The sequence below is a fragment of the Micromonospora fluostatini genome, assembly GCF_050410825.1.
Classification (GTDB): Bacteria; Actinomycetota; Actinomycetes; order Mycobacteriales; family Micromonosporaceae; genus Micromonospora; species Micromonospora rosaria.
Genome location: NZ_CP191251.1, coordinates 2,581,234 through 2,638,904 on the forward strand (window position 1 = coordinate 2,581,234; position 57,671 = coordinate 2,638,904).

Below are 57,671 nucleotides of genomic sequence, written 5' to 3' on the forward strand. Positions count from 1 at the left end.
ACCGGCCGTCCGGCGACAGCGCGCCGGTCTGCCCCACGGACCGGGTGGTGTCCGGGGCGAGGATGAGGTTGACCCCGCCCGCCACCGCCACGTCGCAGTCCCCCACGGCCAGCGCCCGGCTCGCCGTGTGCACCGCCACCAGCGACGACGAGCACGCCGTGTCCAGCGCGTAGACCGGGCCGCGCAGGCCCAGGGTGTACGCGATCCGGCCGGCGGCGAAGCTGTGTCCGTTGCCGATCGTCCAGGACGAGTTCGGGTCGCCGGAGAGCCACTGCCAGTAGTCCCGGCCGGTGATGCCGACGTAGACCCCGGTGGACGCGGCGACGGCGGCCACCGGGATGGCGGCGTCCTCGAACGCCTCCCACACGACCTCCAGCAGCAGCCGGTGCTGCGGGTCGAGGACGCGTGCCTCCCGGGGCGAGATGCCGAAGAACTTCGGGTCGAAGTCGAACGGAGCGTCCAGGTAGCCGCCCCGGGTGACCATGCCGTCCCACCCGGCCCCGAACCTGTCGCGCCGGTCGGCGGGCAGGTCGCCGGTGAGGTCCCGGCGTCGCAGGATGGCCGACCAGTACGCGTCGAGGCTGTTCACCCCGTGCGGCGCACGGACGGCCATCCCGACCACGGCGATCGGTACGCCCACTACAGGACCCGGTGCATCCAGCCGTGGGTGTCCTCGGCCCGGCCGTACTGGATGTCCAGCAGGTGCTCGCGGAACTGCCGGGTGTACGTGCCGGGCTCACCGTCGCCCACCGACGCGGTGAACTCCTCGCTCTTGAACCCGACGATCGGCGTGATCACGGCGGCGGTGCCGGCCGCGAACGCCTCGGTGACCGTCCCGTCGGCGAGCCCGGCGCGCAGCTCGTCGAGGCTGATCGACCGTTCGACGGCCTTCAGCCCGTGCGTGGCGGCGAGGGTGAGCACGCTGTCGCGGGTCACCCCGTCGAGGATGGTGCCCAGGCTCGGGGTGAGCAGTTCGTGCTCGGCGGTCACGAAGAACACGTTCATGGTGCCCGACTCGTCGATGTCGCGCCGCTGCTCCCCGCCCAGGTAGAGGACCTGCTCGCAGCCGTGCTCCAGCGCCTCCCGCTGCGGGTCCAGGCTGGCGGCGTAGTTGCCGCCGCACTTGGCCGCCCCGGTGCCGCCGATCGCCGCCCGGCTGTACCGGGTGCTGATCCACAGGGTCACCCCGGTGACGCCGCTGGGGAAGTACGCCCCGGCCGGGCAGGCGATCACCGAGTAGGTGACCTGCCGGGCCGGGCGTACGCCCAGGAACGCCTCCGTGGCGTACATGAACGGGCGCAGGTAGAGGCTCTGCTCCCCGCCGTACCCGGGCACCCAGGCCTCGTCGGCGCGGACCAGCGCGGCCACGCTCTCGACGAAGGTCTCCTCGTCCAGTTCGGGCAGGACCAGCCGGCGCGACGACGCGGCGAAGCGGCGCGCGTTGAGGGTCGGCCGGAACAGCCACACGCTGCCGTCGGCGTGCCGGAACGCCTTGAGCCCCTCCAGGATCTCCTGCGCGTAGTGCAGCACCGCCGCGCCGGGGTGCAGGGTGATCGGCGCCAGGGCGGTGACCTGGTGGTCGTGCCAGCCCGCGTCCGGCGTCCAGGCCACCGTGACCATGTGGTCGGTGAAGTACCGGCCGAACCCGGGGTCGGTGAGGATCTCCTCCCGGGTCTGCGGCGGGGTCGGGCGGTCCGTCGGCCGCACCTGGAACTGGACGGTCATGGGGACTCTCCTCGGGACAGTCTGTCGGTGAAGACGGCGACGCAGTTCTGCCCGCCGAAGCCGAAGGCGTTGGTCAGGGCGGTCCGCACGGGCAGTTCCCTGGCCTGGTGGGGCACGTAGTCGAGGTCGCACTCCGGGTCCGGCTCGGTCAGGTTGATCGTGGGCGGCACGATCTGCTCGCGGATCGCCAGGGCGCAGACCATCGCGCCGAGCGCGCCGGCCGCGCCGATCAGGTGACCGAGCATGGACTTCGGCGCGCTGACCGCGACCCGGTCGGCGGCCGTACCGAGGGCCGCGCGGATCGCCACCGTCTCCGTCCGGTCGTTGGCCTGCGTGGACGTGCCGTGGGCGCAGATGTAGTCGACCTCGTCGGGGCGTACGCCGCTGCGGCTCAGCGCCTGCCGGATCGCCGTCGTGGCGTGCACCCCACCCGGGGCGGGGGCGCTGACGTGGAAGGCGTCGCTGGTCAGCGCGCCGCCGGCGACGACCGCGTAGTGGCCGGCGCCCCGCCGCCGGGCGTGCGCGGCCGACTCCAGGACCAGCACCACGGCGCCCTCGCCGAACACGAAGCCGTCCCGGTCGGCGGAGAACGGCCGGCTGGCCCCGGCCGGGTCGTCGTTGCGCTCGGACATGGCGCCCATGCTGACCAGGCCGGCGAACATCGCGGGCGTGATCGCCGCGTCGGTGCCGCCGCAGACGACCACGTCGGCCTCGCCGCTGAGGATCAGGCGGCGGGCGTCGAGCAGCGCGTACGCGCCGCTGGCGCAGGCCAGCGCGCTGGCGTTGACCGGCCCGTGCGCGCCCAGGTCGATGGCGATCTCGCAGGCCGGCATGTTGGTCAGCGAGGAGGGCACGAACTGGGCGCTGGGCGCGGACGGCACCGGCGCGAGGAGCCCCCGGGTGGCCGCCTCGACGGTGTCGAAGCCCGCGACGGCGGCGTTGACCACCACCCCGACCCGGTCGGCGCCGGCCTCGTCGACAACCAGTTTCGCGTCGGCGACGGCCTCCCGGGCGGCGACCACCGCGAACTGGCTGAACCGGGCCATCCGGCGGGCCCGTTTCGGGGTGAAGTGGGCCGCCGGGTCGAAGCCCCGCACCTCGGCGGCGATCCGGGTGGGCAGGGCGGCGGCGTCGAAGGCGGTGATCGGGCCCACCCCGGACTTGCCGGCCAGCAGGCCGTGCCAGGTGCTGTCCCGGTCCAGGCCCAGGGGGGTGACCGCGCCGATGCCGGTGATGACGACGTCGCCCGCTAGCATCCCGACACGGCCTCACTTCTCCGGCACCGACCAGCCGACAGCACACTATCAATCACCGTGACTGCCCGGCGGGCGTCCGCGGTCGCGCCGGTCCGCCCGTTCACGCCGGCCGTCCCGACCCGCGCGCGGCGACGGGCGCGTCCCGCCACGCCGCCGGCCCGCTGCCGGTGCGTGGTGCGGCCGCGCAGATCACGTACTCCGTCGGCGCCGCGACGCCGGTGTGGCCGGGCAGCAGGTCGAGCACCCGGTGGTGCAGCGTCCCGGGTGACAGCGACGGATCGGCGACGTACGCCGTCAGGTGCGCGCCGCCCGTCGGGTCCCGGTCGGTGACGACGGTCGTGGTGGCCCCGCCGGCGGCCCGGCGGACCAGGTCCGCCACGTCGTCGGGGCGGATCCAGCCGGTGTCGGTCCGGATCCAGTCCGCGCCCCGCCGGGCCGGGGTGAGGCCGATCCGCGCCGCCACGTCGGAGACCCGGATCTCCTCGGTGAGCGCGTCGCAGAGCAGCGTCTCGATGCCCCGGACGATCGTCTCGCCGGCCGGTGCCGGCAGGTACGCCGTGTCGACCAGCAGTCCGAGCCGGCACCGCCCGTCGCCGGGGTTGCTGGCGGCGACCATGAAGGTCATGTCGCTCCTGGTGAGCGGCTCCAGTCGGGTGTACTCGGAGGCGCGGCGCAGGTCGGCGAGCTGGGCCACGCCCGGGGCGGGGCCGGTCGGGGCCCAGTCGTTGCCCCGGTGGCCGTTGTTGAAGTACGCGGACAGGTCGAACGACACGCCCCGCCGCCGGCCGGTCTCCGTCACCACCCGGTGGACGCCGGCCGGGTCGCACTGGGCCCGGCGGTACGCGTCGAACGCGGGGCGGTGGACCTGCCGGATGGCGGTGAGCAGGTCGACGTCGGAGACGGTGCAGGTGAGCAGGGCGTCCAGGGTGTTCAGGGCGATCAGGTCCCGGCTGCGCCGGTCGAGCCGGTTGCCGGTGATCAGCTTGAGCACGCAGGTGTCGTGACCGTTGTACGCGGTGAGGATGACCGTGGTCAGGCCGAGCAGCACCGTGGAGAAGGACGTCCGGGTCCGGGCCGCCAGCGTGGCCGCCGCCGCGCTGACCGCCGCCGAGTCCAGCAGGTGCCGTTCGATCGGGTGGTCCCCGGTCGGGGCGCGCGGCACGTCGAACATCGACGCCGGGGCGGTGGCGAGCCCCTGCGCCCAGTGCCGCAGTCCCCGTTCGCTCTGCTGCCGGCCGGCCTCGGAGGCCTGGTACGCGGCCTGTTCCAGCGGCTGCGGGACGGTGCCGTCGGCCGGGGACTCCCGTGGGGGTGTCCCGGTCCGGTCGTCGGCGAGCCGGTCGAGGAGCAGGTCGACGAGGGTGCCGAAGGACCAGCCGTCGAACGCCAGGTGCGAGCCGACCAGCGCGACCCCGGTGACCCGGCCGGCGGCGTCGACCACGCCGCCGACCCGCAGCGGCCACTCGGTGTCGTGGTCGAACGCGGCCCCGGTCAGCTCCTGCGTCAGTTCCGCGCCGACGCGGGCCGGGTCGCCCCCGTCGTCGACCACGGTGACCTCGTACGTGCCCGTCGCCGCCACCTGTTGCTGCGGCTGGCCGGCCGACTCGACGTAGTGGGTCCTCAGGGTCTGGTGCTCCTCGATCAGCGTGCGCAGCGCCGCGAGCAGCCGGTCCTGCGGCACCGGCGCGGCGAGCACGAGCGGGCGGCCGATGTTGAACTGGTTGGCCTCCTTGCCGAACCACCGCAGCGGTCCCCACATCACGCTCTGCGCCCAGGTCAACGGCCCGGACGCGGCCTCGCCGGCCGCGAACGGCAGGTCGAGGCGGGTGGCCAGCGCGCCGCCGGTCGTCGTGTCACTCACTGGGGTCCTCCCTTGTCGGCTGCTGCTCGGTCGCTCACGCCGGCTGCGCGACCGGGTCCGGGGACCTCGGGGTCAGCCGCAGCGGCAGATGGTCGAGCCCCCGGAACGCCGGGCTCGGCACCTTGACCAGCTCGCCGATCAGCTCGATGTCGTCGGTGCGGTCGATGAGCATCCGCAGGAACGTGGCCGCCTGCAGGCGGGCCAGGTGCATGCCGACGCAGGTGTGGATGCCGGCGCCGAAGCCCAGGTGGCCGTCGGTGCGCCGGTCGATGCGGTACGCGTCGGGGTCGGGGAACTTGCGCGGGTCGCGGTTGGCGGCGGCGAACGACAGCTCGACCCGGGCGTCCCTCGGGATGGTGGTGGTGCCGACGACGACGTCGCGGGTGGCGGTGCGGAAGACGTTCTGCACGGGCGGGTAGAAGCGGGCCGTCTCCTCGATGGTCGCCGGGACCAGGTCGGGCCGTTGCCGGACCAGCCGGAACTGGTCGGGGTGGTTCAGCAGGGCGTCCAGCATGTTGCCCAGGAAGTGGGTCATCGTCTCCTGGCCGCCGACCAGCAGGGTGAGGCAGAGCCAGAGGATCTCGTTCTCGGTGACCCTGCCCTTGGCCGCGGCGGCGAACAGCTTCGAGACCACGTCGTCGCGGGGCGGTTCGGCCCGCCGTTGGGTGAGCAGGCCGCCGAGGAAGCTGGACAGGCCGGCGACCGAGGCGAGCGCCGACTTCGCCGCCCGCAGCCGCAGCGCGTTCTCGTCGGGGTCGTCGGGCGCCCGCTCGCCGACCTTCGCGTTGGCGACGAAGCTCTCCAGCACGCCGGCGGTGAGCTTGAGCTTGGCCAGGTTGTCGTTGGGCACGCCGACGATCGTGGTGACGACCTTCACCGGCAGCAGGATGATCGCCTGCTGCACCAGGTCGATGTCGCCGGTGGCGACGGCCTCGTCGAGCAGTTCGCCGCAGACCTTCTCGATGAAGGGCCGCCAGAACTGCACGCCCCGGGGCGAGAAGTCGTGCCGGATCAGGCCCCGCATCCGGGTGTGGTCCGGCTGGTCCAGCCCGAACAGCACCGGCAGCGTCGACCGGTGGTACGCGATCCCCTCGGCGGAGGAGAGCCCGGCGTGGTCCTTGGCCGCCGCCTTCACGTGGTCGTACCGGATGACCAGCCACATGTCGCGGTCGGGCAGGTACAGCGGTTCCTCGGCGCGCAGCAGCCGCGCGTACTCCGGGTAGGGGTCGTCCATGGCGCTCGGGGAGAAGGGGTCGAACTCGTCGGTGTGTGATGCGCTGATCACTGCCGTTCCTTCCGCAGGTCGCAGTTTCGGGTGGGCGGGACGCCGGCGTCCGCCCTGGTCACCGGTACGCCCGGGCGTGCAGGTCGAACATCTCCGCGTAGCGGCCACCGGCGCGGACCAGGTCGGTGTGGCGGCCGATCTCGGCGACCCGCCCGTCGGCGAGCACCACGATCAGGTCCGCCACCGCGACGGTGGAGAACCGGTGCGACACGAAGACGCTGACCGCGCCGGTCCCGGCGGCGATCCGGCGGGTCTGGAGCCGGTACCGCTCGAACAGGGCGTGTTCGGCCTCGGCGTCGAGGGCGGCGGCGGGCTCGTCGAGGAGGACCAGCAGGGGGTCGTCGCGCATGAAGGCCCGGCCGAGGGCGAGTTTCTGCCACTGGCCGCCGGAGAGTTCCGCGCCGTCGGTCCAGCTCCGACCCAGCGGGGTGTCCAGGCCGGCCTCCAGGTCGCCGACGAGGTCACCGGCGCCGGCCCGGTCCAGGGCGGTCCGGACGGCGGGCTCGTCGTCGAGCCGGGGCAGGTCGCCGACGCCGACGGTCTGCCGGGCCGGCAGCTCGAACCGGACGAAGTCCTGGAAGCCGGCCGCGATCCGGGCCCGCCACGAGGGCAGCGGCAGGTCGGCCAGGTCGACGCCGTCGACGAGGACCCGGCCGGAGGTCGGGCGCAGCAGCCCGCACACCAGCTTGACCAGGGTGGTCTTGCCGGCGCCGTTGTCGCCGACGACGGCGACGGTCGCCCCGGCCGGCAGGTGCAGGTCGAGGCCGGTGATCGCCGGCTGTTCCGCGCCGGGGTAGCGCAGCGTGACGCCGACCAGCCGGATGCCGTCGCGCAGGCGGGCGGGCAGGACGGCGGCCGGCGGGGCGGGCCGCCCACCGTCGTCCGGGCCGGCGGCCCGGGCCGGGGACCGGCGGCGGTCGTCCGGGCCGGCGGCCCCGACGAGGGCGTGGACCTCGTCGAACCGCTGGTAGACGCTGCGCAGCCGCTGGAGGTCCTGCAACACCCCGACCGCCGCCGCCACCTGCTGGTTGACCTGGGCGGCGATGGCGATGACCAGGATGACGTCGCCGATCCCCCGCCGGCCGGCGACGGCGTCGCGCAGGATGAGCAGGACGGCGGCGATGTAGCCGGCGGTGAAGGCCAACTGGCCGGCCATCCGGATCAGGCTCGCCCCGCTCTGCGTCCGCCACAGACGCCGGGTGCTGTCCTGCCACAGCGCCCGGTGACGCCGCCGGACCTCCTGCTCCAGGCCGAAGGCGCGCAGTTCCTTGCCGGCGGCGGCGGTGGTGGCCAGCCGGAACAGGCCGAGCGCCCGCCGGGTGGACTCGGCGGTGGCCTCCCGCGACCGGTCCACCCGCCGCTCCGCCCACCGCCCGGCCAGCAGCGGCGGTACGGCGACCAGCGGCAGCAACAGCAGCAGCGGGTTGAGCCAGGCCAGCACCGCCGTGGTCAGCGCCATCGCCACCGCCAGCCCGACCCCGGTCAGGACGGCCTGCAGGCCGACGCGTAGCTGCTCGATGTCCTCCTCCAGGACGGTGACCTTGTCGGCCAGGTCCGCCTGTTCGAAGTGGGCGGTGCCGGGTGACCCGTTGGTGGCCGCCATCAGCTCCTGGTGCAGGTGCAGCACGTCCAGCTCGGACAGCTCGAAGTAGGCGATGTGCGCGAAGTGGCTCAGCGTGAGCCCGGCGATGAGCAGGGCGGCCACCGCGACGCCGGCGAGGCTCGCGGCGACCGGCCGGCCCGTGTTCGCGGCGTCGAACAGCACCCGCAGCATGATCGCCACCAGGGGCCAGGCCGCCGCGCCCGCGACGACCAGCACCAGGGCGGTGACGGCCTTGCGCCGGTCCTGGCGCAGCGAGGTCCGCCACAGGGTCCAGGCGGCCGACAGCAACCCGTGACTCATCTGCCGCTCCCCTCCCGGACGGTTGCGGCCGGGGCGCCGCGCTCCGGTGGGTCGTCGTCGCCACCGGAGGGTCGGTCGTCGCCCGGCGGGTGGTCGTCGCCGTCGGGCTGCGGGAGGAACCGGGCCGCCTGCAGGTCGAACAGCCGGGCGTACCGGCCGCCGTGGCGGCGGAGTTCCTCGTGGGTGCCCTGCTCGGTGACCTGGCCGTCGGCGAGCACGATGATGTGGTCGGCGCGGCGGACGGTCGCGAACCGGTGCGAGATCAGCACCGTGGTCACGCCCGCCGTGGCGGCGATGACCTCGTCGAAGAAGCGGGCCTCGGCGCGGACGTCCAGGCTCGCCGTCGGTTCGTCGAGCACCAGGACCGTCGCGCCGTGCCGGACGGCGAACAGGGCGCGGGCGATGGCGAGGCGCTGCCACTGACCGCCGGAGAGGTCCACCCCGCCCCGGAGTTGCCCGGACAGCGGGGTGTCCAGGCCCCGGGGCAGCGCGTCGAGGGTGTCGAGGATGCCGGCCGCCTCGGCCGCCGCGCGGATGCCGGCCCGGTCGGCGGCGTGCGCGGCGGCGCCGAGCGCGATGTTGTCGGCGGCGCTGGCCTCGTACCGGAGGTAGTCCTGGAAGATGACGGCGAGGGTGCCGCGCCACTGCCGGGCGGGGACGGCGTCGATGGGCCGGCCGTCGGCGGTGATCCGGCCGCCGGTCGGGGTCGCCAGCCGGGTCAGCAGCTTGACCAGGGTGGTCTTGCCCGCCCCGTTGAGCCCGACGATCGCGGTGCACTGCCCGGGGGGCAGGGTCAGGTCCAGGGCGGTGAAGACCGGGGTGGGCCGCTGCGGGTAGTGGTAGGACACCCCCTCGAAGCGGATCACGGCGGGGGCGGCCGGGCCGCGCCGGGCGGGGGCCGGTGCCGGGGCGGGGTCCCCGGTGTCCCGGTCGGCGGGGGCGGTGCGGGCGGCCATGCCGGCGCGGAACGCGCCGACCGCCCGGTAGGCGTTCATCCCGAACTGGGTCTGCACGTCGGCCTCGGGGTAGAAGTCACCGAGCTGGATCGCCGCCAGGACGGCCTGGATCACCAGGGCCAGCCGGGTGATGTCGACCTGCCGTTGGCCGCCGGCCACGCCGAGGGCGGCGAGGACCGCGACGAGCGCCACCAACCCCACCGCGGTGTACGCGAAGTAGGGCTTGAGGTAGACCCGTCGCCGTTCGGCCCACACCGGGCGCATCCAGTCCAGGTACGCCGACCGGTGCTGTTCGCGCAGCCAGGGCAGGAGCCCGAACACGCGGATCTCGGTGGCCGCTGCCGGGCCGGTGGCGATCCGCCGGAAGTACGTCAGCTTGCGCACCCGGGCCACGATCGTGCCGTAGATCGCCGCGTACTTGCGCAGGCCACCGCGTTGCCCGTGGCGGAACACCAGGACGGCGACGAGCAGTCCCGCGCCGGCGAGCCAGGAGAACGCGTAGCCGACGACCACGGCGTACCCGGTGAGCTGCCCGTAGCGGGCGAGCAGGGCGAGCATCCCGGCGGCGGCGGCGCCGGGGCTCTGGACGCCGTGCTCGACCTCGCGGGCGGCCTCGCTGAGCTGGTCGGTCACCGCCTGGTCGGCCAGCGGTTCGAGGCCGACGCTGCCGAGCGCGGCGCCCATCAGCTCGTCGGTGACCCAGCCGTCGATCCGGCGTTGCACCAGCAGCCCGGTGGTGACCTGCACCTGGGCCAGGAGTTGCTGTGCGCCCAAGGCCACGGCGGCGAGGACGAACGCGGTCACCAGCCGTTCGAAGGCCGGCGAGTCGACGCCGTCGCGGACGGCGGCGGGCAGCCGGCCGACGAGCAGGCTCGTCTGCACGACGAAGAGCACCGGCGCGGCGGCGAGCAGCACGTTGGTGAGGACGGCGGCGGTCACCGCCGCGCGTCCGGCGCGTGGCAGCAGCCGCACGATGCGCCACCGGTCCACGGCGGTGCGCCGCAGCACACCGAGGGGGGACGCCGACTCCGGCCCGGCCACGGTCATACGCGTTCCTCGATTTCCACGGGTGGGGTGGTCCGGTGCGGGGCGTGCTGGAACGCCACGGCGGCGGCCCGGCCCTGGTCGAAGGCGCGGACCGCGTCCAGTCCGGTGCTGTCCCGGGCGCCGCCGACGACGTGGTGCCAGACGCCGGCCCGGCGGGCCGTCGCCACGATGTCGTCGTTGTCGTCGTTGGGGAGCTGGCCGGCGGCGATCACCACCGTGTCGGCGGCGACGCTCGCGGGCTGTCCGTCGGCGGCGGTGTAGTGCACCGTGTCGGGGCCGATGCGCAGGTCCCGGACGCCGGGCACGAGGCCGACCCGTTGCCGGCGCAGCTCGGCGAGGACCGTCCAGCGGGTCGACCGGCCCAGCCGGGGGCCGAGCCGGTCGCCCCGGTGCAGGATCGTCACCTGGCGCGGCGGCGTCGCCGCCCCGGGGTGGCCGGCCAGGTGTGCCAGGTCCACGGCGATGCCCCCGCCGCCGATCACCACGACCCGCCGGCCCAGCGCGCCGTCGGCGAAGGCCGCCGGGTAGTCGAGCACGTGCGGCAGGTCGACGCCGGGCAGGTCCAGCCGCCGGGGCCGGACCCCGGTGGCCACGACCACCCCGTCGTAGCGGCGGAGCAGGTCCGCGTCGGCGGCGGTGACCGGCCGGCCGGTGCGCAGCTCGCCGCCGAGCCGGGCCAGTTCGGCGGTCAGGTAGCGGATCGCGTCGAGGTAGTCGGCCTTGCCCGGTACCCGGCCGGCCAGCCGGAACTGGCCGCCGGGTTCCTGGTCGGCCTCGTAGACGGTGACCCGGTGCCCGGCCAGGGCCAGGTCGTGGGCGGCCTTCAGGCCCGCCGGCCCGGCGCCGACGACGGCGACGGCGCGCGGCGGCCCGCCGGGGGGCGGGGGTGGTTCGTGTTCCCGCCCGACGGCCGGGTTGACCATGCAGGAGACCGGGTCGTCCACCAGTGACCGGTCGATGCAGGCCTGGTTGCAGGCGACGCAGACGTTCACCGGCCGGCCCCGGCGGGAGCGGTCGACCAGGGCCGGGTCGGCGAGGAAGGGTCGTGCCATGGAGACCAGGTCCAGGGGGGTGCCGGCCAGCACCTCCTCGGCCTGGGCCAGCCGGGTGATCCGGTTGCTGGCCGCCACCGGCAGCGCGCCGACGGCCTCCTTGACGGCCACCGCCACCGGTACCCAGTGTCCGGGTGGGACCAGGGCCTGGACCGTCGGCACCGGGGACTCGTGCCAGCCGACCCCGACGTTCAGGGCGTCCGCGCCGGCGGCGGCCAGCGCGCGGGCGTACCCGGCCACGGTGTCCCGGTCGGTGCCGCCGGCCATCAGGTCGTCGCCGGTCATCCGCACCACGACCGGGAAGTCGGGGCCGACGGCGGCGCGGACCGCCCGGACCACGGCCGTGCCGAAGCGCATCCGGCGGTGCGGGTCGCCGCCCCACTCGTCGTCGCGCTGGTTGGTCAGCGGGGACAGGAACTGGTCGAGCAGGTACCCCTCGGAGCCCATGATCTCCACGGCGGCGAAGCCGAGGTCCCGGGCGTGGTGGGCGCCCCGGGCGAAGTCCGCCACGGTGGCCTCGACCTGGGCGGGGTCGAGGGCGTGCGGGGTGTGCCGGGAGAACGCGCTGTACACCGCCGACGGCGCGACGGGGTGCGGGCCGCCGGCGGCCGGCCGGGCGTACCGGCCGGCGTGGAACAGTTGCAGGGCGAGCAGCCCGCCGGCCTCCCGTACCTCGGTGGCGACCCGGCGCAGCCGGGCCCGGAACCGCGGGTCGTCGAGCACCCCGTAACCGGGCCCGCCGGCACCCACGGCGCTGACCGCCGCGCCCCCGGTCACCATCAGCCCGGCGCCGCCGCGTACCCGCGCGAGGTAGAACGCCGCCAGTGACCGCCCGTCGTCGTCGCGGTTCTCCCAGCCCAGGTGCATCGCCCCGGTGACGACGCGGTGCGGCAGCGCCAGCCGGCCGATCCGGCCGGGGCGCAGCACGTGTTCCAGGACCGCCGTCATCGCAACGGGGCACTCAGATCTTCGAGGAACGGTGGCGAGACGATCGACAGGCCGCCGTCGACGACGAGGGTCTGCCCGGTGACGTACTCGGCCGCCGGGGAGAGCAGGAACGCGATGACGTCCGCGACCTCCTGGGCGGTTCCCGTCCGTCCCTTCGGGATCTTGGGCAGCACGGTGGAGAGCGGGGCCATCCCGGGCACGTCGTAGAAGTACTCCGACGACTCGGTGGTGATGATGCCGCCGTTGACCGCGTTGACGTTGATGCCGCGTCCGCCGAACTCCAGCGCCATGTACCGCACCCACGCCTCGATCGCGGCCTTGGCCGCGCCCAGGTTCGCGTACGTGGGGTAGGCGCGGATGCTGCCGTAGCTGGACAGCGCCACGATCCGGCCCCCGTCGCGCATCAGCCGGACGGCGTGCTGGCAGCCGAGCACGAAGGCCCGCATGTTCATCGCGTACGAGCGGTCCAGGTGGTGCGGTCTGAGGTCCAGAATGTTCTTGAACGAGCTGGCCGCGGCGTTGCAGACGAAGAAGTCGAGCCCGCCGAACTCGGCCTCGGCGGTGGCGAAGAGCCGGTCGATCTCCTCGGGCTGCTCCACGTCGGCGGCGACGGTGACCGCCTTCGCGCCCAGTTCCTCGATCTCGGTGCGGACCTGCTCGGCGAGGTCCGCGTTCTTCTTGTAGTTGACGACGATCGAGCAGCCGCCCCTGGCCAGGGTGAGGGCCAGCGCCCGGCCGATGCCCCGGGAGCTGCCGGTGATCAGTGCGGTCTTGCCGTGGTAGTCGGTCACTGTCGCCCCGCCAGGATCTCTCGTGCGATCACCGTCTTCTGGATCTCGTTGGTGCCTTCCTCGAAGCGCTGGGCGCGGGCGTCGCGGTAGACCCGCTCGATGGGGCTGCCCTCCCAGTAGCCGATGCCGCCGTGCACCTGCAACGCCTTGTCGGTGACCCGGGTCAGCATGTCGACGGCGACGAGCTTGGCCATCGAGGAGAGCGCGTCGGCGTCGGTCGCGCCGGCCTCCCACCGTCGGGCCGCGTGCAGGGTGAGCTGCCGGGCCGCCTCGATGTCGGCGGCGTTCTCGGCGAGCGCGAAGGAGACCGCCTGCCGGGCGGTGAGGGGTTTGCCGAAGGTGACCCGCCGGCCGGCGTGCGCCACCGCCAGTTCCTGGGCGCGTCGGGCCAGGCCGACGCAGGTCATCGCGACGCCGATGCGGCTGGGGGTGAGGAAGCCGCCCAGCGCGACCGCCAGGCCGGCGCCCTCCTCGCCGAGCCGGTTCGCCACCGGCACCGGCGCCCGGTCGAAGACCAGGTGGGCGTGGTCGGTGCCGCGGACGCCCATGGTGTCCGGCATCGGCTCCACCCGGACCCCGGCGACCCGCCGGTCCACCATCAGCGCGACGGTGCCGTCCTTGCCGGTGGTGCCGGCGAGACGGGCGAAGAGCAGCCAGTAGTCGCAGCTCACCCCGAAGGTGATCAGGTGCTTCTCGCCGGACAGGTGGTAGGTGTCGCCCTCGCGGACCACGCTGGCGCGCAGGTCCGCGCCGGTGCCGGCGACGGGTTCGGTGAGGGTGAACGCCACCCGCAGGTCCCCGGCGACCTGCGGCAGGACGAACCGTTTGCGCTGCTCGTCGGTGGCGAACTGGTCCATCGCCCGCCAGACGCCGTTGCAGACGTGCACGATCATCCGCAGCGAGGCGTGCGACATCGAGAACAGTTCCAGCAGCCGCAGGTACTGGCTGAAGGAGAGCCCGGCCCCGCCGTACTCGGCGGGCGCGGCCAGCCGCAGGTAGCCCCGGTCCCGCAGGTCGTGCCAGAGCTGCGGGGGCACCGTGCGGGTGCGTTCGATCGTCTCGGCGTACTCCTCGCCGGGCCCCCGGACGAACGATTCGATCTCCCGGGCGAGTGTCGCGAACGCCGCGCCGTCGTCTTCGGTCACTGGGTCTCCTCGCTGATGATCTTCTTGAGCTGGTCTCGGAGCAGGAACTTCTGCACCTTGCCGACGACGTTGCGGGGCAGTTCGGCCACCGTCTCCAGCCGCTCCGGCCAGTACTGCTTGGCGAGCTTGTGCTCGTCGAGGAAGCGCTGCATCCCGGCGAAGGTCAGCGGCTGTCGCGGCACCACGAAGGCGCAGGCCCGTTCGCCCAGGCGGGGGTCGGGCATGGCCACGATCGCCACGTCCCGGACGGCGGGATGGGTGTGCAGGAGCTGCTCCACCTCCGCCACGGGGATCTTCTCGCCGCCCCGGTTGATGACGTCGCGTACCCGGCCGGTGATCCGCACGAACCCGGCGTCGTCGACGACCGCCAGGTCCCCGCTGCGGTACCAGCCGTCCGGGGTCAGCGCGGCGGCGGTCCACTCCGGCTGGTCGAGGTACCCGACGAAGAGGCAGTCGCTGGAGACCTCGAAGTTGCCCTCCGCCCCGGCGGGCAGCACGGTGCCCGCGTCGTCGGTGACCCGGACCCGGACCCCGCGCAGCGCCCGGCCGTCGGTGCCCCAGGCGTGGGCGGGCTCGTCGGTGGGCGCGGACAGGGTGCCGAGGCAGGACTCGGTGGACCCCCACGCGCCGCAGACCGCCGCGCCGAGGGTCGCGCTGGCCTGCCGGGCCAGCGCGCGGGGGACGGCCGCGCCGGTGGCGACGAAGGTCCGCAGCGCCGCCGGTGGCTCGCCGCCGTCGGCGACGGCGTCGACCAGGTCGGCGAGGAACGGCGTGGCGGCCTGGACGAAGGTCGCGCCGGTGCGGTGCAGGGTGGCCAGGGCGGTCCGGCCGTCCCAGACCGGTTGCAGCACCACGGGGGCGCCGAGGACGAGCCCGACCCACATGCCGTAGAGGAAGCCGGTCTGGTGGGCCAGGGGCGACGGCACGTACAGCCGGTCGGCCGCCGTCAGGCCGAGGTGCCGGGCCTGCATGGCCGCGGCGCGGGTCAGCGTGTCCATCCGGTGCAGCACGCCCTTGGGCGCGCCGGAGGTGCCGGAGGTGAACAGGAGCTGCGCGAGGGCGTCCGGGGCGGGCCGGTGGGCGCGCAGGGCCGCCGGGTCGGGGCGTTGCCGGGCGGTCGCCGCGTCGAAGCGCTGCCACCGCGCCCCCGCCGGGGTGTCGGGCAGCGCCCCCGTGCCGCCGACCACCAGGACGTGCGCCACGCCGGGCGGGTCGGGCGCGGCGAGCACGGTCGTGGTCTCGGCGACGTGGTCACGGCCCCGGAAGCGGTCGCCGACCACGAAGACCCGGGCCCGGCTGCGCCGTAGCAGGTCGGCGACCTCCCGTTCGCGGAAGAACGGCATCATCGGGCAGCACACCGCGCCGATGCGGGTGGCGGCCAGGGTGAGCACGACGAACTCGTGCCAGTTGGGTAGCTGCCAGGCGACCACGTCGCCGGGGCCGACGCCCAGCTCCAGCAGCAGCGACGCCGCCTCGTCGGCCCGTCGGTCCAGTTCCCGCCAGGTGAGCGGGCCACCGGGGCGGCCGGGCGAGGCCGCCTCGATGACGGCGTGCTGGTCGGGCCGCGCGCGGGCGTGCCGGCGGACCAGGTCGCCCAGCCCGACGGCGGCCAGCCGGCCCGGCGTGGGCACCGCCCGGCGCGGGTCCGGCCGTACCGGCGCCCGGTCGACCGCCATGTTCATGCCGATCCCGTTCATCTGCTCCAGGAACCGGGGGTACGAGATCCGGTGCGCGTTCGGGTAGGTCAGCCGGCTCTCGCCGGTGGCCCGGGAGGCGGCCACCGCCAGCGCCATGAGCACCCGGTGGTCGTTGAAGGAGGACAGGTCCGCCTCGCGCAGGTGCGGCACGCCCTCGCAGAGCAGCCGGTCGCCGTCCAGCCGTACCCGTCCGCCCATCCGGTTGAGCTGCGCCATGGCCGCCACCCGGTCGGACTCCTTGAGGCGGACGTGGGCCACGTTCTCCAGCACGGTGGTGCCCCGGGCGTGGGCGCCCAGCACGCTGAGCACCGGCAGCATGTCGGGTACGGCGCGGCAGTCCACCCGGACCGGGTCGAGCCGGGAGCCGTCGTGGCGGACCCGGACCCAGCCGGTGGCCGGGTCGCGCCGCAGCGGCAGGCCCATCTCCCGCAGGTACTCCAGCAGGTCCGCCTCGGGGTGGTCGACGTCGCCGGCGCTGACCGCCGGCAGGCCCCGGAACAGCACGTCGGAGGGGTGCAGGGCGGCCGCCGCCAGGCCGAAGGCCGCCGCGCCGACGTCCGGGGGCAGGTGGACCACCGCCGGGGTGGCCCGCTGGCCGGGGTCGATCTCGAAACGCCGGCCGTCGGCGCGGACGGTGACGTGCAGGCCGAACTGCCGCATCATCGCGATGGTCAGGTCGACGTAGGAGCGTTCGTTGAACGGGCCGACGACGTCGACCACCGTCGGGCCGGTGGCGAACGGACTGACCAGCAGCAGACTGGAGATCCACTGGGAGAGGGTGCCGGGGATCTCGACCCGGCCGCCGGTCGGCGGGCGGGCCGGGATCCGGATCGGCAGCAGCCCGTCGGTGGCGGTGATCTGCACGCCGATACCGGCCAGGGCGTCGAGCAGCGGCCGGATGGGCCGGCGGCGGAAGTACTTCTGGCCGGTGATGGTGACCGGGGTGCCGGCCAGCGCGGTCAGCCCGGTCAGGAAGTACAGGGTGGTACCGGAGCTGCCGACGGAGACCTCGGGGCGGACCGGCCGGTAGCGCCCGCCGCGCACCACGAACGTGTCGGCGTCGACGGTGACCGAGGTGCCGAGGTCCCGCAGGGCGCCGATGGTGTGCCGGACGTGGCCGGCGCCGCAGGCGCCGTGGATGTGGCTCGTCCCGTCGGCCAGCGACGCCAGGATCAGCGCCCGGTGGGCGTGGTACTTCGAGACGGGGATGTCCAGTTCCCCCGCGAGGGGTTCGCCCATCCCCTTGACGACAAGGCGCACGTTCGCTCCCCCAGTCCGGGTCAGCCGGTCGCGTTCTCGGCGGGCGGCGTCGTCGCCGCCGGGGGTACCCCGACCCCGCCGAAGACGGCGTGCATCCCGCCGTCGGCGTGCACCACCTGCCCGGTGGTGTACCGGGACAGGTCCGACAGCAGGAACAGGACCGCGCCCACCACCCGTTGCGGGTCGGTGCGGTCCCAGCCCAGCGGCGCCCACCGCTCGTACTGCTCGGCCAGGTCGGCGAAGGTCCGCACGCCGCGCGCCGACACCGTCTCGACCGGCCCGGCGGCGACCAGGTTGGCCCGGATGCCCGCCGGGCCGAGGTGCAGCGCGAGGTACCGGCAGACCGCCTCCAGGGCCGACTTGTACACGCCCATCCAGCCGTAGCCGGGCAGGGCGCGGGTCGAGTCGACGGTCAGCCCGACCACCGCGCCGCCGCCCGGGGCGCGGCCGAGCAGCGGCGCGAGTGCGGTGGTGAGCTGCTGGAACGAGTACGCCGAGGCGCGGAACCCGTCCAGCACGCCGCCTGCGGGCGCGCCGACGAAGCCCGGCCCCAGCGCCTCCGGCGGCGCGGCGGCGATGCTGTGCACCACCCCGTCGAGCTGGCCCCAGCGCCCCTGCACCTCGGCGGCGAGCGCCTCGACGCTGGCGTCGGACATGACGTCCAGGTCGAGGATCTCGGGGCGGGTCGGCAGCAGGTCGGCCACCTTCCGGGTGATCCGGGCGACCCGCCCGAACGAGGTCAGCACGACCTCGCAGCCCTCCCGCTGGAGCGCCGCCGCGACGTGCCAGGCGATCGACTCGTTGTTGAGGACCCCGGTCACCAGGTAGGTGCGCTTGGCCAGGCTGAGCAGCGAGGTCAATGCGACGCGCCCGCGACGATCCGCGCCACGAGCTGCCCGATGGTGACGTCCGCCAGTTCGCTGCGCGGGATCTCGACCTGGAACTCCTTGACCACCATGGCCATCAGGTCGGCGACGTCCAGCGAGTCGATCTCCAGCTTGTCGAACTTGGCGTCCGGGCTGATGGCGTCCTCCTCGACGCCGAGGTCGATCAGCTCGGCCCGGAGCCGCTCCTCGACGACGGCGGCGGTGATCGGGGAAGAGGGGGAAGACATGCGGCACACTCCTTCGGTCGGGGTGGGTGGCTACGCGGCCAGCGGGGCGCGGCGGGCGAAGTGCGGCGAGTGCTGCTGGGCCCAGTACCACTGGCGCCAGTAGCTCTCGGCCAGGTCCAGCCAGGTCTCCAGCCGGTCCACGTCGTCGAGGAACCGGTTCATGCTGACCAGCAGCCAGCTGTAGACGCCCTGGCTGTCGCGGCAGTCCGCGCAGTTGCCGGAGGTGCAGCAGAACTGCAGGGTCTGGTAGTCGGCGCCGTAGACCGCGAAGCCGTCCAGGACGGGGTTGCCGTTGCGGATCCGGTCGGCGTGGTCGGGGTGGTCGACGCTGATGCTCGGGCAGACGTCGTACCCGAACTGTCCACCCCAGTGGCCGCGCCCGGTGATCAGGGTCTCGATGAAGTACGGGTGGCTGACCACGGTGTCCGGGTACTTCTGCTTGATCCGCAGCGCCTCGGCGAGGGTACGCTGCTCGTTGTCGATGCGCAGCGCGTGGTCGCTGCCGTGGTCGGAGTAGAAGTTGAAGGTGACCTGGTTGCCGTTGTCCTGGATGGCGCGCACCGTCGGCTCGACGTACTGCAGGCCCTCCTCCGACAGCGCGTAGACGAAGATCACCCGTGGGTCGTTGCGGTAGTGCCCGAGCGCGGTCTCGAAGAGCCCGGTGAAGGCCGAGCCGTTCGGGCGGTACCCGCGCAGGGAGTCGTCCAGCGAGCCGCCGCCGAAGAGGCTGATCGCCACCGCGACCTTCTCGAACCCGGCCTTCGGCAGCGGCCGGATGCCGTTGGTCGAGATGGTGACGTAGGGCAGCCGCTCGACGAACGGCACCACCCGCTTGAGCACCAGGGTCGGCTCGCCGCCGATCAGGGTCGCCTGGGTGACGCCCCGGGTGACGAGCCGGTCCACGAACTCGGAGATCACCACGGGGTCGGAGGTCTCCGGGACCGCCGCGTCGAAGCCGCCCTCGAAGTACCAGCAGCCCTTGCACCGGATGTTGCAGGTGGTGGTGAGGTGGACCTCGCAGGCGGTGACCCGCAGGCCCATGTCGCGGACGGCGGCCAGCCGGCCGGCCAGGTCGGGTCGGCCGGCGAGCAGCGACTGGAGGCGGGCCTTGGCCTCCTTGCGGGACGGGGGCCGGGGGTTGATCGCTACGGGGGTGGGCATGGCGCCGTTCTCCCTTCGATCGTCAGCTCGGTACGACGAGCCCGAGCGCGTGGATCCGGGGGGTGACCGTGGCGAGCCACTTCTCCAGGGCCTCCCGGTTGTTGGTCTGACGCAGCCCCCAGCGGACCGCCCGCTTGGAGCGTTCCGAGTCGGGGGTGCCGAAGAGGTCCTTGAAGACCGGCCAGAGCCGGTCCAGGGCCGCCTGGAGCTGCTCGCGCCCCTCCTCGGTGACCGCCAGGTTGCGGCACACCCGCGCGCCGTGCGCGATGTGGATCTTCTCGTCGAGGATGATGGTGCGCACGGCGTCGGCCCACGGCTTGTAGCTGCCCTCGGCGAACTCGCGGATCATCAGCAGCGCGCTCTCCTCGCCGATGTAGGAGTAGATCCCGCGCTCGGCCCAGGTGGTGCACTGGTGCAGCCGCTTGTCGGAGAAGAGCCGCCGCTCCTCGATCGTCTGCTCCTCCATGTAGGAGGTGTCGATGCCGATCTCGGCGAGCACCCGCTTGCCGATCTTGTAGTGGTCGTACTCCTCGGCGGCCCGCTCGGCACACACCTGACGTTCCTCGGCGTTGGGCGCCATGGGCAGGAACATCATGGTGTAGTCGTCCCCACCGGAGAGCTCACCCTCCGTGTTGATCATGATCTGGCTGATCAACGCCTTCTGGTACGCCCGGGGCATCCGCTTCAGCTCTTCGGGGGTACGGACCACCACTTCCTCGTCATCGAGGATCTCGACTGTCATGACTGACCACCTCCTGTCGACAACGGCCACGAATGGTGTCGGCGAATGGGCCGGCGTCCCGTCGGGCCGTTACGGCGGGACCACCGGGCACCCGATTCGGACAAATGGTTGGGAGCGCTTCCACCGACACGCGGCCACATCCTGGAAAAAGTTTTCACTACCGGGTCAGTGCCCGCCGGGAAATGTCATCCCGGTGCGCACCGGCGCACATTTCTCTCGTCGACGTCTGTCACGACACCGCCCCCGTTTCCCCGCACCTCGCCCGAATCAGCTCACACCAGGCGCTCGACCGCCAGACGCTGCACGTCCGGTCTCTGGATCTTGCCCAGCGGCGTCCGGGGGAAGCCGTCCACCCCGAGCTGCGTCAACGCGACGAACCGGCGCGGCACCTTGAAGGGGCTCAGGTGCGCCAGCAGCGTCGCGCGCCAGGCGTCGTCGTCGGCGACGGCGCCGGGCAGCAGGGTGTACACGAGGATCAGCTCCACCCCGGTCACCGGGTGCGGCAGCGCCGCGACGACCCCGTCCTCGACGCCGGCCAGGTGCGGCACGACGTTCTCGATCTCGGCGGGGTAGACGTTCTCCCCGTTGACGATCACCATGCTGTCCATCCGGTCGACGATGGTCAGCTCGCCCCGCTCGTCGAGGTGCCCCAGGTCGCCGCTGCGCACCCACCCGCCGTCCAGCCGCTTCGCGGTCAGCTCCGGCGCGTCCTCGTACCGGGTGAAGATGCTCGGCCCGCTCAGCAGGACCTCGCCGTTCTCGCCCGCCGGAAGGTCCCGCCCGTCCGGGCCGACGACCCGGACCCGGGCGAACGGCACCGGCGAGCCGGCGGTCCGCCGCTGTCCCGGCGCCCGGTCGCGCGGCTCCACCGTGGTCAGCGAGGTCATCTCGGTCATCCCGTACACCTGGTGCACCGGAATGCCGAAGGTGCCCTCGAAGCGGTGGATCAGCTCCGGGCTCAACGCCGAACCACCGGCCAGCACACCCTTGAGACTGCCGGCGGCCGGCCGCTGCGGGCGGTCCGCCAGGTTGGCCAGGTACGCGTTGACCACCAGCGTCCAGGTCGGCCGGTGCCGGTCCACGTAGGCCCAGAACCGCACCAGCGCCGTCTCGGAGCGCACACACACCGACCGCCCGCCGGACCACAGCGGGGTCAGCGTCGGGAAACCCTGCCCGCCGGCGTGGAACATCGGGATGACGTTGAGGAAGACGTCGTCCGGGCCGGCGTCGGCCCACTCCACCATGGCCAGCGAGTTGGCGAGCAGGCTGCGGTGCGACAGCACCACGCCCTTGGGCACGCCGGTCGAGCCGGAGGTGTAGACGATCTCCGCGTCCGACGTCCCGTCGTCGTCGGCCGGGGCCAGCTCCCCCCGGTACGCCGCGCCGCGCGCGAGGACGTCGGCGAGGAAGGCCTCCCCGTCGTCCACGGTCAGCCAGGGCAGGTCCCGCCCCACCTTGGCGGCGGTCGCGGCGGGCCCGATCACCAGCGCCGGCCCGGCGTGCGCGAGCAGTGCCTCCAGCTCGCCCGGACCCGACTTCGGGTTCAGCGGCACGAGCATCCGCTGGGCGGCGATCACGCCGACGAACAGCGCGGCGGCGAGCGAGGAGTTGTGCAGGACCGTCGCCACCCGGGCCCCCGGCGGCACCTCGTGCTCGTCGAGCAGGGCGGCGCAGCCCCTGGTGAAGGTCAGCACGTCGGCGAAGCTCACGGTCCGGCCGCCGGGCTCGGCCGGGACCAGGTACGGCCGGTCGCCGTACCGGTCGGCGGCGGCCGAGACGAGGTCGAGCAGGTTCGTGGTGACCGTCAGGTCCGGCGCGGCCAGTGGACTAGGCATCGGTCGCGCCACCGGGAGCGGCCCCCCGCACCACGTCGCAGAGGCGGGTCACCGTGGGGTTGTCGAAGATGACGTCGACGACGTCGACCCCGTAGGCCGTCTCGACGCGGGTCACGATCTCCACGGCGGCCACCGAGTCCATGCCCAGGGCGATGAGGTCGTCGTCCGTCCCGAGCGTGGACCGGTCCAGCACGTCGGCGCAGATGGCAGCCATCTGCGAATCGAGATCGTTGGTGGTCACTACAGCCGGCTCCCTGTCAGGTCATTTCCACGGGCCACCGCGACCGGCGGCGGCGAACGTTTTCCGTGGCGTCGGGACTCGTCGGGACCATACCGACGACGTCAGGGGCTGTCCAGAACGGTTCGGTGATTCAATTCCCGGCCGCAAACAACCCGACAATCCGCGCCATAAATTCGTTCATGTACATGTATCATGCGCGCCATGGGGAAGGGTCGACCGAAGGCCGCATTGACTCTCAGCGACGAGGAACGGGTCCAGCTCGGCCGGGGCGCGCGGGCGGCGAGTTCCACCCAGGCGTACGCGCTGCGCTGCCGGATCGTGCTCGCCTGCGCCGACGGCGCCACCAACGCCGAGGTCGCGGCACGGTTCGGCGTCTCGCCACCGACCGTCGGCAAGTGGCGCTCGCGGTTCGTGGCCCACCGGATGCCCGGCCTGGCCGACGCGCCCCGGACCGGGCGGCCGGCGACGGTCGGGCAGGACCGGGTGCGTCAGGTGGTCAGCGCCACCCTGGACGCGCCACCGGACCGGATCCGGCGCTGGTCCCGGGCCGCGATGGCCGCGCACAGCGGGCTGTCCGCCTCGACGGTCGGGCGGATCTGGCGTCGGTTCGACCTCCGGCCGCACCTGCAGGACGGCCTCCGGCTGGCCACCGACCCGCGGTTCGTGGCGCGGGTCGTCGACGTGGTCGGCCTCTACGAGCACCTGCCGGAGCGGGCGGTGGCGCTGTGCACGGACGAGAACCGGCCGGCCGCCGCCCCGGCGCCCGCACCGCCGGGCGGCCCGGATCCGTGCCTGCCCTCCCCGGGCACGGCCGACCCGCCGGCACCGCCGGACGTCGTCGGCGCCGCCGGGGCCGGCGAACCGGACCGCCGGGCCCGGGGCTGCGCGTACCGCCGCTTCCTGCGCGCCGTCGACCGGGCCGTCCCCGCCGACCTGGACGTCCACGTCATCAGCGACAACGTGGCCCTGCACGACACCGCGCCGGTCCGGGCCTGGCTGGCCCGCCACCCGCGCTTCCACGTCCACTTCACCCCCGCCGGGCCCACCTGGCGCGACCAGGCCGCGCAGTGGGTCGCCCGCTTCGGTGGCACGGCCCCGGCCCTCGCCGAGGAGCCGACGCCGCCCGGCCCGGCGGCGACCGCCCCCGACTCCCCCGTCGCCGGGGCCCGGCACCCGGAATGCCTCGCATGGGTCAAAGCCGCCGAAGCCGTCCGCGACGCCCTGGACAGACATCTGGAACGGACTTGCGGCGTGGCCGCGCCTGCCGGCCGGCGGGCAGCCGGACGCTGAGGTCGGCGAGTCCCAGCAGGCGGTTACCCACCGGCCCGACGGCAGGGGCTCCACCCGCCCGCCGACCGGGCCGGCCGTGCGCCGGGTGGTCCCGCCCGGCGGGTCCGGGCGGGACCACCCGGCCGGGCGAGCAGCCGCCGCCTCGTCGCGCGTCCATCCGGTCCCCCCGGCCGACCCGGCGGACGAAGTGGCCGATTCCCCCGGGCCGCCGGCTGCGGGATGGTGGTCGCCGAACCCCACCGACCACGGTGGACCCGACGGCCGCACCGGCCGGCGACGTGGGCGTCCCCGCCCGCGCCCGGCCCGGCGGAGCGAGGAGACCCGATGCGGCATCCCCCCGGGCCGCCCACCGGTGACGCGGTCGCCGACGATCCGGGTTTCGCGCACGGCGACTGCCAGGACACCGCGCTCGGCACGCTGCTGCGGCTGGCCGGCGTCGCCCACCCCGAGGACCTGCTCCTCGGCGACCTCGCCTTCGAGGTGGAGGTGGACCGGGGCGTCGCCGACGGGCTGTCCCCGGCGTACCGGACCGGCGGCCCGCTGCCCCCGGCCACCGGCCCGACCGGCACCGGCATCGGGCTGGCCGAGCACCGGGCCGTCGACCTGCCCGGGCTGCACCGGCACCTGCGCGACCGGACCCGGGGCGGGCGGGCGGTCGCCGTCACCGTCGACCAGTACGGCTACGAGCCGGCCCCGTTCCACGGGCGGGCCCACGTGCCGCACCACCTGGTGGTCACCGCCGCCGGCGGCGACGGCGTCGAGGTGCTGGACGCCTTCCCCCGGTCCCGGTTCAGCGGCCGGGTCGCGCCGGACCGGTTCGCCCGCTGGGCCGACTCGCCGCACCTGGGCGCCGCCCGGTACCGCACGGTGGAGCTGGCCGTGGCGCCCGGCGCGGCCGACGCGGTGGCCGGCTGGCTGGCCGCCACCTGGCGGGACCAGGTCCGGCGCAACGTCGCGGCGATGCTCGACCCGGCCGGCCGGCACGGGGTGGCCGCGATCGGGCTGGTCGCCGACCGGCTGGCGGAGTGGCTGGCCGGGCCGGGCTTCCGGGCCGACCCGGGCCGGCGGCGGGAGTTGCCGGTGAGCAGCTTCACCGACGTCGGCGCGCTGCGCCGGGGGCACGCGCTCTGGCTGTCCCGGGTCGCCGCGCTGGGGCACCCCGCGCTGGCCGAGTGCGCCGACCGGCTGCGCGCGGTGTCCCGACAGTGGGACGTCGCCGCCTCGCTCTGGCTCGCCGGCGGGCCCGCCCCGGTGACGGACCCGGCCGCCGCCGACCTCGTCGCCCGGGGCCTGCACCAGGTCCCGAAACTGGTCCGACTGATCGCCGCCGCCGAACGGCGGGTGGTCGAACAGCTCGACGCCACCGTCCGCCCGGGATGAGCCCTCGCCGCCGTCCGCCCCGGGTGAACACCGGGCCGCCCGGGGCGGGCGGCGGTCCCGGTGTCCAAATCGGACGAACGCCGCCACCGGCCTCGACGCCATTGACCGGCCGGCCGACGAAGGGCTAGGTTCTCGCTGGTCGAAGCGCTTCGACGCCCGCCCCGGCAGAGCAGCCGGCGACGAGTCGGCCGACCGCCCCACCCCGCATGGCCCCACCACCCCTCGCGCCCGGCGGCGGGAAGGAGTCCGATGCCCACCCCCCAGGCCCCGGTCCGCGTGGCGGCCCCCGCCCCACCGCCGGCCGCCTCGGTCATCGCCCTGCTGGAGCAGGTCGCGGCCCGCACCCCGGAGGCCGCCGCGCTGATCGAGGACGGCACGGTCACCAGCTACCGCACCCTCTGGCGGGACGTCGAGGCGATGGCCGCCGCCCTGCTGCGCGACGGCGTCCGCACCGGCGAGCCGGTCGGTGTGACGGTCCGCCGTTCGGCCGCCGGGATCGGCGCGCTCCTCGCCGTGCTGCGGGCCGGCGCGGCGTACGTCCCGCTGGACCCCACCGACCCGCCGCACCGCCTGCACGACATCGTGCGCGGCTGCGGCCTGCGCCGGCTCCTGCTCGCCGCCCCGCTGCCCCCGGCCGTCGCCGCCGGACTGCCGGTACGGACCATCGAGCCCACCCCGACCCTCGCCCCCGACCCGGCCGGCGCGCCGGACCCGATCGTCGACCCTCCGACCGGCGACCCGCTCGCCTACGTCATCCACACCTCCGGCTCCACCGGCGCCGCCAAAGGGGTCCTGGTCGGCCACCGGGCCCTGGCGACGGCGGCCACCGCGCTGGTCGAGGCGTGGCGGATCACCCCCGGCGACCGGATGCTCAGCTTCGCCGCGCTGACCTGGGACACCAGCGGCGAGGAGACCTACTCCAGCCTGCTCGGCGGGGCGACCCTGGTCATCGACCGGCGGGCCACGGACGGCACGGTGGCCGGGCTGCTCGCCGCGGTCGCGGACCACGCGGTCACCGTCGTCGACCTGCCCACCTCCTTCTGGTACGAGGTGGTGGAGTTCCTCCGGCTGACCGGCCGGCCGCTGCCACCGTCGCTGCGCCTGGTCGTCATCGGCGGCGAGGAGGTGGCCGCCGGACCGGTACGCACCTGGTGCGCGCTGGTGCCCGACCGGGTCCGGCTGGTCAACACGTACGGCCAGACCGAGACGGTGCTGGTCACCCACCAGGCCGAGCTGGGCGGCGCCGCCGGGCGCGGGCTGCCCGACGGCATGCCGGTACCGATCGGTCGGCCGCTGCCCCACGTCCGCCAGCTCCTGGTCCCGACGGCGCCCGGCTCCCCCATCGCCGAGCTGTACGTCGGCGGGCCGTCGCTCAGCCTCGGCTACCAGGCCCAGCCGGAGGCCACGGCGCAGCGGTTCGGTCCGGTACCCGGTGCCGGCGACGAGCGGATGTTCCGCACCGGTGACCTGGTGACCACCGGCCCGGACGGTCAGCTCGGCTACGTCGGCCGGGTGGACCGGCAGCTCAAGGTACGCGGCCACCGGGTCGAGCCGGAGGCGGTGGAGCGTGCCCTGCTCGGCCACCCGGCGCTGGTCGCCGCGGCGGCGTACGGGGTCGACGCGGCGGCCGGCGGCCGGCACCTCGCCGCCGCGGTCGTACCCCGGGCCGGCGCGACCGTGACCGGCCCCGAGCTGACCGGCTGGCTGCGCGAGCGGCTCCCCGGGCACCTGGTGCCGACCCGCTGGTCCGTGCGGGCCGCCCTGCCGCTGCTGCCCAACGGCAAGGTCGACCACGCCGCCCTCACGGCGGCGGACCGCACCCGCCCGGTCGACGCGCCCGACGGCACCGGCACGGCGGGCGACGGCGCGGCGTCGGAGGGCGTCGGCGCGGCGGGCGGTGGCGGGGCGAGGGGCGACGGCGGGGCGACGGAGAACAGCGGTGACGCCGTCGTCGCCGAGGTCGCGTCGATCTTCGGCCGGGTCCTCGACCGGGCGCACGGGCCGGACGACGACTTCTTCGACGCCGGTGGCGACTCGCTGCTCGCCGCCCGGCTCATCTCCCGCCTCTACCGCCGGTTCGACGTCGAACTCACCTTCGTCGACCTGTTCGAGTGGCGGACACCCCGGGGCCTGACCGCCCTGCTCACCCCGGCCCGGCGGACCGACGACGCGACGGAGCCGCGCCATGGCTGAGCCGACCCCCCGGCACCTGGCGGAGATCCTCGCGGTCTGCGCCCAGGTGCTCGGCCGCCGTACCGCCGCCGAGGACAACTTCTTCGAGATCGGCGGCGACTCGATGACCGCCATCGACCTGTTCCTGCGGCTGGAGGCCCGGCTCGGCGTCGACCTCGACGTTACGGTGTTCTTCGAGGCCCGGGACTTCCGCGAGCTGGCCGCCCGGCTCGACGCGTCCGGCACGCCGGGATGAGCGGGTCACCCGGCCCGGCGCAGCCGCCCCGCCAGCCGGGTCAGCGACTCCGGCCGGGCGAAGTCGTCGGGCGCCAGTCCGGTCCAGCCGGCCCCGGCGAGCCGGGCGAGCACCGCCGGCACCAGCAGCAACCGGCCGCCGAGCGCCAGGTAGCACCGGTCCGGATCGACGTCGTCGCCCCCGTGCAGCCGCGCCACCGCGCCGCGCAGCGCCGCCAGCGCCGGGGCCACCGGGGCCCCGCCGTCGTGGGCCGGCGGCGGGTCCAGCTCCTCGTCGGGGCGCAGGCCCACCCGTACCGGGTCGCCGAGGTCACCGCCGAGTCGGGCGGCCACCTGGTCGAGGGTCAGGTCCGGGCCGGCGAGGTGCGCCCGCAGGATCCGCTCCGGGCCGGCCAGCAGCGCCCGCATCTGCCCCGGGTCGAGGACCATGCTGTTGAAGCTGGCCAGGACCCACGCCGCAGCGGGCTCGACGGTGGTCATCAGGTACGCGTCGAAGCCGTCCCGGTCCGGGGTGACCTCGTTGCGCCCCATCGCCAGCTCCAGCTCACCGGAGGTGGCCAGCAGGTCGGTCAGCTCCCGGTCGTCGCGCCCCAGCAGCTCGGTCAGCTCCGGGCTGTGGTCGAAGTTGACCGTCGTGCCGGCCGCGAAGGGGACCCCGCGTCGCCGCTCCTCGGCGGCCAGCGTCTCGCGCAACGTGAGCTGACCCACCCGGTACCGGCTCTGCACCCGGAACATCCGCACCCGTACCCGCTCGATCAGCGTGCCCACGGACGGATTGTCCGAGACGTCGACGGTGGTGGGGAGGATGCAGTGGTAGCAGCCGACCGTGCCGCGTTCCCCGGTGGTACGCCCGGCGAAGTGGTTGCGCACCACGGTCGCCGGTTCCCCGGACATGATCGCCAGCAGGGCGTGCACCAGCGCCGAGTACACCACCGTGGGGGTGGTCCGGTGCCGGCGGGCGGCGAGCACCAGCGCCGGCGCGAGGGCGGCGGAACGGTACGACGCGCCGTACCGCTGGAACACCCCCGGCCGGGACGGCACGAACAGCCGGGCGGGCAGGTGGCGTACCTCCTCCCGCCAGAACCGTTCCGCGGCCTCGCGGCCCGGCACCAGCTCGCCGGAGACCTCGGCCCGGGCCGAGTCGACGGGCTGGTGGCCGACGTCCCCGGCCCGGTCGGGCCGTTCCACAGCGGGCCGTTCCACAGCGGGTCGTTCCACAGCGGGTCGTTCCACAGCGGGTCGGGCGGGGCCGGGCGGCGCGTCGGCGCCGCACGCCTCGACCAGCTCGGCCCGCACGAGCCGTTGGCTGTGCCCGTCGAAGACCGCGTGGCTGACCACGACCAGCAGCTCCACGACGAGCTCGTCCCAGCAGACCACGCCGAAGCGGACCAGCTCGGTGTCGGTCGCGGTGAACGGCGGCTCGGTCAGCGTCCGTCGGAACGCCGCCCGGCCGGCGTCGGACTCCGCGTCGCAGAACCGGACCGACGGCTCGCCGGGGGCGTGCACCACCTGCACCGGCGTCCCCGCGTCGTCGAGCTGGAAGGTGGTCCGCAGCGCCTCGTGCCGGGCGAGCAGCCCGCGCAGCGCCGCCAGCGCCCGGAGGTACGGAATCGGCGGCTCGGGACGGTACTCGACGGTGACGGCGTTGCAGTCACCGGTGAGCAGCTTCCACCACTCGAACTGTTGCGCACCGCCGAGCGGCGCCCGCCGGATCTCCGCACCCGCGCTCACCGCACGATCATGCCACGACCGGCCGGCCGGGTCCGACGACGGCCGGGGCCGGACCCGAGGAGCCGAGGATGACCCAGGGCTGCCCCGAGGAGCCGGGGACGACCACCGACGCGGGCACCGGGACCGGTCCGGACCGGACGGTCGCGTCACCGTCCACACCCGATCCCGCCGGGCCGGCCGGGGGTCCGCCGCTGCCCCCCGAGGCGGTGGCGGCGACGCTCCAGCCACCCGGCCGGGCCCGGGGGCTGCCCGCCGAGGCGTACACCAGCGACCGGGTCTTCGCCTGGGAGCAGGAGCGGTTCTGGCGGCGGGGCTGGGTCTGCCTCGGCCGGGTCGACCGGCTCGCCGCGCCGGGCGAGCAGGCCGGGCTGGACGTGGCCGGCGCCGGCGTGCTCGCCGTCCGCGACGCCACCGGCGCCCTGCGGACCTTCCGCAACACCTGCCGGCACCGGGGCCACGAACTGGTCGGCCGGGGCTGCACGGTCCGCCGCTCGACCGTCTGGTGCGCCTACCACGCCTGGGTCTACCGGCTGGACGGCAGCCTGCGGCACGCGCCCCGGTTCGACCCGCCGCCGGACGCGGACCTGGACCTGCTGCCGGTCCGCTCGGCGCAGTGGCGGGGCTGGCTCTTCGTCGACCTCTCCGGCGACGCGCCGCCGCTGGCCGAGGTGGTCGGCGACCTCGACGCCGTGCTCGCGCCGTACCGGCCCGACACCCTGCGGGTGGTCGCCACGCAGGCGTACGACGTGGCGGCGAACTGGAAGCTGGTCGTGGAGAACTACCTGGAGTGCTACCACTGCCCCAGCACCCATCCGGAGCTGAGCCGGGTGCAGCGTACCGACGGCGGGGAGAGCTTCCCCGCCACCGGCGCCTGGCTCGGCGGCCACCTGGACCTGCGCAACTCCGCCGCCACGATGTCGCTGGACGGCGCCGGCCCGGACTGGACGTTCCCGGACCTCGACGAGGACGCCGTCCGCCAGGTCCGCTACCACCTGCTGCCGCCGGGCCTCTTCGTCACCGCGACCCCCGACCACCTGGTCACCCACCGGCTGGTTCCGCTCGCGGCGGACCGGACGAGGGTCGAGTGCGAGTGGCTCCTCGCGGCGGAGCTGGTCGACGCCGGCACCGACCCCGGCTACGCGGTGTCCTTCTGGCACACCACGAACCAGCAGGACTGGGCGGCCTGCGAGTCGGTGCAGCGGGGCGTCTCCGGCGGTGGGTACCGCCCCGGGCCGCTCGCCCCGCAGGAGGACCTGCTGCACACCTTCCTGGCCCGGCTCGCCGAGGCGTACCGGGGTGCCGGGCCGACCGGTACCGACCCGGGGCCGGCCCGGTGACCGGCGACCGGCCGTCCGCCGCCGATCCGGTGACGGTGGACGTGGTGGTGGTCGGTTCCGGCCTCGCGGGGTTGGCCGCCGCCACCGACCTGGTGGCGGCCGGCCGGCGGGTCCAGGTCGTCGAGGCGCTCGACCGGGTGGGTGGCCGGACCGTCAGCCACCACCGGTACGGGCAGGCCCTGGACGCCGGCGGCGCCTACGTCGGTACCCGCCACACGCGGGTCCGTGACCTGGCGGCCCGGTTCGGGCTGACGCTGACCCCGACCGCCGCGGCCGGGGCGACCCTGGTCGACCTCGGGGCCGGCCCGCTGCGGTCCGACGGTACCCGGCCGGCCTTCAACGCCCTCGCCGTCGGCGACCTGCTGGACCGGCTCGACGACCTCGCCGCCACCGTCCCGCCGGCCGACCCCGGTGCCGCCCCGGGCGCCGCCGGGTGGGACCGGCTGACCGTCGCGGCCTGGGCCGCCCGGACCCTCACCCACCCGGACGCCCGGCTGCTGCTCGACCTGCTGGTCCGGCAGATGCTCGCCGCCGACCCGGCCGAGGTCGGCCTGCTGCACCTGCTGTTCTACCTGGCCTCCGGCGGCGGGACGCACTACCTGACGGCGTTCGCCGGCGGCGCCCAGCAGGACCGGTTCACCGGCGGCGCACAGTCGCTGGCCGACCGGATGGCGGCGGCGCTGCCCCGACCGGTCCGGCTCGGCACCCCGGTCACCGACCTGTACCCCGACCAGTCCGGCACCGGCACGGGCCGGGGTCTGGTCCGGGTCGTCGGCCCCGGTCTGGTCGTCCGCTGCGCCCAGGTGGTCGTGGCGGTGCCCCCGGGCCCGGCGACCCGGATCCGGCTGCGCCTGCCGGGGGTGAGCCCGCCCCCGGGACCGCCCCGGACCCGGGGCGCCGCCGTGAAACTGCACCTGGTCTACGAGCGTCCGTTCTGGACCGACGCCGGACTGTCCGGCTGGGTCACCGCCGGCACCGGCCCGCTGCGGTACGTGGTGGACGACTCGGCCGGCCGGGACGGGCTCGGCGTGCTCGTCGGCTTCGTCACCGGCCCGGACGCCCGCCAGTACGCCGCCCTGTCCGCCGCCGCCCGCCGGGCGGCCGTCCTCGACCGTTTGGCCGGCTGGTTCGGGCCGGCCGCCCGGACGCCACTGGCCCTGCTCGACCGGGACTGGCAGGCCGAGCCGACCGTCGAGGGCTGCTACGCGGCCGTCCCCGAACCCGGGTGGTGGACCACCGAGGGCCCGCCGTGGTCGCCGGCCGCCCCCGACCGGCCGGTGACCACGGTCGGGCCGGTCCACTGGGCCGGGACGGAACGCAGCCCGCTGTTCTACGGCCACCTCGAAGGCGCGGTCCGCTCCGGTCAGGAGGCCGCCCGGCGGATCCTCGCGGCCGGCCCTCCCGCGCCCCGGCGGGACGCCCGGTGACCGCCGCCGGCCCGCCGCCGGCGGGCGAGCCGACCGGCGGCGGGCTCCGGTTCGGCCTGCTGCTGCCCAACGCCGGCTACTACGCCGACCCGCTCCGGTTGCTGCAGCTCGCCCGCGCCGCCGAGGACTCCGGGTGGGACGGGGTGTTCCTCTGGGACCACCTGCTGCTCGACCGGGCGACCCGGCTGCCGCTGGTCGACACCTGGACGGCCGTCACGGCGATGCTGACCGGCACCCGACGGATCCGCAGCGGCCCCGTGGTCACCCCCCTGGCCCAGCGGCACCCCTGGAAGGTCGCCCGCGAGACCGCCACCCTCGACCACCTCTCCGGTGGCCGGCTGGTCCTCGGCGTGGGCCTCGGCGCCAGCGCCGACACCGACTTCGCCGCCTTCGGCCTCGACCCGGACCTCGCCACCAGGGCCCGGCAGGTCGACGAGTCGCTCGCGGTCCTGGAGCGGCTGTGGAGCGGCGAGGAGATCAGCCACCACGGCGACCGGGTACGGCTGGACCGGGTCACGTTCCTGCCACCGCCGGTGCAGCGTCCCCGGATCCCGGTCTGGGTCGCCGCCACCTGGCCGGCCCGCAGCCGCGCCCCACTGGCCCGGGCGGCCCGCTGGGACGGCGTGGTCCCGATGGTCCGGGAGCCCGGCGGCGGGCTGCGCGGACCGGACCGGGCGGAACTCGCCGCCGTCCTGGCCGCCACCGGGCGTCCGGCCGCTGCCGTGCCGGCTACCGCCGCCGTGCCGGCTACCGCCGCCGTGCCGGCTACCGCGGACCTGCCTCCGGTCGCCGCGCCGTCGCGGCCGGTCGGCTGGACGGTGGCGGTGCCCGGCCGGCTGCCGCCCGACGACCTGCCGCGCGCCCGTGACCTGGCCGCCGGGTACCGGGCCGTCGGCGCCACCTGGTGGCTGGAGTCCTTCGACCCGTGGCGCCGCGACCCCCGGCAGGCGTGGTCGTGGGCCGAGCAGGGACCACCCCGACCGTGACCGTCCCGACCACCGTCCCGACCCCGCACGCCGTCCCGGCCTCGACCACCGTCGCCGCCCCGACCGTCCCGGGCGGCGTCCCGGGGCGCCGGTGCGCCGGTCCGGGCGGACCCACCCGCCGGCCCACCACCACGGCCGGTCCCGTCCACCACCCGACGAGGAGGCACCGGTGGCGTTCCTGACCGACGTCCGGCTGCTGGCCGGCGCGCTCCGCGCGGCCCGGACCCCGCTCACGGCCGCCCTGGCCCTGCTGCTCGTCCTCGGCGCCCTGCTGCCGCCGGCCAGCGCGGTCGCGATGGCGCACCTGGTCGGCCGGATCCAGGCCGCCGTCCCCACCGACGCGCCGCTGTCGGTGATGGTGCTGCCGCTGCTCGTCTTCGTCCTGGTGCTGCTGCTCGGCCACGTCGTGGACACCGTGGCGGCACCGCTGGCGTTCCTGGCCACGGCCCGCGTCGACGGCGCCCACCGGGCCCGCGTCGCCGGCCTGTCCGCCGCCGGGACGAGCATCGCGCCGCTGGAGGACCCGCAGGTCCGGGCCCTGATCCGGGCCTCCCGCGCCGACCCGGAGAACTGGACCGAGCACACCCCCGGCGCGGGCGCGGTCGCCGGCCTCCGGCTGGCCGCCAGCCTGATCGGGGTGGCCGGCGCCTGCCTGGTGCTGGCCCGCTACGCCGGCTGGCTGGTCCCGGCGCTGCTGCTGCCCGCCCTGGTCAACGGCGTGATCCGGCAGCGCGACGCGGCGCGGGGCATCGCCACCTGGCGGGCCGGGACCGTCGACGGCGCCCGCAACCAGCGGTGGCAGCACGCGGCGACCTCACCGGCCGAGGGCAAGGACATCCGTGTGTACGACCTCGGGGGCTGGCTGACCGCACGGATCCAGCGGCACGCCCTGGCCATGGACGCCCCCGTCTGGGCGTCGCTGACCCGGGCGATGCCCCGCGAGGCCGGTCAACTCCTGCTGGTCGGCGTGCCCCTGGTCGCCGGCTACGCGGTGGTCGCGGCCGGCGCGGCCGGCGCGGGCGCGGACCGGGTCGTCGCCGCCACGGCGGTCCTGGCCAGCGGCGTGGCCATCTTCCAGGCGCTGGGCTGGAGCGAGGACCTGCGGGTGGCCGTCTCCGCCGCCGGCTGCCTGCGCGCCACGGTCGACCTCGCCGACCGGCTGCCCGCCCCGACCCCGTCCGCGACCTCCCGAGCGGCCGCCGACCCGGACTCCACCGGTACCGCCCGCCACGGCACGGCCCCGGCGAGCGGTGCGGACGGCACCGCCCGCGCCGGCCAGCCGGTGCGCCGGACCGGGCCGGCGCTGGTCCGGTTCGAGCAGGTCTCGTTCCGCTACCCGGGCACCGGGCGGCCGGTCCTCGACCGCCTGGACCTGGAGATCCGCCCCGGTGAGCTGCTCGCCGTGGTCGGCCTCAACGGCGCCGGCAAGTCCACCCTGATCAAGCTCCTCGCCGGGCTCTACGAACCGGACGAGGGCCGGATCACCGCCGACGGCGTGGACGTCGCGACGCTCGGGGCCACGGCCTGGCGACGCCGGCTGGCCATCGTCTTCCAGGACTTCGTCCGGTACCACCTCCCCGCCCGGGACAACGTCGTCCTCGGTCGGGGTGACCTCCCGCCGGATCCGGCCGCCCTCGCCGCCGCCGCCGACGACGCCGGGCTCGCGCCGGTGCTGGAGCGGCTACCGGCGGGCTGGGACACCCCGCTGGCCCGGACCGCGACCGGCGGGGTGGACCTGTCCGGTGGCCAGTGGCAGCAGGTCGTGCTGGCCCGCGCGCACTACGCCCTCCGGATGGGGGCCGACCTGCTGGTGCTCGACGAGCCGACCGCGCACCTGGACGTCCGTACCGAGTTCGAGGTCTTCCACCGGCTGGCCGCGAACCGGGGCGGGGCGAGCGTGGTGCTGATCTCCCACCGCCTCTCCACGGTCCGTCAGGCCGACCGGATCGTGCTGCTCGACGGCGGCCGGATCACCGAGACCGGCGACCACGACGAGTTGATCGCCCACGGCGGCCGGTACGCCGACCTGTTCGCCATCCAGGCCCGCCGGTTCGCCGTCGACGCGCAGGCCACCCCGCCCGGCGTACCGACCGGTGGGGGGCACGGGTGAGCGGCCACCCGCCGGCCGACGACGCCCGGACCGCCGCGCACCCCACCCACCGGTACCGGCGGTACCTGCTGCTCTGGGTCGACCTGCTGGTCCTGTCCTGGCGCCGGGCCCCGGTCCTCACCGCGATGCAGTTCGTCATCCCGGCCGGGATGGCCGCCGCCGTCGTCGGTGGCGCCCTGGCCCTGCGGGTCGCCGTGGACGCGATGATCCGTGGTGACGTCGGCAGCGCGGTCGCCGGTGCGGCCGGCGCCGGGCTGGCCGGGGCGGCGGGGATCGTGCTCGGCGCGTTGGACTCGCACACCGCCGGGATCCTCATCGGCAAGGTCGCCGTCCTCGACCTCAATCCACGGATCCACCGCGACATCACCACGCTCGACGGCCTGGAACACCTGGAGCGCACCGACGTCGCCGACCGGCTCACCCTGGTCCGCAACGCCGGCTGGGAGATCGTGCTGAGCCTCTGGTCGGCCAACGGTGTCCTCTTCGCGGTGCTGGAACTCACCGTCATGCTGCTGCTGCTCGGCACGGTGAACCCGTGGCTGCTGTGGCTGCTGGCCTTCGCCGCCGTGCCGCTCTGGTTCGACCAGCGGGGGAACAACGCGATCATCCGGGCCGACCTCGCCACCGCCGAGCCGTTCCGCCGGCAGCGGCACCTGTTCGACCTGGCCACCGATCCGGCCGGCGGCAAGGAGATCCGGGTCGCGGGCGCGGGCGCGGCGGTGGCCCGCCGGCAGGCCGCCGCCTGGGACGAGGCCATGCGGGTACGGTGCCGCGCGCACCTGGTCGCCGCCGGCTGGCGGACGGCGGGCTGGCTGCTGTTCACCACCGGCTTCGGCGCCGCGCTCGCCCTGGTCGTGTACCAGGCCGCCCGGGGTACCGGCTCCGCCGGTGACCTGGTCCTCGCCGTCACCGTCGCCGCCGCGCTGCGGCAGTCGGTGCACACCGGCGTCCGGTACACCACCAACGTCGCCAGCGCCGGTCGGGTCATCGAGCCGTACCTGTGGCTACGCGACTACGTCCGCGCGGAGCGGGAGCGGACCGGCGGGTCGGCCCCGGCGCCGGAGCGGCTGCGGCACGGGATCACCTTCGAGGGGGTCGGCTACCACTACCCCGGTGCGACCGGGCCGGCCCTGGCCGGGGTCAGCGTGCACCTGCCGGCCGGGGCGGTGGTGGCGCTGGTCGGCGAGTACGGCTCGGGCAAGACCACGGTGGTCAAGCTCCTGGGCAAGATGTACCGGCCGGACAGCGGCCGGATCCTGGTCGACGGGGTACCGCTGGACGAGGTGGCCACGCGGCCGTGGCGGGCCCGGATCAGCGCCACCTTCCAGGACTTCGGCCGGTTCCCCACCCGTTTCGCGGAGAACGTCGGCCTCGGTGACCTGCCCCGGATCGAGGACCGTGAGCGGATCACGGCGGCGGTGCGGGAGGTCGACGCGACCGGCCTGGTGGACCGGCTGCCGGACGGCCTGGAGACCGAACTGGACGCCGCGTTCGGGGGTGTGGACCTGTCCGAGGGGCAGTGGCAGAAGACCGCGTTGGCCCGCGCCGCGATGCGCCCGGCGCCGCTGCTGTTCCTGTTGGACGAGCCGACCGCGTCCCTCGACGCGCCCAGTGAACAGGAGATCTTCGACCGGCAGATGGAGCGGTCCCGCCGCGCGGCGGCCCGGACCAACGCCGTCACGGTGATCGTGTCGCACCGGTTCTCCACCGTCACCGGCGCGGATCTCATTCTCACCCTGCACCGGGGCCGGCTCGTCGAGGTGGGCACCCACCAGGAGTTGCTGGCCGTCCCCGGTGGCCGGTACGCCACCCTGTACCGCATCCAGGCCGAGGCGTACGCCCGGGAGGGCCGGCGTGCGGCGGCCCTCCCGGACGGACCGGGCCCCGGCGGTGCGGAGCCCGGGTCGCACGTGCCGGGCGACTGACCCGTGGGGACCGGTCGGTCGCCCGGCCCGGCTAGCCTCCGGCACCCGCCGATCCGGCACCGTGGTCGCCGGGTGGGGTCGGGAAGTGCGGCAGGACCTCCGCCGCCAGTTCCTGGATGACCTCGTCGACCGGGCGGCGGCTCGGCCGCAGGTTGAGGGCGACGTGGGTGACGCCCGCGTCCGCGAGACCGCGCAGGTACCCGACGAGGGCGTGGCGGCCCAGGTGCGCGCCGAAACGGATCGGGCGGGTGGGCGCTGCGGGATTCTCGTCGAGGTCGATGACCATGGTGGTGAACAGGGGTTTGTGGTGCGGTGCGGTGGTCGCCGCCCGCCACTGGTCGACCACCGGCCGCATCTGGTCCGGCGCCCGGTGGTAGGTGACGTAGGCGTCGAGGTGCTCGGCGATCCACGCGAGGTCCTGCCCGCCCCGGCCCGCGATGACCACTGGCACGGCGTCGTCGTGGGTGGGGGTCGGGAGCAGCCGGAGCTGGCCGGGGCCGGCGTCGGCGCCGGAGCGCCAGGCGTGGCGCATCGCCCGGACCCCGTCGCGCAGCCGTTCGGCGCGGGTGTCGAAGTCGACGCCGAAGGTGGGGAACTCCACCGGCCGGTCGCCGGTCGCGACGCCGAGCAGCAGCCGTCCGCCGGAGAGCCGGTCGATGGTGGCGGCCATCTTCGCGACGTGCAGCGGGTGGCGCAGGGGCAGGGCGATCGCCGCGGTGCCCAGCACGACCCGCCGGGTCACGCCGGCCAGGTAGCCCAGGTACGGGAACGGGTCGAAGACCTGACCGGCGTCGCCGAACTGGGGGTCGTAGAGCGGGACGTCGCGCAGCCACAGGGCGGCGAAGCCGGAGGTGTCGGCCAACCGGGCGTACTCGGCGTGCCGGCTCATGTCCGGCACGCCGGGCGGACCGTCGGACGGCAGCCGGGTGTGGGTGGCGAGGCGGTGCCAGTCGTTGTCGAGCGGCAGTTCCAGGCCGAGGGTCAGCAGGTCGGCTCCGCAGAGGCGGGCCAGGGCCGGGTGCCGGCCCACGACGCGCGGTGGGGTGAGGTCGGTGGTCATCGGCTGGTCGCCCCGGTGGTGGCGGTGGCCAGGTGGCTGGTGTCGCGGCGCCGGTCGAGGCTGCCGGAGTAGACGGCGACGGCGAGTCCGCTGAGGGTGACGAGCGCGGCCACCCAGCCCAGGGCGGGCAGCCCGAGGCCACCGGCGATGATCCGGCCGCCGAGGAACGCGCCACCGGCGTTGCCGAGGTTGAACGCGGCGATGTTGGAGGCGCTGGCCACGGCCGGGGCGTCGCCGGCCTCGGAGAGCACCCGCATCTGCAACGGTGGCACGGTGCCGAACGCGGCGCCGCCGAGCAGGAACATCACCACCGCCATGGCGAGCTTGTCGTGGCTGGCCAGGGTCAGCGCGGCGAGGACCAGGGCCAGCAGGGTGAGGACGGTGTAGAGGGTGGGCATGAGCGCCCGGTCGGCGGCCTTGCCGGCGAGGATGTTGCCGAGGAAGAGGCCGGCGCCGAAGAGGACGAGCAGCAGCCCGACCGAGCTGGCGCTGTAGCCGGTCACGTCGGTCAGCAGCGGCGCGATGTAGGTGAAGGCGGTGAAGACACCGCCGTACCCGAGCACGGTCATCAGCAGCGCGAGTTGGACCTGCCGGCGGGCCAGGGCCCGGACCTCGATCCGGAAGCTGGACGGGGCGTGGTTCTCGACCTTGGGGACGAGCAGCAGGGTGCCGACGGCGGCGATCGCGCCGAGCACGGCCACCACCCAGAACGTGGACCGCCAGCCGAAGTTCTGGCCGAGCAGCGTGCCGGCGGGAACGCCGAGGATGTTGGCCAGGGTGGAGCCGGTGAACATGATGGCGATGGCGGCGGCCTGCCGGTCCTTGGGCACCAGTCGGGTGGCCACGACGGAGCCGACCCCGAAGAACGCCCCGTGCGCGAACGCGGTGATCACCCGGGCCGTCATCAGCACCGAGTAGCTCCAGGCGACGGCGCACAGGACGTTGCCGAGGATGAAGATGACGACCAGCATCAGCAGCAGGCGTTTGCGTTCCATGCCGGCGGTCAGGGCGGTCAGGGTGGGCGCGCCGACCACGACGCCGAGCGCGTAGCCGGTCACCAGCAGGCCGGCGGAGGGGATGCTGACCGACAGGTCCCGGGCCACCTCGGGCAGCAGTCCCATGATCACGAATTCGGTGGTGCCGATGCCGAAGGCGGTGACGGTCAGCGCGTAGAGGGCGATGGGCATGCGGGGTTTCGTCGCGGTGGTGCTGCTTGACATGTCGGGCTCCACGATTTGAGTGCAGGCACGGTGTCTCTCCGTGGTGACAGCCTCAAGTTACATGCATATGCATAATACTTCAAAGCATAAGTTGGGATTGGTTGCGTGTCCCTGCCCGGTGTGACAGGCTTCCGGGGAGGGGGTCGACCATGCCTCGGGAAGTGTCCGCTGCTCAGCGCGCCGCCACGGACGAGATCGGCGCGCGGTGGCACGAGCTGCGGTTGCTGCAGTGGCAGGTGAACGAGACGCTCGAACACGCCCTCCAGGAGAAGTTCGCGCTCTCCCTGTCGGAGTACATCGCCCTGGCCACCCTGGACGCCTCCGACGACGACGGCCACCTGCGGCAACAGGTCCTCGCCGCCGCCATCCCGCTCAACCAGAGCTCGCTGAGCCGCCTCGTCGCCCGGCTGGAGAAGGCCGGGCTGACCGAGCGGTACATGTGCGCGACCGACCGGCGTGGCGTCTACACCCAGATCACCCCGGCCGGCCGGGCCCTGGTCGCCCGGGCCCGCCGGGTCTACCAGCGGGTGCTCCACCAGGCCCTGGACACGGCGGCCGACGACGCCCAGCTCGCCCACGTGGTCGACAAGCTCCGCCACTGCTGACGCCCCCACCCGCCCGTCCCGACCGAGAGCGGACGGGCCGGTCCGTCCGGGACGACGCACCGTCCCGGACGGACCCACCCACGGCGACCGGAGCATCAGGTGTCGCCCCGGTCGCCCGCCGGGCGCAGCGTCACCGACACGGTCCCCGACGACCACCGCACGTCCAACCGGCTGAGCCGATCCACCACCAGGTCGGGGGTGACGGTGGCGCCCAACCCGGCACCGGCGATGCCGACGACCGCCATCCCGGCACGCTGACCGGCCAGGACGCCCGGCCAGGTGTCCTCGAACACCACGCACCGCCCCGCCTCGACGCCCAGCCGCCGCGCCGCGAGCAGGTATCCCTGCGGGTCGGGCTTGCCCGCCGTCACGTCGTCGGCGGTCACCAGCACGGTCGGCACCGGCAGGCCGGCGGCGCGCAGCCGGGCGAGGGCGACCGGCCGGGTACCCGAGGTCACCACCGCCCACGGCCCGCCGGCCGCCGCGGCGAGCACGGTCCCGGCGCCGGGCGTGGGCACGACGCCCCCGGTGTCCCGCGCCTGTCCCGCCTCCAGGTTCCCGGCCTCCCGCACGCTGTCCAGGTGCGGCGCGACCAGGGCCACCGTCTCCACGCCGCGCCGCCCCACCGAGGTCTCCAGCACCCGCTCGGCGTCGAGACCGTGCCGGTCGGACCAGCCACGCCAGGCCCGTTCGATGGCCGCTCCCGAGTCGACAAGCGTGCCGTCCAGGTCGAACAGCAGCGCGTCGTACGCCCGCAGCCCCGTCGACGTCGTCATCGGGTGCACCTCCCCTTCGCTGCGGTCACGACGCGGCGGGCAGCAGACGAGGTGGGTCGTGCCGTCCAGGTCGAACAGCAGCGCGTCGTACGCCCGCAGCCCCGTCGACGTCGTCATCGGGTGCACCTCCCCTTCGCTGCGGTCACGACGCGGCGGGCAGCAGACCGAGGTGGGTCTGCGGGTCGATGTGACCGGTGGCCTCCAGTTGCGCCACCGCGTCCTCGAGGAACAGGACGCCGTAGAGGTAGTGGCCGGCGGCGAGTTCCAGCGGGCTGATCTCCGACTCGCTCTGCTCGTCGGTGCGCTTCTTGATGTCCGACAGCCGGCACGCCGCCTCGGCGAGGAGGTGGAAGGCGTGCCCGAGCAGCAGCCGGTCCCGCCAGCCGGGGTCCTCCCGGCTGAGCTGCGCGAACTCGGGGTGCTCGGTCAGGAAGCCGAGGAAGCGGTGCGCGGCGGTGACGTACCCGGGGTACGGCTGCCCCCGGAAGCGCAGGTCGAAGGTGGACCCGGCGGCGTCCGGCGGCTGCGTGATCTCGAAGCCCTTGCGCAGGCCGCCGTCCCAGACGCTGAGGCTGAACAGCACCTTGGCCACGTCGTAGGAGATGTCCCAGAGGTCGAGGGTGCCGCGCGGGTCGATGATCCGGAACCCCTCCTCGGTGTCGCGCAGGCCCGCCCCGGGCGGGGTCACCAGGATGTTGCGGGTGTTCAGGTCGCCGTGCACCGGGTAGTAGAGCCAGGTCGGGTCGATGCCCGCGGTCAGCTCCGGCCGGGCCATGATCAGTCGGGCGAGCTGCTGCGGATGCCGGCACGAACGGCCGTTGACCACGATCCGGTCCGGGCCGGTCATCGCCTCCGGCAGGTACTTGGCCAGCAGCCAGAACCGGCGGTCCAGCCGGTCGGCGTGCACGTCGGCGATGGTGCCGCGCCCGCCGGCCACCCGGTCCTTGCGGTACCCGTGCGTCACCAGCAGGCGCAGCGCCGCGCCGAGCCGGTCGTAGAAGAGCTCCACCTGGGGCTCGTCGGCCCGCAGGCACGCCGCGACGTCCTCGTTCGGGTAGAACGGCATCGTGTACGCGGCCCAGTCCTCGCCGTGGAACTCGTGGGTCTTGTCGGTGTAGAAGTAGCGCAGGTCCGGGTTCTCGTCGCGGACCTTGTCGATCTGCCGGATCTTGAGGCGGAACGACCCCAGGTCGTGGCCGTCCACCGCGCCGGGCAGGTCGACCAGCAGCTTGATGACGTGCGGGCTCCCGTCCGGCAGGGTGACCTTGAGCAGCCGGGCCGGCGAACCGCCCTCGGTCAGTTCCCCCACCACCTCCGCGCCGAGTTCGCCGACCAGTTTGGCCAGCAGTTCCTCCTCGCGGCGGCTCATCGCCTCGGCGTGCGCGGTGATGTCGTCGATGACCGCGCTGTCGTCGATGACGGCGCTGTCGGCGACGACCGGGCTGTCGGTGACGGCGGTGTCGTTCGGGCTCAGCATCGCGGGATCCTCCTCACGGGGTCGCGGCGGGCAATGCCGCGCCGGCATCAGTTGCCCGCCACGGCCAGGGGCGAGGGCACGGGGTGCGGCAGCGCGGCGGCGTACCTCTCGATCGCCTCGGCGACCGCGTCGCGCAGGTACGTGTCGACGTCGATGCCCTCGCGGATCGCCGCCTTCGCCGCCACCTCCTTGATCTCGGCGAACGTCGCCGACCCGTACACGTAGTGCCCGGCGATGACCGCCCGGTCGGTGTCGGTGGCTGCGGTGTCCGGGGCCATCCACTTGCGCCACAGCCCCGACGCGTACGCCTCGGCGAGGAAGGCGTCACGCTGCGCGGTGAGCCCGAGGCGGTCCAGCAGGCGGAGGAAGGCGCGGGTCTCGACCACACCGAACTCCGGCGCGACGTTGAGGGCGTCCACCCCGGCCCCGGACAACGCGCGCACCTCGGCTCCGGTGAGGTAGTCGCAGTTGTGCGCCTTGAGGGCGATGCCCCGGTCCGCGGTGAGCCCGGCCAGCGCCGACACGGTGTAGGTCACCGCGCTCGGGGCGGCGCTGAACGCCCCGACGTTGTCGGTCTCCACCACCTTGGTCGCCGTCTGGGCCACCACGAAGGTGGGGCGGGGCAACCCGTGCCGGGCCAGCGCGGCCAGCATGGCGTCGAGCTGGTCGCGGAACTCGAACGGGTCGTTGGTGTCCCGCCCCTGGTCCTCGAAGCCGATCTCGTACATCGGGCTCCGGCCGGCCTGCGCGGCGGCCTCGGCGCACTCGCCGTACAGCTCGACCGCGCGGTCGATCGCCACCTGGACGTCGGCCACCCCGTCGAGGTCCATCGAGGTGTCGATGTGCAGCAGGTCGAAGCCCTGTTGGACGTCCTCCCGGAAGGAGGCCATGGCCGAGATCATCGCGGCCTCCCCGCTGAGCCGTTCGGCGCGCTCCCGGGGGTTCTGGTACGGGCCGCCGTGGTCCCGGCAGAGCAGGATGAGCCCCTCCGGGTCGTGGCGGCGGACGTACGCGGCGAACGTCTCGGTGTTCCAGCCCTCGACGTAGCCGCCGCCCTGGGCGGCGGCCTCGACCTGCCGGCGACTCGGGATGAGCATCAGCGGCTGGCGACGACGGTGGGCCACCGCGATGCAGGCGTCGACGGCATTCTTCGACATGGGACCGATACCGAGCCGCGAGGGCACGGGGACCGTCCTCCGATGGGCAGAAGTCATGTCTTTCCCTTTCTCGGGAAGCCTGGCCGACCGGGTTCGGCGAAGCAGTTTCCGGCTGGTCGGGATCGCATCCGACCGCTTCGCCACGATCGATATTCCCAAGTGGAGGGTGATCGCTTCTATTGTTCTTTGGTCCACTGCTGGTACGCGAACGCGACCAGTCCCGCCTGGAGCCGGGACTCCACGCCGAGTTTCCGCATGATCCCCGCGACGTGCGCCTTCGTCGTCCGTTCCGAGATCTTCAGCGAACCGGAAATGGCACGATTGGACAGACCCGCGCCGAGAAGCGTCGCCACCTCGCGTTCACGGTCGGTCAGCAGGGGTATCCGCGCGACCGCGGCGAGCCAGCGAGGCCGCTCCAACGGACGTTGCACACCGACGTCGACAGTCGTTTCATGGGTTGTCATCCGCAATGAGTCCACCGCACCGTCTCCCCGTACCGGTCGCGATGTCAGGAGCGGGCGGCCCAGGAAATGCCCTGCCGCACCAGCCGGGTGGCGTCCGGGTGCTGGAGATCCTCCGGATAGTGGCCGACCGAGCAGTAGAAGACGCGGCCGGCACCCCAGGAACGGACCCACGCCACCGGCATCCGGGCGCCCTCGATCCAGGGCAGGTGCTCGCCGCTGAAGACCGTCTCCGCGAGCACCAGGTTGGTCGGGTCGACGTGCATGTAGTACTGCTCGGAGGCGACCGGGAACGAGGCCACCCCCTCGGTGACCGGGTGCCGCGCCGTCACGGACACCTCGTACGGCACCCGGACGCCCTCCCCGCCGGGGTGGTCGACGCACGACCCGCCGACGAGGTGGTTGTACCGGAGGCTGGCCCGGAAGGACGCGGCCATCCCGTGCCACCCGGCCACCCCGGTACCGCGCTCGACCGCGCCCAGCAGGCCTTCTTCCTGGGCGCGGGTGAGGTTCTCCGTGGTGTGCCCCTGGGTCCAGCCGAGCAGGATGAGGTCGTAGCCGGTCAGGTCGTCCTCGAAGCGGTAGGGGTCGCTGGTCAGCTCCACCGCGAAGCCGAGGTCGTCGAGGTGGGGCACCGCCCACTCGGCCACCGCGTAGGGCTGGTGGCCGGCCCACCCGCCGCAGAGATAGAGCGCGCGTCTCATCGGATCAGTTCTCCCCTCAGTCGGGTGTGCTCACGGTCGGACGACGGCCGGCACCCGGTGTTGCGGTGGATCGACACGGTGGGGTTGTCGGCGAGGAAGTAGCCGGGCACGTAGTAGCCGATGGTCGCGAAGTCGAGCAGCCCGTCGCCGTCGAAGTCGGCGACCGTGATCCGGGCCGCCGAGGCCGAGGAGACCCGGGTCTTGACCCACCAGCCCCGGGCGGCGTCGACGGCCTTGTAGCAGAACACGCCCTGCCACGGCATCGGTCCGCGCAGCGCGACGAGGAACTCGTCCTCGCCGTCGTTGTCCAGGTCCGCCGCGACCACGTGGTGTCCGGGGCCCTCGCCCGCCTCGTTCGGGTCGGCGTACACGTCCAGCACGTGGCGGGTCCAGGTGCCGTCGGGGGCGGGCACGTAGGTGACCACCGTGTTGCCGTGGAACGGTTCGAGGGTCGCGAGGTAGCCGACCTCGGCGCCGGCCAGCCGGCCGACGGCCACGCTGTTGCTGCCGGTGAACCCGGTCCTCGCCGCCTGGCCGCGTTCGCCCTCGTGGATGCGTTGGTGCCGCCAGCGGCCGGTGGCGTCGTCGACCCCCAGCCAACTGAGCCCCTCGGCGCTGGCCACGACGAGTTTCTCGGTCGGGCCCCAGGCCGGCCCGTGCCGGGTCGTGGTGAGGTCGTGCAGGATGTGGAACGCGGCGTCGTCGACGACCGTCGCCGGCCACCGTTGCGCGGTCAGCGGGTCCTCCGGTGGCTGGTAGAGCGTCACCCGGACCGGCTCCCGCAGCGCCTCCGGGCCACCGTGCGGGCCGACGATGGGCAGGGCGACCAGTTCCGGCCGGTCGGGGGCACGGAACCGGCCGACCTGCACCCGGTGCGCCGAGAGCAGGTCCCCGACGAGGCGTCGCTCCCACGGCCCGCGGTGGTCGGGGTCGCCCGGGTTACGCAGCCAGGAGACGGTGCCGTCGCCCGGTCCGCAGGCCCACATCGACTGGCCGTAGTCGTGCGTGACGACCAGGTCGAGGGTGCCGTCACCGGTGAGGTCGGCGGCGTCCAGGCCCACCGGCCGGTTCACCCGGGCGATGGTCCGCCGGGTCCAGCCCGGGTTCTCGAACCACGAGATCTCGCCGTCGATCAGTCCGGACGTGACGAGGTCGGGCCGGTTGTCGCCGTTGACGTCGACGGCCTGGATCCAGTAGCCGTCGGTCAGCCCGCTCATCACCACATGCTCCTCGAACGTGGGCATGCGGAATGTCACCGTCATAGTCGAACTCCCTGAATACCTGCGGTTGCCGGGGACAGGAGTGATGGCTAGAGTAGAGCCAACATGTGGATCAACAGTTGCCAATCTGGGACAGTTTCCAGGCAGTCCGGCAGACGGTCGGACGTCCGGTTTCCGGGGCACGCGGCCGCCCGCACAGGTGGCCGGGCAGCCGGCAGCGGAGGATGACCGGAGAGCGCCCACGCAAATAGGTGCCACTCCACGGAGAAGCAGCCCGATCCGGGGTTCAGAATCGAGCGGGAGCACAGTTCGACCCGGCAGGGTCGAACGATCGGGATCGACCACCTCCCGGGCCGAATGCTTGTACATCAAACATTTTCCCATGCCTGCATCACGAGTATAGGCGAGACCTGACTCCGTGCAAGTACCACGACACCATTCGTATGGAAGTTTCTCGATCGTTTCCGGTTTCTATCCTGCGGGTTTCTAAAATGTAGCCGGACCACTGAGCATAAGGCGCGAAACTCCCGTAACCCATGAAATTGCGCTGTTCGCGCCCGGTTCCGGGCAGCACGATTCCGGCGTGCCACCGGGCCGGGGGCCCGGCGGCACGCCGGTGGTGGCGGGTCCGGCTCAGGCCACGGTGTAGGAGACGGCCTTGGCCGCCGCGTCGAGCGCGTCCTGACACTCCTGCACGGTGTCGGCCACCGCCGTCACGTACGTGATCCGGCCCCAGACGGTGCCCCGGGGCGGTGGTGACACGGTCCGGCCCGGTTCCACCAGCACCACCGCCCGGTCGACGGCGTCGGGCAGTTGCGCGCGGTCGACCGTGACCTGGCCGATCGTGGTGTCGTCGGCGTCCACGTAGCCGAAGCGCACGCCCGCCACGCGCCGCCGGGTCGGCGTCGCCGCCGGGGGCCGGCCGCACGCCGCCGCCGCCGCGATCAGCGCCGGGTCCAGGCCGGTGGCCAGGGTGCCGAGGTACGGGATCAGGTCGCCGCCCAACCGGCCGTTGACCTCGATGAGCTGCGGTCCCCGCTCACCGAGCATGAACTCGGTGTGCGTCCAGCCGTCCCGGAAGCCCAACGCGGCGTGCGTGCGCTGGAGCAGGTCACCGAAGTCGTCGTCGTGCAGCAGGGGATCGGCCGCGTCGACCAGGTGACCGATCTCCTCGGCGTACGGCGGGAACCCGACGGCCTTGCGGCCGACGAACAGTGGGACGACCCGTCCGTCGGTCACCACCGCGTCGACGCTGATCTCCTCGCCGGTCACGCACTCCTCGACCAGGACGGGCTCGTCGGTGCGGTACCGGACCGGGTCGGGTGCGGGGGTGTCCCGGGTGAAGGGGAAGAACCGGCGCAGCGCGTCGGGGTCGTCGACGCGGACGACACCGAGGCTGGCGCCCAGGCCACGGGGCTTGAGGATCACCGGGTAGCCGATCGTGTCGGCCGCCGCGAGCGCCTGCTCGACCGTGCTCACCGGCACCGACCGGGGCTGCGGCACGCCGGCCCGGTCCAGCGTCTCCCGGGTCTGGGCCTTGTCCCGCAACCGCCAGACCACCGCCGGGTCGCCGTTGCGGCAGCCCAGTTCCTCGGCGACGGAGGAGGTGGCGTGGATGCGCCCCTCGTCCCAGCAGAGCACGCCGGCGAAGGGGCTCTCGTCGTGCAGCCGGCGGGCCGCCGCCGCCATCGCCGGCCCGTCGATGGTGCTCTCCAGTACGGTCCAGCCGTCGAGGTGGGGGCGTTCCCAGCTCGGCTCCACGGTGTGGAGGAGGTGGACCCGGTAGTGGGCGCCGAGCGAGGCGAGCAGGTACTCCCGGTACGCCTGCATGCCGCTGGCCACGAGCAGCAGTCTCGGCCGGTTGGCGGCGGGGGCGGAATCCATCTGGTGGCTCCTGACAGTCGGTGGGTCCGGGCGCGGGCCCGGTCGGCGGGGGTCGGGGTCGGTGGTGGGCGCCGGAGCGGGGTCAGCGCGGCGGGTCCGGCGGGGAGGCGGGGATCTCCTCGATCTGGGAGACGCCGGTGGCGGCGTGCGCGCCGTGCCGCCGCCACCGCTCGTGCAGCAGGATGCGCCCGTCGGGCAGGATCTCCGGGGTGCTGTGGCACTCGCCGACGATGATCCGCCCGTCGTCGAGCACCATGCAGTACGCGAAGTCGAGCGACCCGTCGGGGCGGCAGCGCCCGGTGAGGGTGCCCCGTCGGGCGTGGCCTCCGGTGAACTCGCCCCAGAGCAGGTCGCCGTCCTGGTAGTAGGACGCGACGCGGCGGTGCTCACCGCTGCCGTCGGCCACCGGCCGGAACCGTCGACCGTGGTAGGTGATCACGTCAGGTGTGGGCATGGCTGCTCCTTCGCACGTGGTGGGTGTCGCCCCGGGAGGACGGGGTGGGTCGGGTGGACGCGCCCGGCACGTCCACCGGCGGGGTGGCCCCGGGGATCCGGGGTGGTGCCGGTGGCAGGGGCCGGCGACGGGGGCCCGTAAGCTCGACAGTCATGCCCCTCGTGAGTCCCACAGTGGACACCCTGCGCGCGGCGGTCGACCGGTCCGTCGGCGGCGCGGCGGACCGGTCCTGGCTGCGGTTGCGCGAGTCGACCGGCCCGGCGGTCGACCTGGCCGATGCGGCGCACCGCCGGGCGGCGCTGGTCTGGCTCAACGCGTGGGGCTGCCGGCTGCGCTATCCCCGGCCGGGCGAGGAGGACGTCTTCGGCACCGGCCTCGCACGCTGGTGGGCGCGGCACCACCCGTTGCTGCCGGCGGCGCGGACCCCGCTGGCGGCGCTGCCGGAGACGGCGCTGCCCGCCCTCGTCTCCGCGTTCGCCGACCTCGCCGCGATGCCGGTGACCCCGGGGCCACGCCGCCGCACGCTCGGCCCGACGGCCGCGAGCAAGCTGCTGTACGCGGTCCGCCCGGCCGCGCTGCCGCCCTGGGACGACGCCATCGCCCGGGCGCTGCACGGCTGCCGTGACGCCGACGCCTACGGCGCGCACCTGCGGCTGACCCGGTCCTGGGCGCTGCGGCTGCTCGCCGAGGCGGGCACGGACGAGGTCGCCTTCACCACCGCGCTCGGGCACCCGGGTCGGACCCTGGCCAAGATGCTCGACGACTACTGCTACCAGGTGCACACGCGCGGGTTCCGTCACCAGCCGGCGTGACCGGGCCGGGCGGGTCACCCCGCCCGGCCCGGTCGGGCGGGTGGCCGGCGGGCCGGGCCCGCGCACGTCAGTCGAGCAGGACGACGCTGCGCAGCACGTCGCCCCGGCGCATCCGCTCGAACGCGGCCTCGACGTCGCCGAGGCCGATCCGCTCGGTGACGAACAGGTCGAGCGGCAGCCGCCCCTGCAGGTGCAGGTCGACCAGGAGCGGCATGTCCCGGGTGGGCAGGCAGTCGCCGTACCAGGAGGTCTTGTACGTGCCGGCGCGCAGGAACGTGTCCAGCAGCGGCATCTCCAGCCGCATCGTCGAATCGGGTCGGGCGACCAGCACGAAGGTGCCGCCGACCGCGCGGGCGTAGAAGCCCTGCCGCCAGGTCTGCGGGGTACCGGCCGCGTCGATGGTCACGTCGGCGCCGAGTCCACCGGTGATCTCCCGGATCCGGGCGACCACGTCCGGTTCGGTGCTGGCGTCGACGACGTGGGTCGCGCCCAACCGCCGGGCCGTGGGCAGCTTCCGTGGGTCGGTGTCGACGGCGACGATGGTGGTCGCGCCGGCCAGCCGCGCGCCGGCCACCGCCGCGCCGCCCACCCCACCGCAGCCGATCACCGCGACCGTGTCCCCGGGGCGCACTCCCCCGGTCCGGGTCGCCGCGCCCAGCCCGGACATCACACCGCAGCCGAGCAGGCAGGCCACGGCCGGGTCGACGGTCTTGTCAACCGGCGTGCACTGGTCGGCGTGCACCAGCGTGACCCGGGCGAAGGCGCCGATGCCCAGCGCCGCCCCGAGCGGCTCGCCGGTGGTCAGGGTCATCGGCTGGCTCGCCGTGTGGTCGTCCAGGCACCACTCGGGGTTGCCGCGCCGGCACGGACGGCAGCGTCCGCAGACCGCCCGCCAGTTGAGGATGACGACGTCGCCCGGGGCGACGTGGGCGACGCCGTCACCCACCTGCTCGACGACGCCGGTCGCCTCGTGGCCCAGCAGGTACGGGAAGCCGGAGCCGATGACGCCGTCGCGGTAGTGCAGGTCGGTGTGGCAGACCCCGCAGGCCAGTACCCGTACCGTGGCCTCGCCCGGACCCGGGTCCGGCACCACGATGTCGCGGGTCCGTACCGGTTGGCCCGGGCCGAGCGCGACCACGGCCTCGACTGTCTGCGCCATCTCTTCTCGTCCTTGTCTGTTCGGGGGTCCTGCTGAGCTTCGGGCTGGGCGGCCGGGGTCAGTCGGCGAACTCCACCTCGACCAGGTCGGCGTAGCGGACCATCGTGGCGAAGGCGTCGTCCTTCGAGGTCCCGGTGGTGCCGAGGAAGCCGAGGATGGTGTTGCCGTGCGGCGGGCGGGCGATCACGTCGCCCGGCCGGGCGACGATCTTCAGCAGGAAGGTCCGGTCGGACTCGCTGACCTCGGCCGGTACGTGGACGGCCGCGAGGGTGCCGGACGCGCAGATCAGGCACATCGACGTGGTGTGCGTGCCGGTGGGCTGGAAGTGGCGGACCCGGGGGCGCACGCCCCGGGCGATGTCGACGACCGCCGCGATCGGGTCGTGGTCGGCGGTCAACCGGGCGATCTCGTCGAGCCCGCCGCCGCCGACCCGGGCCGCGATCTCCAACAGGTACGGCTGTCCCTCGTGGAACCGTACCTCCGCGTGGCACACGCTGCGGCGCAGCCCCTGCGCCCGTACCCCGGCGGCGACCAGCTCGTGCACCGCCGCCAGGTCCGCCGCGCTCATCGACGTCGGCGCGTGGTGGACGTCGTCGTCGAAGGTCTCCCCCTCCACGGTGATCCGGTCCACCACCGAGCCGAGGTACACCTCGTCGTCCCAGACCACGACCTCCATCAGGTACTCCGCGCCGTCCAGGAACGACTCCACCAGCAGGCCGCTCGGGCCGAGGTCCACCCCGTCCGGCTCGGAGCGCGACCAGACCATGTCCCGGCTGCCCTCCTGCGCCTGCGCGTACCGCTCGGTCAGCTCCTGAGGTGAGCCGACCTTGAAGACGAAGTTGCTGGCGGCGCCGTGGGTCGGCTTGACGATCACCGGGTAGCCGAGCTCCTCCGCCGCGGCCTGTGCCTCCGCCAGGGTCCGGGTCAGCCGGAACCGGGGCGAGCGGGCCCCGGCCCGGTCGTACGCCTGCCGCATCAGGTACTTGTTGCGGCACCTGACGGCGGCGTCGACCCCGATGCCGGGCAGGCCGAGCGCCTCGGCCACCGCCGCCACGGTGATCACCGACGACTCCGAGAAGGTCAACACCCCGTCGAAGCCCTCGGCCTGGTGCCACTGCTTGGCGGTGGCGATGATGTCGTCGATGTGCTGGGAGCCCGCCACCCGGTACCGGTCGGCGGGCCAGAAGTCCGGCTCGCCCTTGCCGTTGAGCACGTACACGGTGGCGCCACGCGCCTCCACCTGCGCGTACCGGGAGAGGTAGTACCCCAGGTACTGGCAGGTCTCGATGGCCAGGAGCTTCATCTGGTTCTCCTACGCTGCGGATGCGGTGCCGGCGGTGGCCGGTGCGGCGGGCACGGTGGGCAGGGCCGGCAGCCGGAACACGGTGACCTTGTCCGACGGTTCCTCCTCGACCCGCAGCCGTACCCCGGCGGCGGCCAGGGTGTCGGTGACGTCGACGAGGACCGGTGCGGCGTACCCGAGCAGGGTCCGTAGCTGGGCCAGCACGTCGGCGGCCGTGTCCGGCCCGAGCCGGTCCTGCGCCAGCCGGTCGACCTGCAGCGCGATCGTGTCGGCGATCGCGCTGGGGCTGAACCGGTCGTCGTGGTAGTGGCGGCGCAGCCGGTCGGCCACCGCCCGGCAGCGGTCGCGGCCGGCCGGGCTGACCGGGAGCACCGTGCCGTCCGGGACGGGCAGGTCGGCCAGGGCCGCGGCCAGCCGGTTCCACGGCCGCACCAGCCGGGTGGTCACCACGGCCCGCAGGTCGGCCTCGGTGAAGTTGGTGCGCTGGAACTCGGGGGCGGTGAGCGCCAGGTAGAACCGGGCCAGGTCGCGGGGCACCCGGTCGAGCAGGTCGGTGGCGGTGATCAGGTGGCCCCGGCTGGTGGAGAACTTCGACCGGTCCAGCTCGTAGAACTCGTTGGTGACGGTCACCGCCGGGGTGGTGTACCGCTGCGGGTGCGACAGCAGCATGGCCAGGTCGAGCATTCCCCAGTGGAAGGAGTTGTCGAAGCCGTGGAAGTAGACGACCCTCGCACCGGTGCCGGCGCGCCAGAGGTCGTCGGGGTGGTCGGTCTCGCGGCCGAGCTGCCGGGCCGACCACCAGGTGCTGTAGATGACCGCCGGCATCGCCTCGATCCACGGGTACAGCCGGTGGCCGGGTGTCTCGGCGAACGGCGCCGGCTGGCCCCACCCGTCGTCGGGGACGGTCACCGGCACGTCCGGCAGCGGGCCGGCCATCAGGTCCGTGATCAGGTCGCGGGCGTGCGGGCGCCAGTGGGGGGTGTGCCGGGCGTAGTGGTCGGCCAGCGGCTCCCGCAGCCGCTCCAGGGGCAGCACGAGGATCTCCACCTCGCGGTACTCGACGTCGTCGGTGGGGTCGAGGGAGTAGCGGGCGTCGAGCAGCTCGTCGAAGTTGTTCGGGTGCCCGCAGGCCTCGCACGCGCCGCCCGCGCTCTGCGCCAGGCAGGTCGGGCAGGTGCCGGAGACCAGCGCGTCGTAGAGCCACACCCCGGCCCGACGGGCGTACGGGAACCGGACGGTGCGCCGCTCGAAGACGCCCGCCCGGTGCTGCGCGGTGACGAAGTCGAGCACGGTGCGCCGGTAGGTCTCGTCCACGGGCGGCAGCCCGACCAGGGTCGTGCCGAGCGCGGTGAACGCCTGCCGGATCTGCGCGGTGGCGTCGCGGACCAGGTCCGCCGCCGGTACCCCGAGCGTCGCCGCGCGGGTGGTCACGAAGGTCTGGCTGTCGTCGGTGCAGGTGGTGTGGATGACCGGCCGGCCCCGGGCCCGCTGGTAGCGGGCGTAGACGTCGGCGGCCAGGTACGGCCCGGCGAGGTGCCCGACGTGCAGGCCACCGTTGGAGGTGGGGGTCGCCGGGACCACGATGACCGGCGCGTCGTCCTGGGTCACGAGGCGGCCCGGTGGCGTTCGACGAACCGGTCGGCCAGGTCCTGGTCCCACCAGACGGCGTACATCTGGAACGGCTGGTCGCCGCGGTTGACGACCTGGTGGCGCTCGTGCGGAGGGAAGTGCACGACGTCGCCGGCGACGAACGGCGTGGTGCCGGCGTCGGTGACCAGTTCCGCCTCGCCGGTCAGGGCGATCCAGATCTCGTACTCGTGGTGGCCGTGCGCGCCGGACTCCGCCCCGGGCGGCACCACGCACCAGGAGCCCTCGAACGGCGCGTTCAGCAGCTCCCAGGGCATCAGCCGTTGCGCCCGCAGCCCGTTGTCGGGTGCGAGGCCGTCGCGGTCCAGGTGGCGAATCTCCATGGGTCAGGCGTCCTCTCCTCGGATGGGCCCGCCGTCGGCGGCGGCCGTGGCGGCCAGGGCCGGGCGGGTGGCGCGGTGGGCGAGCAGATCGGTGACCATCTCACCGGCGCGGACCGCCAGCACGCTGATCAGCGAGTCCGCGATGCCGTGGCTCTCCTCGTTCACGCCCTGCAGGTAGCAGCCGGCGGTGACGGAGTCGGGGGTGACCAGGCGGTAGTTGCGGTCCACCGCGACGTCGCGCACGCCCACGGCGGCGGCGGTGCGCCGGATCAGCTCCGGTTTCTCCGGCTCGAAGCCGGTGCCGAGCAGGACCAGGTCGGCGCGGATCTCCTCGGTCGTCGCCCGCAGCCGGTCGTGGACCGTCAGCACCACCTCGTCGCCGTCGGTGCGGGCGTCGAGGACGTCGGTGAGCGTCCGCATGGTGATCCGCTCGGTGCCGGTGAGCCGGTCCTGGTACATCTGGCGGTAGAGCGCGTCGAGCATGCCGGGGGCCAGGCCGGCGTAGTTGGTGCGGTGCATCTCCTGCAGCAGCTGGGCGCGGGCCTCGGCGGAGCCGGCGTGGAACTGGTCGACGAACGACGGGTAGTACAGCTCGTTGGTGAAGGCGCTGCTCTCGTAGCAGCGCAGGCCGGCCGAGCGCATCAGCATCCGGCACTCGGCCGCCGGGAACCGCTGGTACATCGTCCAGAGCATCTCGGCGGCGCTCTGTGCCCCGCCGATCACGACGACCCGACGGACCGCCTGCGGGTCGAGCAGCGGCAGCCGGCCGGCGAAGGCGGTGCTGTGCAGCACCCGCTCCTCGGGCAGGTCGCGGAACGGGGCGGGGACGCGGGGGGCGCGGCCGATGCCGATCACCACGTCGCGGCAGCGGACGACCTCGCCGGTGTCGAACCGGACCCGCCAGCGGTCCAGCACCCCGTCGTCACGGGAGGACAGCGGCTCGATCGCCGTCACCGCCCGCCCGTACTCGACCTGCACCCGCTCCAGTGACTTGGCCACCCACTGCAGGTAGGCGGAGACCTCCAGCCGGAACGGCACCGCGGAGCCGAGGTTGACGAAGCCGTCCAGCCGGCCGGTCGAGTGCAGGTAGTTGACGAACGAGTACCGGCTGCGGGGGTTGCGCAGCGTGGCCAGGTCCTTGAGGAAGCTGACCTGGCTGACGGTCCAGGGCAGCAGCATCCCGCGCTGCCATGCGATGTCGTCGTGTCGTTCCACCAGCAGGGTCTCGCCGGCCAGGTCGGGGGCCATCTCCTCGACCGCGACGGCGAAGGCGAGGTTGGCCGGACCGCCGCCCACCGCGACCACTGACAAGTGTCTCTCCATGCTGCCCCCTCAACTCGTCGCCTGCTCGGCCCACTCCCGGCCGGCGGGCGCCGGTGGGGGTGTGGGCGCCGGTGGCGGTTGGCCGGTCGCCGCCGCGGTCACCGCGGTGGCGGCCAGCCGGCTCGCCGCCAGCACACTCTTCGCGGCGCCGCCCGCGCCGCCGGTGAAGCTGAACACCCCGGGCCGGCCGTCGACCGGACGCAGCCGCAGCCCGCCGTCGTCGGCGAAGCAGTCGACACCGGCGGTCGACCAGCGGGGCGGCGGCAGGGGACCGTCGAGGGCGAGGACGGTACGGGCGACCTCGGGGACCCGTGCCACGTCGGCGGGGTCGGGGCGGTCGTCGCCGGGGGCGGCCCGCCAGGCGGTGGTGGCGACGCCGAGCAGGACGGCGTCGGGCCCGTGGGTGCGGCCGTACAGGGTGGACACGTCGTCGACGAGGGCGCCGAGGTGGGGTCGGGCCAGCGGGTACACCCCGTACTGGATCCGGCGGGTCCGCAGCGACGTCCCGAGCAGCGCGCCGGTCCAGGCGCCGGCCGCGACCACCACCACGTCGGGGCGGCGGTGGGTGCCGTCGGCGACGGTCAGGGTCGGTCCGGCCGCGACCGAGGTGACCGGGGTGTGGTGCACCCGGGCGCCGGAGGCGGCGGCCCGGCGCACGGCGTGGTGGCGCAGCGCGTCCGGGCGGAGGTACCCGGCGTGCCGTTCCAGCACCGCGTCGGTGCCCTCGGGACGGGGGCCGAGGCCGAGGGTGCGGGCCGCCGCCTCGGCGGGTACCAGCCGCGCGGAGCCGCCGAGCAGTTCGTCCAGGACGGCGAGGGGCGGGTCCGGGTCGGTGCCGGGGCGGAGGAAGTAGCAGGAGGAGGTCTCCTGGTATCCGCTGGCCCGGGCCAGTTCGGGGTCGCGGCGCAGTTCGGCGAGGCTGGCCGCCGCCAGTCGGCAGGCCTGCGGGTCCGGCTCGAAGCCCCGGACCAGCCCGCCGGAGGCGGCGGTGGCGTCCCGGGCGGAGGTGGCGGGGTCCAGGTACAGCGTGACGTGCGGCCCGGCGGGCTGCTCGGCGAGCCGCCAGGCGAGCAGCGCGCCTGCGAGACCGCCGCCGACGACGGCCACCCGGGTCGTCATCGGGTCGCGGTCGGCCGGAACGGGGGTGAGCCGCTCACCATCGGGACCGCCGGTCGAGCCCACACATCATCCACCCCACTGAACGGAAGGACATGATCGTGCCTCTGGTGGAGGCGAGAATAGAATTTCGCCGATTGGTCAACAAGGGCCGGTCGGCCACCGCCGGGTCGGGCCCGGTCGGCCCGGCACCGCGGCAGCCTCGGTGATCTCCACCGAACAGGTTCCTGCCGGCCACGGACGGTCAGTCAAGTCGCACCCATGGTCTTGTCCTCAGACCCCGGCGGACGGCTGGGCCGTCACCTCCTCGGCGGGGGCCGTGGGGGTGGCGTCCGGGCTGGGTTGCGCGGCCACCAGGATGACGGCCCCGGTCGTCAGCACGGCCGACGCGACGATGGTGGCGGTGTAGCTGTGGTGCAGGTCGGCGAGGATCGCGCCGACCTGGCTGGTCACCGCCACGGAGAGCATGTGCACCGCCCAGAGCACGCCGAGCGCGGTGCCGCGTACCCCCGGTGGGAGGATCCGGTTCACCCAGATCGTGGTGGCGACGACGGTGGCCAGGTAGCTGGCGCCGAAGACCGCGCCGAAGGCGAGGACGGTCGACGGGGCACCGACGAAGAGCAGCATGACCATGGCGGTGGCGCGCAGCGCGTAGGCACCGGCCAGCGTGGCCCGGATCCAGCCGAGGTCGCACAGCCGGCCGGCGACCAGCGATCCGACGATCTCCAGCGCGCCCAGCACCGCCACCGCCGACGCGCCGACCGACGGGGTGACGCCGTGGTCGTGCAGGTGCGGGAACAGGTGCACGTCGATGAAGGCCATGGTGCTGCCGCAGCCGACGAAGGCCAGCACCAGGGCCCGGATCTGCGGGTGCCGGAAGGTGGTGACCGTGGCGGCCCAGAGCGACACCCGCGCCACCGGGGCGGCGGGTCGCCGGCGGACGGAGAGTCGCACCAGGACCAGGGACAGCGGCAGGAGGACGACCAGGAAGACCAGCCCGAGGGCGAACAGCACCTGGTTCCAGGTCATGGTGCGGTCCAGGTGGACCCACAGGGGCACCAGCACCATGAACCCCACCGCCGCGCCGTTGGTCAACAGCGCGTAGAGCAGGCCGCTGTTGCGGCCCTGGAACAGTTGGTCGGCCAGGACGCCCAGCGGGACGAAGGAGAGCATCGTGACCGCGACGGCGCCGACCACGCCGTAGGTGAGGACGAACAGCCACAGGTCACCGGCGGTGGCGGCGAGCAGCAGCACCACCCCGTTGAGCGCGGTGCCGACCGCCAGCACCGGGATCGCGCCGATCCGGTCGGCGAGGTGCCCGATCACCGACGACGTCACGGCGGTGACCACGGCGAAGAGGGTGGTGGCGATCGCCAGGCTGCCCCGGCTGACCTCGAAGCTGTCCGCGATGCCCAGGAAGAACACCTGGACGGTGCTCTTCAGGGACGATCCGGCGAGGGATATCAGGAAGCTGACGGACGCGGCGAACACCGCGAAAGCCGTGCCTATCTTGGCGGTCCTGGTCATGGATAGCCTCTGCTTCAGAGCATGCCGAATGGGTGCGCCGGCGTCGACCACGACCCTGCGTAGTGATCACCGTGACTGCTTTTGGTCATCCTGGCACGGGTGTCGATGTCCGACCAGAGCCGGTCGGGCGGGTTTCCCGGGGTCGGTCCGCGCCGCCGACGCGGGCGCGCCCGCCGGCATGTTTCGTGACCTGCGCGGTCGGCCGGCGCGACGGTTCCGGCCGCCACCACGGGTCGGCCGAACGGGCGGGCATGATCATGCGGTCGCCCGCCCCGGGGGCACCACTCGGTCATCGGGTTCTCGACCGGTCGGCGGAGGCCGCCGGGGCGGTCAGGCGGCCGGCCGGCGGGTGCTCGCCCGCTCCACGAAGTCGACGGCGAACCTCTCCCGGTGGCCCGTCGGGACGGTGCCGGCCAGCAGCAGCCGGGTCGCGGCGGCGGCCATCTCCTCCACCGGCAGCCGCATCGTGCTCAACGGCGGATTGGCGCAGATCGCCGCCACGCTGTCGTCGAACCCGACGATGCTGACGTCGTCCGGCACCCGGCGACCGGTGCTGGTGATCGCCTGGACCGCGCCGGCCGCCATCAGGTCACAGGCCACGAACATCGCGTCGAGGTCGGGGTGCCGGTCGAGCAGCCGCAGGGCCGCCTGGTAGCCGCCGGCGCGCAGGAAGTCGCCGTCGGCGCTGATGTCGGGCAACCCGAGCTGCCGCATCGCCCGCCGGTAGCCGGTCCGGCGGTCGATCGCGCAGGGGTTGCCGGCGGGCCCGTGGATCGCTGCGATCCGGACGCGGCCCAACGCGTGCAACCGC

The 57,671-nt window shown here is 74.4% G+C and carries 47 protein-coding genes (2 of these 47 only partly in view); 11 read left to right on the plus strand and 36 right to left on the minus strand.

Annotated features, from left to right (window positions below; all coding sequences use genetic code 11):
- The 17 genes from ACQUFX_RS11025 to ACQUFX_RS11105 all read right to left on the minus strand — a co-directional run.
- Window positions 1–640 carry the 5' portion of a beta-ketoacyl [acyl carrier protein] synthase domain-containing protein gene (locus ACQUFX_RS11025; protein ID WP_428965910.1) on the minus strand. Its footprint begins 989 nt before the window's first position, so only the first 640 of its 1,629 coding nucleotides appear in the window; its start codon is at window positions 638–640; its stop codon lies off the left edge, out of view.
- The gene (locus ACQUFX_RS11030; RefSeq protein WP_428965911.1) at window positions 640–1,725 is read right to left on the minus strand and encodes a branched-chain amino acid aminotransferase; all 1,086 of its coding nucleotides are present in this window, start codon (window positions 1,723–1,725) and stop codon (window positions 640–642) included. Before ACQUFX_RS11030 ends, ACQUFX_RS11025 begins: the two co-directional genes overlap by 1 nt.
- The gene (gene fabF, locus ACQUFX_RS11035) at window positions 1,722–2,981 is read right to left on the minus strand and encodes a beta-ketoacyl-ACP synthase II (protein ID WP_428965912.1); all 1,260 of its coding nucleotides are present in this window, start codon (window positions 2,979–2,981) and stop codon (window positions 1,722–1,724) included. The genes ACQUFX_RS11030 and fabF overlap by 4 nt, the downstream gene beginning before the upstream one ends.
- A 100-nt stretch (window positions 2,982–3,081) precedes the next feature.
- The gene (locus ACQUFX_RS11040) at window positions 3,082–4,842 is read right to left on the minus strand and encodes a condensation domain-containing protein (protein ID WP_428965913.1); all 1,761 of its coding nucleotides are present in this window, start codon (window positions 4,840–4,842) and stop codon (window positions 3,082–3,084) included.
- 34 nt (window positions 4,843–4,876) lie between these two features.
- On the minus strand, window positions 4,877–6,127 hold the full coding sequence (locus tag ACQUFX_RS11045; protein WP_428965914.1) for a cytochrome P450: 1,251 nt from the start codon (window positions 6,125–6,127) through the stop codon (window positions 4,877–4,879).
- 58 nt (window positions 6,128–6,185) lie between these two features.
- On the minus strand, window positions 6,186–8,030 hold the full coding sequence (locus ACQUFX_RS11050) for an ABC transporter ATP-binding protein (RefSeq protein ID WP_428965915.1): 1,845 nt from the start codon (window positions 8,028–8,030) through the stop codon (window positions 6,186–6,188).
- Complete coding sequence (locus ACQUFX_RS11055) at window positions 8,027–10,033, minus strand: ATP-binding cassette domain-containing protein (RefSeq protein ID WP_428965916.1); 2,007 nt, start codon at window positions 10,031–10,033, stop codon at window positions 8,027–8,029. Before ACQUFX_RS11055 ends, ACQUFX_RS11050 begins: the two co-directional genes overlap by 4 nt.
- Window positions 10,030–12,033 (minus strand): FAD-dependent oxidoreductase, encoded by a 2,004-nt coding sequence (locus ACQUFX_RS11060; protein WP_428965917.1) that lies wholly within the window; start codon window positions 12,031–12,033, stop codon window positions 10,030–10,032. The genes ACQUFX_RS11055 and ACQUFX_RS11060 overlap by 4 nt, the downstream gene beginning before the upstream one ends.
- A complete protein-coding gene (locus tag ACQUFX_RS11065; RefSeq protein ID WP_428965918.1) occupies window positions 12,030–12,824 on the minus strand; it encodes an SDR family oxidoreductase in 795 nt (264 codons plus the stop codon). The genes ACQUFX_RS11060 and ACQUFX_RS11065 overlap by 4 nt, the downstream gene beginning before the upstream one ends.
- A complete protein-coding gene (locus ACQUFX_RS11070; protein WP_428965919.1) occupies window positions 12,821–13,969 on the minus strand; it encodes an acyl-CoA dehydrogenase family protein in 1,149 nt (382 codons plus the stop codon). The genes ACQUFX_RS11065 and ACQUFX_RS11070 overlap by 4 nt, the downstream gene beginning before the upstream one ends.
- Entirely contained in the window at window positions 13,966–16,905 is a 2,940-nt protein-coding gene (gene aroA, locus ACQUFX_RS11075) for a 3-phosphoshikimate 1-carboxyvinyltransferase (RefSeq protein ID WP_428965920.1), read from the minus strand. The genes ACQUFX_RS11070 and aroA overlap by 4 nt, the downstream gene beginning before the upstream one ends.
- A gap of 41 nt (window positions 16,906–16,946) precedes the next feature.
- Window positions 16,947–17,786, minus strand: coding sequence for an SDR family oxidoreductase (locus ACQUFX_RS11080; RefSeq protein ID WP_428965921.1), 840 nt, complete (start codon window positions 17,784–17,786; stop codon window positions 16,947–16,949).
- Window positions 17,783–18,040, minus strand: a complete 258-nt coding sequence (locus tag ACQUFX_RS11085; protein WP_067362638.1) for an acyl carrier protein — start codon at window positions 18,038–18,040, stop codon at window positions 17,783–17,785. The genes ACQUFX_RS11080 and ACQUFX_RS11085 overlap by 4 nt, the downstream gene beginning before the upstream one ends.
- Before the next feature lie 30 nt (window positions 18,041–18,070).
- A complete protein-coding gene (locus tag ACQUFX_RS11090) occupies window positions 18,071–19,201 on the minus strand; it encodes a 4Fe-4S cluster-binding domain-containing protein (RefSeq protein WP_428965922.1) in 1,131 nt (376 codons plus the stop codon).
- A gap of 22 nt (window positions 19,202–19,223) precedes the next feature.
- Window positions 19,224–19,943 (minus strand): Phenylacetic acid catabolic protein, encoded by a 720-nt coding sequence (locus tag ACQUFX_RS11095; RefSeq protein WP_428965923.1) that lies wholly within the window; start codon window positions 19,941–19,943, stop codon window positions 19,224–19,226.
- Between the two features lie 272 nt (window positions 19,944–20,215).
- A complete protein-coding gene (locus tag ACQUFX_RS11100) occupies window positions 20,216–21,778 on the minus strand; it encodes a class I adenylate-forming enzyme family protein (protein ID WP_428965924.1) in 1,563 nt (520 codons plus the stop codon).
- Window positions 21,771–22,019, minus strand: a complete 249-nt coding sequence (locus tag ACQUFX_RS11105; RefSeq protein WP_428965925.1) for an acyl carrier protein — start codon at window positions 22,017–22,019, stop codon at window positions 21,771–21,773. Before ACQUFX_RS11105 ends, ACQUFX_RS11100 begins: the two co-directional genes overlap by 8 nt.
- Window positions 22,020–22,220: 201 nt before the next feature.
- On the opposite strand from ACQUFX_RS11105, the gene ACQUFX_RS11110 reads away from it, so the two are divergent.
- The 4 genes from ACQUFX_RS11110 to ACQUFX_RS11125 all read left to right on the plus strand — a co-directional run bounded on the left by ACQUFX_RS11110 (window position 22,221) and on the right by ACQUFX_RS11125 (window position 27,117).
- Window positions 22,221–23,309 (plus strand): IS630 family transposase, encoded by a 1,089-nt coding sequence (locus ACQUFX_RS11110; protein ID WP_428965926.1) that lies wholly within the window; start codon window positions 22,221–22,223, stop codon window positions 23,307–23,309.
- Window positions 23,310–23,633: 324 nt separating this feature from the next.
- Window positions 23,634–24,689, plus strand: a complete 1,056-nt coding sequence (locus ACQUFX_RS11115; protein ID WP_428965927.1) for a hypothetical protein — start codon at window positions 23,634–23,636, stop codon at window positions 24,687–24,689.
- A gap of 249 nt (window positions 24,690–24,938) precedes the next feature.
- Window positions 24,939–26,882, plus strand: coding sequence for a non-ribosomal peptide synthetase (locus ACQUFX_RS11120; RefSeq protein WP_428965928.1), 1,944 nt, complete (start codon window positions 24,939–24,941; stop codon window positions 26,880–26,882).
- Entirely contained in the window at window positions 26,875–27,117 is a 243-nt protein-coding gene (locus ACQUFX_RS11125) for an acyl carrier protein (protein ID WP_428965929.1), read from the plus strand. The genes ACQUFX_RS11120 and ACQUFX_RS11125 overlap by 8 nt, the downstream gene beginning before the upstream one ends.
- A 5-nt stretch (window positions 27,118–27,122) precedes the next feature.
- Here ACQUFX_RS11125 and ACQUFX_RS11130 read toward each other — a convergent pair whose 3' ends face one another.
- On the minus strand, window positions 27,123–28,847 hold the full coding sequence (locus ACQUFX_RS11130) for a condensation domain-containing protein (RefSeq protein ID WP_428965930.1): 1,725 nt from the start codon (window positions 28,845–28,847) through the stop codon (window positions 27,123–27,125).
- Window positions 28,848–28,915: 68 nt separating this feature from the next.
- Here ACQUFX_RS11130 and ACQUFX_RS11135 point away from each other — a divergent pair, with 68 nt between their 5' ends.
- From ACQUFX_RS11135 to ACQUFX_RS11155, 5 genes are all read left to right on the plus strand, one after another.
- The gene (locus ACQUFX_RS11135; RefSeq protein WP_428965931.1) at window positions 28,916–30,184 is read left to right on the plus strand and encodes an aromatic ring-hydroxylating oxygenase subunit alpha; all 1,269 of its coding nucleotides are present in this window, start codon (window positions 28,916–28,918) and stop codon (window positions 30,182–30,184) included.
- The gene (locus ACQUFX_RS11140) at window positions 30,181–31,611 is read left to right on the plus strand and encodes a flavin monoamine oxidase family protein (RefSeq protein ID WP_428965932.1); all 1,431 of its coding nucleotides are present in this window, start codon (window positions 30,181–30,183) and stop codon (window positions 31,609–31,611) included. The genes ACQUFX_RS11135 and ACQUFX_RS11140 overlap by 4 nt, the downstream gene beginning before the upstream one ends.
- Window positions 31,608–32,597, plus strand: a complete 990-nt coding sequence (locus ACQUFX_RS11145; protein ID WP_428965933.1) for an LLM class flavin-dependent oxidoreductase — start codon at window positions 31,608–31,610, stop codon at window positions 32,595–32,597. Before ACQUFX_RS11140 ends, ACQUFX_RS11145 begins: the two co-directional genes overlap by 4 nt.
- A 169-nt stretch (window positions 32,598–32,766) precedes the next feature.
- Window positions 32,767–34,707, plus strand: a complete 1,941-nt coding sequence (locus tag ACQUFX_RS11150; RefSeq protein WP_428965934.1) for an ATP-binding cassette domain-containing protein — start codon at window positions 32,767–32,769, stop codon at window positions 34,705–34,707.
- Complete coding sequence (locus ACQUFX_RS11155; protein WP_428965935.1) at window positions 34,704–36,632, plus strand: ATP-binding cassette domain-containing protein; 1,929 nt, start codon at window positions 34,704–34,706, stop codon at window positions 36,630–36,632. Before ACQUFX_RS11150 ends, ACQUFX_RS11155 begins: the two co-directional genes overlap by 4 nt.
- Before the next feature lie 31 nt (window positions 36,633–36,663).
- On the opposite strand, the gene ACQUFX_RS11160 is transcribed toward ACQUFX_RS11155, so the two are convergent.
- Window positions 36,664–37,692, minus strand: coding sequence for an LLM class oxidoreductase (locus ACQUFX_RS11160; protein ID WP_428965936.1), 1,029 nt, complete (start codon window positions 37,690–37,692; stop codon window positions 36,664–36,666).
- Window positions 37,689–38,912: an MFS transporter gene (locus ACQUFX_RS11165; protein ID WP_428965937.1), complete on the minus strand. Its 1,224-nt coding sequence runs from the start codon at window positions 38,910–38,912 to the stop codon at window positions 37,689–37,691. Before ACQUFX_RS11165 ends, ACQUFX_RS11160 begins: the two co-directional genes overlap by 4 nt.
- Window positions 38,913–39,073: 161 nt before the next feature.
- Here ACQUFX_RS11165 and ACQUFX_RS11170 point away from each other — a divergent pair, with 161 nt between their 5' ends.
- Complete coding sequence (locus ACQUFX_RS11170) at window positions 39,074–39,517, plus strand: MarR family winged helix-turn-helix transcriptional regulator (protein WP_428965938.1); 444 nt, start codon at window positions 39,074–39,076, stop codon at window positions 39,515–39,517.
- A 95-nt stretch (window positions 39,518–39,612) separates the two neighbouring features.
- On the opposite strand, the gene ACQUFX_RS11175 is transcribed toward ACQUFX_RS11170, so the two are convergent.
- From ACQUFX_RS11175 to ACQUFX_RS11210, 8 genes are all read right to left on the minus strand, one after another.
- Window positions 39,613–40,410, minus strand: a complete 798-nt coding sequence (locus ACQUFX_RS11175; RefSeq protein ID WP_428965939.1) for an HAD-IA family hydrolase — start codon at window positions 40,408–40,410, stop codon at window positions 39,613–39,615.
- Between the two features lie 25 nt (window positions 40,411–40,435).
- Window positions 40,436–41,770 carry a hypothetical protein gene (locus tag ACQUFX_RS11180; protein ID WP_428965940.1) on the minus strand — a complete coding sequence of 445 codons (1,335 nt, stop codon included), beginning with the start codon at window positions 41,768–41,770 and terminating at the stop codon, window positions 40,436–40,438.
- A 47-nt stretch (window positions 41,771–41,817) separates the two neighbouring features.
- Window positions 41,818–42,927, minus strand: a complete 1,110-nt coding sequence (locus ACQUFX_RS11185) for a class II D-tagatose-bisphosphate aldolase non-catalytic subunit (RefSeq protein ID WP_428965941.1) — start codon at window positions 42,925–42,927, stop codon at window positions 41,818–41,820.
- Window positions 42,928–43,103: 176 nt separating this feature from the next.
- Window positions 43,104–43,391: a response regulator transcription factor gene (locus tag ACQUFX_RS11190; RefSeq protein WP_428965942.1), complete on the minus strand. Its 288-nt coding sequence runs from the start codon at window positions 43,389–43,391 to the stop codon at window positions 43,104–43,106.
- Between the two features lie 44 nt (window positions 43,392–43,435).
- The gene (locus ACQUFX_RS11195) at window positions 43,436–44,092 is read right to left on the minus strand and encodes a ThuA domain-containing protein (RefSeq protein ID WP_428965943.1); all 657 of its coding nucleotides are present in this window, start codon (window positions 44,090–44,092) and stop codon (window positions 43,436–43,438) included.
- A complete protein-coding gene (locus ACQUFX_RS11200; protein ID WP_428965944.1) occupies window positions 44,089–45,336 on the minus strand; it encodes an FG-GAP repeat domain-containing protein in 1,248 nt (415 codons plus the stop codon). Before ACQUFX_RS11200 ends, ACQUFX_RS11195 begins: the two co-directional genes overlap by 4 nt.
- Before the next feature lie 609 nt (window positions 45,337–45,945).
- Window positions 45,946–47,196, minus strand: a complete 1,251-nt coding sequence (locus ACQUFX_RS11205) for an ATP-grasp domain-containing protein (RefSeq protein WP_428965945.1) — start codon at window positions 47,194–47,196, stop codon at window positions 45,946–45,948.
- Between the two features lie 82 nt (window positions 47,197–47,278).
- Window positions 47,279–47,650: a hypothetical protein gene (locus ACQUFX_RS11210; RefSeq protein WP_428965946.1), complete on the minus strand. Its 372-nt coding sequence runs from the start codon at window positions 47,648–47,650 to the stop codon at window positions 47,279–47,281.
- A 152-nt stretch (window positions 47,651–47,802) separates the two neighbouring features.
- On the opposite strand from ACQUFX_RS11210, the gene ACQUFX_RS11215 reads away from it, so the two are divergent.
- On the plus strand, window positions 47,803–48,462 hold the full coding sequence (locus ACQUFX_RS11215; protein ID WP_428965947.1) for a hypothetical protein: 660 nt from the start codon (window positions 47,803–47,805) through the stop codon (window positions 48,460–48,462).
- A gap of 67 nt (window positions 48,463–48,529) precedes the next feature.
- Here ACQUFX_RS11215 and ACQUFX_RS11220 read toward each other — a convergent pair whose 3' ends face one another.
- From ACQUFX_RS11220 to ACQUFX_RS11255, 8 genes are all read right to left on the minus strand, one after another.
- Window positions 48,530–49,621: an S-(hydroxymethyl)mycothiol dehydrogenase gene (locus ACQUFX_RS11220; RefSeq protein WP_428965948.1), complete on the minus strand. Its 1,092-nt coding sequence runs from the start codon at window positions 49,619–49,621 to the stop codon at window positions 48,530–48,532.
- Window positions 49,622–49,679: 58 nt separating this feature from the next.
- Window positions 49,680–50,924 carry an ATP-grasp domain-containing protein gene (locus tag ACQUFX_RS11225; protein ID WP_428965949.1) on the minus strand — a complete coding sequence of 415 codons (1,245 nt, stop codon included), beginning with the start codon at window positions 50,922–50,924 and terminating at the stop codon, window positions 49,680–49,682.
- Between the two features lie 9 nt (window positions 50,925–50,933).
- The gene (locus ACQUFX_RS11230) at window positions 50,934–52,532 is read right to left on the minus strand and encodes a class I tRNA ligase family protein (RefSeq protein ID WP_428965950.1); all 1,599 of its coding nucleotides are present in this window, start codon (window positions 52,530–52,532) and stop codon (window positions 50,934–50,936) included.
- On the minus strand, window positions 52,529–52,894 hold the full coding sequence (locus tag ACQUFX_RS11235; protein ID WP_428965951.1) for a cupin domain-containing protein: 366 nt from the start codon (window positions 52,892–52,894) through the stop codon (window positions 52,529–52,531). Before ACQUFX_RS11235 ends, ACQUFX_RS11230 begins: the two co-directional genes overlap by 4 nt.
- A gap of 3 nt (window positions 52,895–52,897) precedes the next feature.
- Window positions 52,898–54,217: a SidA/IucD/PvdA family monooxygenase gene (locus ACQUFX_RS11240; RefSeq protein WP_428965952.1), complete on the minus strand. Its 1,320-nt coding sequence runs from the start codon at window positions 54,215–54,217 to the stop codon at window positions 52,898–52,900.
- A 9-nt stretch (window positions 54,218–54,226) separates the two neighbouring features.
- Complete coding sequence (locus ACQUFX_RS11245) at window positions 54,227–55,336, minus strand: FAD-dependent oxidoreductase (RefSeq protein ID WP_428965953.1); 1,110 nt, start codon at window positions 55,334–55,336, stop codon at window positions 54,227–54,229.
- Between the two features lie 270 nt (window positions 55,337–55,606).
- A complete protein-coding gene (locus ACQUFX_RS11250; protein WP_428965954.1) occupies window positions 55,607–56,824 on the minus strand; it encodes an MFS transporter in 1,218 nt (405 codons plus the stop codon).
- A gap of 366 nt (window positions 56,825–57,190) precedes the next feature.
- A protein-coding gene (locus ACQUFX_RS11255) for a LacI family DNA-binding transcriptional regulator (protein WP_428965955.1) crosses the window boundary here: on the minus strand, window positions 57,191–57,671 show its final stretch. The gene runs 524 nt beyond the window's last position; the window shows 481 of its 1,005 coding nt (coding positions 525–1,005); its start codon lies beyond the right edge, outside the window; the stop codon is at window positions 57,191–57,193.

Coding starts and splice junctions, on each gene's coding strand:
- ACQUFX_RS11030 (WP_428965911.1), bottom strand. CDS start 1,725: ATGACCGTCCAGTTCCAGGTGCGGCCGACGGACCGCCCGACCCCGCCG.
- fabF (WP_428965912.1), bottom strand. CDS start 2,981: ATGCTAGCGGGCGACGTCGTCATCACCGGCATCGGCGCGGTCACCCCC.
- ACQUFX_RS11050 (WP_428965915.1), bottom strand. CDS start 8,030: ATGAGTCACGGGTTGCTGTCGGCCGCCTGGACCCTGTGGCGGACCTCG.
- ACQUFX_RS11055 (WP_428965916.1), bottom strand. CDS start 10,033: ATGACCGTGGCCGGGCCGGAGTCGGCGTCCCCCCTCGGTGTGCTGCGG.
- ACQUFX_RS11060 (WP_428965917.1), bottom strand. CDS start 12,033: ATGACGGCGGTCCTGGAACACGTGCTGCGCCCCGGCCGGATCGGCCGG.
- aroA (WP_428965920.1), bottom strand. CDS start 16,905: ATGGGCGAACCCCTCGCGGGGGAACTGGACATCCCCGTCTCGAAGTAC.
- ACQUFX_RS11085 (WP_067362638.1), bottom strand. CDS start 18,040: ATGTCTTCCCCCTCTTCCCCGATCACCGCCGCCGTCGTCGAGGAGCGG.
- ACQUFX_RS11090 (WP_428965922.1), bottom strand. CDS start 19,201: ATGCCCACCCCCGTAGCGATCAACCCCCGGCCCCCGTCCCGCAAGGAG.
- ACQUFX_RS11095 (WP_428965923.1), bottom strand. CDS start 19,943: ATGACAGTCGAGATCCTCGATGACGAGGAAGTGGTGGTCCGTACCCCC.
- ACQUFX_RS11100 (WP_428965924.1), bottom strand. CDS start 21,778: ATGCCTAGTCCACTGGCCGCGCCGGACCTGACGGTCACCACGAACCTG.
- ACQUFX_RS11110 (WP_428965926.1), top strand. CDS start 22,221: ATGGGGAAGGGTCGACCGAAGGCCGCATTGACTCTCAGCGACGAGGAA.
- ACQUFX_RS11115 (WP_428965927.1), top strand. CDS start 23,634: ATGCGGCATCCCCCCGGGCCGCCCACCGGTGACGCGGTCGCCGACGAT.
- ACQUFX_RS11120 (WP_428965928.1), top strand. CDS start 24,939: ATGCCCACCCCCCAGGCCCCGGTCCGCGTGGCGGCCCCCGCCCCACCG.
- ACQUFX_RS11125 (WP_428965929.1), top strand. CDS start 26,875: ATGGCTGAGCCGACCCCCCGGCACCTGGCGGAGATCCTCGCGGTCTGC.
- ACQUFX_RS11135 (WP_428965931.1), top strand. CDS start 28,916: ATGACCCAGGGCTGCCCCGAGGAGCCGGGGACGACCACCGACGCGGGC.
- ACQUFX_RS11160 (WP_428965936.1), bottom strand. CDS start 37,692: ATGACCACCGACCTCACCCCACCGCGCGTCGTGGGCCGGCACCCGGCC.
- ACQUFX_RS11165 (WP_428965937.1), bottom strand. CDS start 38,912: ATGTCAAGCAGCACCACCGCGACGAAACCCCGCATGCCCATCGCCCTC.
- ACQUFX_RS11175 (WP_428965939.1), bottom strand. CDS start 40,410: ATGACGACGTCGACGGGGCTGCGGGCGTACGACGCGCTGCTGTTCGAC.
- ACQUFX_RS11180 (WP_428965940.1), bottom strand. CDS start 41,770: ATGCTGAGCCCGAACGACACCGCCGTCACCGACAGCCCGGTCGTCGCC.
- ACQUFX_RS11185 (WP_428965941.1), bottom strand. CDS start 42,927: ATGTCGAAGAATGCCGTCGACGCCTGCATCGCGGTGGCCCACCGTCGT.
- ACQUFX_RS11190 (WP_428965942.1), bottom strand. CDS start 43,391: ATGACAACCCATGAAACGACTGTCGACGTCGGTGTGCAACGTCCGTTG.
- ACQUFX_RS11195 (WP_428965943.1), bottom strand. CDS start 44,092: ATGAGACGCGCGCTCTATCTCTGCGGCGGGTGGGCCGGCCACCAGCCC.
- ACQUFX_RS11200 (WP_428965944.1), bottom strand. CDS start 45,336: ATGCCCACGTTCGAGGAGCATGTGGTGATGAGCGGGCTGACCGACGGC.
- ACQUFX_RS11205 (WP_428965945.1), bottom strand. CDS start 47,196: ATGGATTCCGCCCCCGCCGCCAACCGGCCGAGACTGCTGCTCGTGGCC.
- ACQUFX_RS11210 (WP_428965946.1), bottom strand. CDS start 47,650: ATGCCCACACCTGACGTGATCACCTACCACGGTCGACGGTTCCGGCCG.
- ACQUFX_RS11215 (WP_428965947.1), top strand. CDS start 47,803: ATGCCCCTCGTGAGTCCCACAGTGGACACCCTGCGCGCGGCGGTCGAC.
- ACQUFX_RS11220 (WP_428965948.1), bottom strand. CDS start 49,621: ATGGCGCAGACAGTCGAGGCCGTGGTCGCGCTCGGCCCGGGCCAACCG.
- ACQUFX_RS11225 (WP_428965949.1), bottom strand. CDS start 50,924: ATGAAGCTCCTGGCCATCGAGACCTGCCAGTACCTGGGGTACTACCTC.
- ACQUFX_RS11235 (WP_428965951.1), bottom strand. CDS start 52,894: ATGGAGATTCGCCACCTGGACCGCGACGGCCTCGCACCCGACAACGGG.
- ACQUFX_RS11240 (WP_428965952.1), bottom strand. CDS start 54,217: ATGGAGAGACACTTGTCAGTGGTCGCGGTGGGCGGCGGTCCGGCCAAC.
- ACQUFX_RS11245 (WP_428965953.1), bottom strand. CDS start 55,336: ATGACGACCCGGGTGGCCGTCGTCGGCGGCGGTCTCGCAGGCGCGCTG.